The organism is Pedobacter sp. JCM 36344 (assembly GCF_046546555.1).
In the GTDB taxonomy this organism is placed as follows: domain Bacteria; phylum Bacteroidota; class Bacteroidia; order Sphingobacteriales; family Sphingobacteriaceae; genus Pedobacter.
In genome coordinates this window covers 115,344-173,014 of the sequence record NZ_JBKHKK010000003.1, presented here as the reverse complement: position 1 = coordinate 173,014, position 57,671 = coordinate 115,344, and the positions used below count along the sequence as shown (strand labels likewise).

Genomic DNA, 57,671 nt, shown 5'->3' with positions numbered 1-57,671 from the left:
CCCTATAATTTGAAAACAAAAATAAGCAAAGGAAATGGAGTTGTCTTATTATTATCTTATTTTTGCTGAAAGAAATTTCTATGACCCAAATCGCCGCAATTGAGTTCAATAAAGCTTTTATTCTAAAATTTATAAAGTTTGGAGTTGTAGGTCTTTCAGGAATGTTTGTGGATTTCGGGATTACCTACCTGCTTAAAGAGAAGTTTAAGATTCATAAGTATGTCGCCAACTCTATGGGTTTTATTATAGCAACGGGTACAAACTATAGCTTAAACAGGCTATGGACCTTCAACAATCATGATCCAAATACCGTAACTCAGTTTAGTAAGTTTTTCCTGATTTCATTGATAGGACTTGCTATGAGTAACGGCATTATCTATCTTTTTCACGAAAAACTTAAGTGGAATTTCTATCTTGCAAAAGCATTCGCAATTGGGCTGGTTTCTTTATGGAATTTCTTTGCAAACTACATTTACACCTTTACAGGATAAAGGATGTTAGATCAAGTCAGGAACTCTAAGTCAATTCTTCCCATTTTTCTTGCGATCTGGGCCTTAGTAAACTTTATACAGGCCTTTTTTATGGATCTCCATCCTGATGAAGCTTACTACTGGCTATACTCAAAATTTTTAGCCTGGGGATATTTCGATCACCCACCAATGGTTGCCCTATTTATAAAAATAGGGGATAGCCTTACGCATACCCCATTTGGACTAAGGATGGTCACAGTGATTACTACTACAACTGCATTTTATTTACTTTGGAAAGTAGTAAGCGTTTACACCCAAAACATAAAGCTTTTCATTCTCCTGGCCGGATCTATTGTGTTATTCCATGTGTATGGTTTTATCACCACGCCAGACTCCCCATTGTTTTTCTTTACCGTACTGTTTTTCTATTTCTATCAACGGTACCTCAAAAAAGATAGTTACCTGACCGCCTCTATTTTAGCTTTAGTTATTGCTTGTTTGCTATACAGTAAATATCATGCTGTTCTTATACTTTTCTTTACAATTTTATCCAATTTCAAATTATTTAAAAGGGGTTCTTTCTGGCTAATCATCCTGTTTGCGGTCACCGCTTTTACACCACACCTCTGGTGGCAGATTCAAAATAACTACCCCTCTTTCTATTACCACATCCTTGACCGTTCTGCAGAAGCATACCGTGCCGAATTTACCTATCAGTATGTAGTCGGACAACTGCTTTTAGCAGGACCACTAGTCGGTTGGTTTCTATACAGTAGTGCCTCCAGGTACAAATCTGGAGATGACTTTATAAAAGCGCTTCAGTTCAACTTTTACGGCATCTTCATCTTCTTTTTCTTCAGTACATTCAAAGGTAGAGTAGAGGCACACTGGACTTTGCCGGCAATGATTTGCCTGATGCTGCTTGCTTACCTACAATTGTCTAAAAAAGAAGTTCCAGTGTGGTTTATAAAAGCCGCAGTAATTAATATTGCGCTCATTATGATGCTGAGAATAGTTTTGATCATTCCTATTCCGTTATTGATGAAAAATAACTTGATTAAAAGTTATTTTGGCACTGAGGAGTGGGCCTTGGAAATTCATAAATTTGCAGGAGAAAGTCCAGTACTATTTGAAAATTCTTTTCAGCTTGCTTCCAAGTATAATTATTATACCAATAGCACTAAAGGTTTCTCTTACGATTCAAGAAACTACAGAAAAAACCAATACGATATATGGCCGCTGGACAATGAGTTCAGAAATGGACGTGCTTACTACCTGCTACCACAACCTGATCTAAGTAAAAAGATGGATACAATATCCACCAATAAGGGAGTTGTCTTTGGAACATGGATTGATCAGGTTAGGATGTATCAACGTGTGAATATAACTCCACTTGATATTTCGGAGAAGCTAAAAGCTGGCATTACCCTTCGATTACGACTTCAGATTGCAAACCCATATCCCGATACTATCACTTTGGGTAATAGAAACCAGTTTTGGAAGTGTTTCCTGGAGTACGGTTATAAGGTAGATAATAAATTTATTGACCCATTGGTTGCTATCGAAGCTAATTTAGAAGATGCAGTGATTGCCCCGGGTCAGTCCATTGTTATCCCTGCCATGATCAAAACTCCAAACAGAGTCGGTAAGTATAAATTAGAGTTTTCTATTAGAACAGAGCCCTTTGCAGGAAGTAGAAACAGCGGCCGCATTGCTGTAGATGTTACGAAGTAATATGGTTAAACAATGCGGCCAATGTGGTGCTAATGAGCGTCGTAAATAATAACTTTCTCAAACAATTCGCGGAATTGATCTAAAAAAGCCTGATGCAAGGTGTGGACTTGATATACATCGTGACCTGCCATATCTTCAAAAAAGATAATCAATGAAAATGAGTAAGTGATATCTACAACTGCACGATCGATTGCTGCAGGGGTTCCAATATGAAACGTCTTCACAGTTTCAATATTTTCTAATGATTCTAACCCTTTTTTAAAAGCGGCAATTTGACCTTCTGTAGTTTCGGCTTTTAACCAAAATAAAACGTGATGAGCTAACATATTTTTTTGATCAAATATATAATTATTACAGTTCGTAAAAACTATAAGCATGATAATTACATGTATACTTAAAGCAGAAAGCTATCCGCACTTTGAAGAGCCGCAATCCTTGCAGGTCAGGCACCCTTCCTGATACATCAGATTGACAGAATTGCAACTCTCGCATTGTTGCTTTTTAGCTTCTGTACCATCTGGTATGTAGCGTTTAAATGCACGTGCTACGCCATTTTTCCAGGTATTAATGGATTCATCCAATTGAAGACTATTAATCAGTTCCACAACCTTTTCTATCGGCATGCCATGTCGAAGTGTACTGGAAATCAGCTTCGCGTAATTCCAGTATTCCGGATTAAATTTATACGATAAACCTTCAATGGTTGTTTTATGTCCGCGTTTATTGTGGTATTGAAAGTCATATCTGGAACTGCCGTCGGCTTCCTTATTTTTAATAATCAGACCATCATTCACCCACCGTGGAATTAAAATACCATCTTCATCATCAGAAAAACCCGTAAAAATTTCATAAGGCTTGTCGTCAATCAGGCCGATAAATGCGATCCACTTGTCTTTCTTGTTTTGAAAACGGACAACATCTGCCATCAATACTGCGGGCCTTTCCGTCGGAAAGCTGGTTGCGGTTACGGTAGTTTCCTTCGGAGCCGTTTCAGTATTAGCGATCAAAACCCCGGAACGAGAGCCGTCACGGTAAACCGTAATACCCTTACATCCGGCTTTCCATGCCTCCATATACAATTCGCCAACCAGCTCTTCGGTCACATCATTTGGCATATTAATGGTTACGCTGATCGAGTGATCCACCCATTTTTGAATCTGCCCCTGCATCCTTACTTTCTTCATGTAATCCACGTCATTGCTGGTTGACTTATAATAAGGCGATAACTTTACCAGTTCGTCCAGTTCTTTTTGTCCGTAGTTTTTAGTGAGGTCATGGCCATTTACTTCCATCCACTTTTTAAAGCCATGGTGAAATACGACATATTCCTCCCAGGAATCACCAAGTTCATCTACAAAATCAACGCGTGCATCCTTATCATTAGGATTTACTTTACGTCTCCTTTTGTAAACCGGCATAAACACAGGCTCAATTCCAGAACTGGTTTGAGACATCAGGCTCGTTGTGCCGGTAGGAGCAATCGTCAGCAGTGCAATATTCCTTCTTCCATGCTCCAGCATTTGGAAATACATCTCCGGATCTGCTTCCTTTAACCGAAGCATAAAAGGATTTTTTTTCTCCCGCTTGGCATTAAAAATCGTGAATGGACCACGCTCTTTAGCTGTGATTACGGATGAACGGTAGGCTTCAATCGCAATGGTTTTATGGATTTCTACAGCAAAGGCGGTACCTTCATCGCTGGCGTAACGCAAGCCCAAAGCCGCAAGCATATCTCCTTCAGCAGTGATGCCAATTCCGGTTCTTCTCCCTTCAGTTGCTTTAGTCTGAATATTTACCCAAAGGTTTCGCTCTATCCGTTTAATTTCTTCTTGTTCCGGATCGTCATCGATCTTTTGTAAGATTGCGTCAATCTTTTCCAGTTCCAGGTCGATGATGTCATCCATCATTCGTTGTGCTAGGTGTATGTGTTGCTTAAATAGGTCCCAATTGAAAATTGCATCCGCAGTATAGGGGTTCTCTACGTAAGAATATAGGTTGATGGCCAGCAATCGGCAAGAATCATATGGGCATAAGGGGATTTCTCCGCAAGGGTTTGTAGAAACTGTTTTGTAGCCGAGGTCTGCATAACAGTCGGGCACCGACTCATTAATTATGGTGTCCCAGAACAAAATTCCAGGTTCCGCAGAGCGCCAGGCATTGTGAACTACTTTTTTCCATAGCAAACTGGGATCAATTTCTTTCTGATACACAGGTTTTTTGCTATCCACTGGATACTGCTGCAGATAAGGAAGTCCAGACTCAACCGCTTTCATAAAGGCATCATCGATACGTATAGAAACATTTGCGCCCGTTACTTTGCCTTGTTCCATTTTTGCATCAATGAAATCCTCGGAATCCGGGTGTTTTATAGCTACTGACATCATCAGTGCGCCACGTCTTCCGTCTTGCGCCACTTCCCGTGTAGAGTTGGAATAGCGTTCCATAAAAGGCACAATGCCAGTAGATGTTAGTGCAGAGTTTTTAACAGGCGAGCCCTTCGGACGGATGTGAGAGAGGTCGTGCCCAACTCCACCACGTCTCTTCATAAGTTGCACCTGCTCCTGATCAATTTTCATTATTCCACCGTAGGAATCTGAATTACCGTCATTGCCAATCACAAAACAATTGGACAAGGATGCAATCTGGAATGGATTACCTATTCCGGTCATTGGACTTCCCTGAGGAATGATATATTTAAAACCAGCGATTAGACCGAATATATCCTCTTCTGAAATCGGATTCGGGTATCGCTGTTCGATTCGTGCAATTTCCGAAGAGATTCGTCGGTGCATGTCGTTGGGTGTGTTTTCATAAATTGCGCCACTCGAATCTTTTAAAGCATATTTATTTACCCAAACCCTCGCCGCTAAATCATCCCCATTGAAAAATTTTAATGATGCTTGGTACGCTTCATCAGCTGTATAGGTTGTTTTTTGTTTGATTTGGTGCTCAGCTTCCATGGAAAATTGTTGATTTGGTGACAGGGTAAAGGTACCTAATCGAAAACATTTAGCATACGAATAATTAAAAAGTTTACAAATTATTATTTTAGTGTATTGATAATCAATTAATTAATTAGTTTACATCCTTAAAATGTTGACAGAAATTGGAATATTATAAATTGCTATGCTATTTTTTAGCTGCCTCTTTATATTGAATAGCATTTTTTTTTCAGGGACTAGGTAAATACACCGCAGAATTCACCAATAAAAATGGGCGGCAAGATTTCTTGCCGCCCATATGAACTAATTATGTTCTCCCTAAAACATGCTCAGTCTAAATCTTCTCTCTGCTTTGTTCTTTATTTCTTCTATCACCTTGTCTTTTGCCGGCGTGATCTTTCATGCCTTCTCTGCGTTTCTCTTTCCACTCTTTGTAAGAACTGCGTTGTTTTTTATCAAGAATGTTGTTGATTTTAGTATCCCTTTCCTCCATAGCCGCTTTCATGGCAGTCATATCTCTTTTTTCGCCTTTAACATGCTTCTCTTTCATCTTATTCATTTCCGCGAGGTTTAGCGCGTAGATTTTAGTTTTCTGATCGGCTGTTAGAGAAAGTTTTTTATCTAACATGTCTGTAGAACGTTGGGCGCGCTCTTCAGGAGTTTTTTGAACTTTTTTGTTGTCTGTCTGTGACATTGCTACAGTACCCATGCTGATGAATAGTATAGCGCTTAAGATTAATTTTTTCATAATATTCCTTTCTTTTTTAGTGAATAGAGCATAAAAGTTTGGAATAGTTTAATCTGCAAAATGTTAAGAAATGTTAAAATGATTTAGGGGATTCCTTTTTTAGTTGCAACTATTTAAGGCCTATGATGAGTTAAGATTGGCGTAAAGAAAGGCTTTTAGTTAGCCAAAAGATAACAGGTATTTAAATAGGAGTTAAAAAGGAGTTGACAGGGGCAACATCCCTGTTACGTCCCTGTTACCTCCCTGTTATGTCCCTATCACCTCCTAGTTAATTTAAACTACATACCGACTTCTTCAGTAAACAGTTAACTGCTGGCTTATATTTAATGCCTAGTAAAGTAACTATAAATATCGTAGAAATTTGAATTAAGAAAATTAAATTTGGTTGAAAATATATAAAGCATTAAGCTAGACATATTTGAGGGGGAAGTGTTCAAAGCCCAAAGAACCTTTAACATATTTTAACACAAAACACTTCCTATAAAACTTGCAGGAAGTCTAAGGTTTGTCTAATTTTCGCAGCGAAAAATTTGGTCTAAATGGAAGAATTAAATACAAATACAGACAGTTCAACTTACGGCACCGATCTGCGTGCTTTGAATGAAATGATACAGAAGGAGAGTACTTTTATAGACCTCCTTTTCAATGAGATGGATAAGGTGATCGTGGGACAACGTTATATGGTTGAGCGACTGATGATTGGCCTTTTGGCTGATGGTCACATCCTTTTAGAAGGTGTTCCTGGATTGGCGAAAACTTTAGCCATCAATACGTTAGCTAAATGTATTGACGCAGGTTTCAGCAGAATTCAATTTACGCCTGATTTGCTGCCAGCCGATTTGTTGGGTACCATGATCTACAACCAAAAGAAAGAAGAGTTCATCGTTAGAAAGGGACCTTTGTTTTCTAACTTTATCCTTGCAGACGAGATTAACAGAGCTCCGGCCAAGGTGCAGAGTGCTTTATTGGAGGCCATGCAGGAGCGTCAGGTAACTATTGGCGACAATACCTTTCCGCTTCCAACGCCGTTTTTGGTATTGGCTACTCAAAATCCAATTGAACAGGAAGGTACCTACCCACTTCCAGAAGCTCAAGTGGATAGGTTCATGCTGAAGGTCGTAATTGGCTACCCAAAAAGGGAAGACGAGAAAAAGATTATGCGGGCTAATATCGCGCCTCAGGGAATGCCCAAGCCTTCTAAAATACTTCATCCTGATGATATTATCAGGGCAAGGAAAGTAGTTAGAGAAGTCTATATGGACGAAAAAATTGAGCAATACATTATTGATATTGTTTTCGCTACCCGTTTCCCTGAACAATATAAGCTTGCAGATTATAAGAATTTGATCAGCTTTGGTGCATCGCCCCGCGCAAGTATCAATCTTGCTTTGGCAGCTAAAGCCTATGCGTTCATCAAACGAAGGGGATATGTGATCCCGGAAGATGTGAGAGCGATCTGTCATGATGTACTAAGGCATCGTATTGGCCTTACGTATGAGGCCGAGGCCGAAAACGTTACGGCTGAGCATATCATCACTGGAATATTAAATGCAGTTGAAGTACCATAACTTATGGATACCAAAGATCTCTTAAAAAAGGTTAGAAAGATCGAAATCAAATCTCGGGGATTGAGTAACCAGATATTTTCCGGGGAATATCAATCCGCGTTTAAAGGCCGTGGTATGGCTTTTTCTGAGGTTCGGGAATATCAAGTGGGTGATGAGATCAGAACGATAGACTGGAATGTTACCGCTCGTTTTAACCATCCCTATGTGAAGGTCTTTGATGAGGAGCGCGAGATGACTGTCATGTTGCTTGTCGATGTGAGCGGGTCTAAAAACTTCGGTACACAGACGCAGTTGAAGCAGGAATTGGCAACTGAAATTTGCGCGGTATTAGCCTTTTCGGCCATTCAGAATAACGATAAGGTAGGCATCTTATTCTTTAGCGATCAGGTGGAAAAGTTTATCCCGCCAAAGAAGGGTAGAAGCCATATTTTGATGATCATCAGGGAGCTGATCAATTTTGAACCTAAACATAAAGGAACCAATGTTGCTGAGGCTTTAAGGTTCTTCACCGGGGCAATCAAAAAACGATGTACTTCGTTTCTGATTTCAGATTTTATGAGCAGCAGCTTCGAAAACGAGCTGAAGATTGCCAATAGAAAACATGATTTGGTGGCCCTGAGGTTATATGATTTGCATGAAGAGGAATTCCCTAATTTGGGTTTGATCCCTATTAAGGATGAAGAAACCGGACAAACGGCCTGGGTAAATACCAGTGATAAGGAAGTGCGTTTTGAGTTTAAACGTGCCGCCCTTGAACGTAACGGTAGGCTGGAAGATCTTTTTAAAAGGTCGGGCGTCGATTTCACCAAAATAGGTACGCACCAGTCTTACGTAAAGCCATTGATGACATTATTTAAGAAAAGAGGAGCGAAGCGATAAGTATGAAAGGATATTTTAACTGGTGTTTACTATTTGCCTTTACTGGTGCTAGTTTTGCTGTTAAAGCTCAGGATGTAACCGTATCATCTAAGCTTGATAAGCCGACGATCCTGTTGGGGGATCAGACTGTGTTAAGGTTATCTGCGAATTTGCCAGCCAATGGAAAGGTGACTTTCCCCGCTTTGACGGACACGCTTTCTTCCAAAGTTCAGATTGTGGGCATGGGAAAGTTGGACACCTTAAAAGACCAATCCGGAAGATGGACGATCACCCAGGCATATACCATTACCGCTTTCGACTCTGGTGTGCAGACCATACCGGCTTTTACTTTTACCGCAAATGGATCGACTTTAAAAACTGATCCTATTCCTTTACAGGTAGAAGCTGTGAAAGTAGATACCACTAAGGCTATCTATGACATAAAGCAACCACTCGCTGTTAAATACAGTTTTATGGACTGGCTTAGGGATAACTCTGTGAAGGTTTTGTTGGGTTTATTGCTGATCATCGTGTTGATCGGTGTTTGGTTCTATTTCAAGAAAAGAAAAAAAGCGGAGCCTGTTGTAGTAGAAGTAACGCCTTTTATTCCTCCACATATTCGGGCCTTGAATAAGTTGACCGAATTAAGAGACAAAGAACTTTGGCAGCATGATGAGGTAAAACAATACCATAGCGAACTCACCGATATCATCAGAGAGTTTTTAGAAAAGCGGTATAAAATCAGAGCAATGGAGCAAACGTCTGACGAGATTTTCTCGGGTTTGAGGAATTTGGCAATCGAAGAAGCCGATAGGAGCCGTTTAAGACAAATTTTAATGCTGGCAGACTTGGTTAAGTTTGCTAAGCAAAAACCATTAAGTACTGATAATGAACAGAGTATGGATAATGCCATTGCCTTTGTTGGCGCGGCAGGAGCAATAATTCAATCACCTAAAGATACAGCGCAGAAAGATGAACCTATTTAAAGGAATTGAGTTTGCCAATCCAGTCTTCTTTTGGCTCCTTTTATTTGTGCCTTTGATGATTGGCTGGTATATCTGGAAGAATAAGACGCTGCAGGGAACCTTGAGGATGTCTACCGTCTCTGGTTTTATGAAAGTAAAATCGAGTTATAGGGTTTTAAGACATTATGGGATCTTCTTTCGAGTGTTGGCTTTGGTGTTTTTAGTGATCGCGATGGCAAGACCGCAATCAGCCTTAAGCTGGCAGAACTCGACTACTGAGGGTATCGACATCGTGATTGCGACCGATATTTCAGGAAGTATGCTGGCGGAAGATTTGAAGCCCAATAGGCTTGAAGCAAGCAAAAACATCGCGATAGACTTTATTAAAGACCGTCCTGATGATAGGATCGGACTAGTTATTTTCAGCGGAGAAAGCTTTACCCAATGTCCGCTTACCATTGACCACGATGTGTTGATCAATCTTTTTAAGGACGTGAACAATGGGATGATTGAGGATGGAACGGCGATTGGAATGGGACTTGCGACAGCTGTTAACCGTTTGAAAAACAGTGAGGCGAAGAGTAAAGTAGTCATCCTTTTGACAGATGGTTCAAATACGGGAGGTTCGATACCTCCATTGACAGCTGCGGAAATTGCAAAAAAGATGAACATTCGCGTGTACACAGTGGGTGTTGGAACTAAAGGTATGGCACCGTATCCGGTTAGGACTGATCAAGGCATTCAATACCAACAAGTACCGGTTACGATTGACGAGACAACATTGACCGGTATTGCTAAGGTTACTGGTGGTAAGTACTTTAGAGCGACTAACAACGATAAATTGAAAGAGATATATCAACAAATTGATAAGCTGGAGAAAGCAAAGATTGCTGTGACTGAATACCACAAAAAAACCGAGCGGTTCTTGCCATTTGTGCTGATTGCACTATTGCTCTTGCTTATAGAATTTGCATTGAGAAACACCCTATTTAAAGGAGCCTTAAGTTAATATTATGTTACGTTTTGAACACATACAGTTATTATGGGCATTGGCATTGTTGCCAGTGATGATCCTTGTATTTTTACTGGTTAAACGATGGCAGCGGAAAGTGCTAAAGGCCTTTGGCGATCACAAGACCGTTAAGCAAGTGATCCCGGAGGTTTCTTTTAGCAGGCCGAAAATTAAGTTTTGGATATTTTTGGTTTCTTTTGCTTCGCTGATTCTAGCAGCGGCAAACCCACAGATAGGCACAAAAACAGAGGAAGCAAAACGAAGTGGATCAGATTTAATGATATTGCTGGATGTTTCTAACAGTATGTTGGCGGGTGATTTATCGCCAAACAGGCTCGAGAACGCTAAGCGGGCAATATCACAGCTTCTGGATAACCTGCATAATGATCGCGTGGGAATTATTATTTTCGCCGGAGAGGCTTATGTTCAGCTTCCGATTACAACCGATTACTCGGCTGCCAAACTGTTTCTAAACAATATCAGCACCGATATTGTACCCACTCAGGGAACTGCCATCGGCGCTGCGATCGAAATGGGAATGAAATCCTTTGACCTGGTGAACGGTACGAGCAAGGCAATGATTTTGATGACGGATGGTGAAAACCATGAAGATGATGCGGTAAGTGCGGCCAAAGCAGCCAGTTCTAAAGATGTAGCGATACATGTTATTGGATTAGGTACCCCGGAAGGCGCAGAGATGCCGATCTACCAAAATGGAAATCCGGTGGGCTTTAGGAAGGATGAGAACGGCAAAGTCGTGCTGAGCAAGTTAAATGAAGAGATGTGTAAAGAGGTTGCTGCTGCAGGTAATGGCGCTTATGTAAGGGCAACAAATGCAAATAGCGGCCTGAATATCGTATTGGATCAGGTAAATAAGATGCAAAAGAAGACCTATGACAGCCGTATGTTTAAAAACTATGAAGATAGGTTCCAGTTTTTTATAGGGATTACATTGATCTTGTTGTTAGTAGAGTTTTTTATATCTAACAGGAAAAATTTGAAATTAAGTGCATTGAATTTATTTGAAGTAAGGGAGTCATGAGGGTATTGATCATAATAATTTTTATTGCATTTCAGGGTTCTTTTCTGTTCGCGCAGAAAGAAAAAAAGGACATTCATGATGGCAATAAGCTGTATGAACAGAAGAAGTATAAGGAGGCAGAAGCGAGTTACCGGAAATCAGTTGCCAAGTCTCAACAATCCGTTGCCGGTAATTTTAACCTTGGAGATGCTTTATACAAGCAAAAGAAATTAGAAGATGCTGGTAAAAAGTTTACCGATATAGCAAATTCTTCTGCCGATAAAGGAGTAAAAGCGCAGGCTTACCATAATCTTGGAAATTCGTTACTGGAATCAAGTAAATTAGAAGAAAGCGTTGCTGCTTATAAGAAGTCTTTGATCAATAATCCGAAAGATGATCAAACCAGGTACAATCTTGCCTATGCGCAAGAAAAGCTGAAGCAGCAGCAACAGCAGAAAAAGGACGATAAGAAGAAAGACGACAAGAATAAGGATAAGAAAGACCAAAAGGACAAAGATAAGCAGGATCAAAACAAAGACCAGAAAGACAAAGACAAGAAGGATAAGGACAAGCAAGATCAGGATAAGAAGGATCAGGATAAAAAGGATGGTAAAGGCGAACAGCCTCAGCCCGATAAGTTATCTAAAGAAGAGGCAGAGCGAATGCTGGAGGCCTTAAATCAGGAAGAGAAAAAGACGCAGGATAAGCTTAAAAATAAAAAAGCAAAGGGCGTTAAAGGTCGTATCGTAAAAGATTGGTAGGTTTGATCGACAATGAATCTTAGGAATATCACAATACTTTTATCGCTGCTGCTGTTTTCTAGGCCGCTATTAGCAGCTGACATTACTTTTACTGCCTCGGCAAGCAGGACTAAAGTGGCCGTGGGAGAAGTTTTTGAAGTGACTTTTGCCGTTAATGGAAATTTGCAACGCTTCGGGCCGCCAGCATTTGAAGGTTTTCAAGTAGTAGGGGGACCTAATCAGTCTTCGAGTATGACTTCCATTAATGGGGCCACCACAGTTAGCATGTCGCTAGGCTATGACCTTGTGGGTATAAATGAAGGGGTATATACGATACCTGGAGCTGTAGCGGTGGTTGATGGAAAGCAATACCGGTCTAATGCCATAAAAATAACGGTCGTTAAAGGGTCGCCTGCTGGTCAGAATAGCTCTCGGGGAGGGCCTGCCACCGCCGATGTATCAAATTCTGATGCTTCTTTCGATATCAGTAAACGACTTTTTATCAGGGCAGTTAGTGATAAAAAAAGCGTATTTCAAGGTGAACAACTTGCAGTTACATACAAACTGTACACAAGTATTGACATCGTTGATAATGCGCTGGATAAGCTTCCAGATTTCAATGGTTTCTGGAGTCAGGAGATAAAGATTAATACTCAAAATGTAAATTGGACAACCGAGATCTTCAATGGTGCAAGATATAATGTTGCCGTGTTGAAGAAGGTGATTTTGTTTCCGGAAAGGTTCGGGAAGCTTGCATTGGACCCCTTGGCAATGACGTTTGTGGTAAGGCAGCAGGTGCCATCCAACGATCCCATGGAGCAATTCTTTGGCGGGGCAGTTAAGGATGTGAAGTACAAGATTAAGAGTTTGCCAATCAGCATCAACGTGAGGCAGCTTCCTGAAGCAGGTAAGCCAGCCGGATTTCAAGGAGCGGTGGGTAACTTTGCCGTTGCTTCGTCTGTTGATAAGAATACTTTGAAGGCAAATGAGGCGCTCAACTATAAGATCAAAGTTTCAGGAACCGGGAATTTTAAGTTACTGAAAACACCCGAGTTAACCCTTGCTACAGATCTAGAAAAATATGATCCTAAGATTGATGATAAACTTATAGAAAGTCTTGATGGTGTATCTGGAAGCAGAGAATACACTTATCTGCTAATTCCAAGACATGGCGGTAACTACAAGTTAGCTCCCTTCAAATTCTCTTATTTTAATCCAGTTTCTAGAAAATATGTGGTGCTAAACACCGAGCCGCATGATCTAGTGGTTGCGAAAGGGGATCCAACCGCCAATGTTACTGCGTTTGCAAAAGGCGCTGAAAAGGATGGTCCTGAACTCGACAAAGACATCCGAAACATTAAAACCGATTCGTCTGCATTAAGTATACCTTCCGATGGCTTTTTTGGATCATTGGCATTCTTCTTTTTAATCATTGCCGGTCCGATTTCATTTTTGGCGGCACTGGCTTATCGAACATGGTATAGAAATTACAATAAGGATGCCGTGGCTGTTAAAAACCGTAAGGCAAGCAGAATTGCGGCCAGGCATATGGCGAATGCACAGAAACAATTGGCCGCCGGGGATAAGAAAGTATTTTACGAAGCAGTTTATAAGGGGCTGTACGGGTATCTTGCAGATAAATTAAACATATCTGCAGCTGATTTAAGCAAGGAAATAATAGTTGAAGCATTGCGAAATAGGTCAGTCGATTTAGCGATCATTAGCGAAGTGGAAGAAACGATAGACCTCTGCGAAATGGCGCGATATGCACCTATGTCGGGCGTTTCACAACCAGAGGTACTTGAAAAAGCAAAACGTATTATTAAAGACATTGAAAATGCACAGACGTAACTTAATTTTGCTTATTGCGCTGCTTACCTTGCCTTTTTGTAGCAATGCGGCAGAACCCGTTGACCTACTTTTTGCGAAAGCAAATAGGGAATACACGCAGAAGAACTATGAAGCTGCGGCAAACACCTACCAACAGGTTTTAGCTGCTGGTGTGAAAACTGCAGCTGTTTATTATAATTTAGGTAATGCACATTACAGACTTAACAGTATTGCAGCTGCAATTTTGAATTATGAGCGTGCACATCGCCTTTCTCCTAATGATAAAGACATTAATGCTAACCTCGCTTTTGCTAATTCTAAGCTCACAGATAAAATGGAAGTAGTACCAGAGCTATTCTTAAAAAGATGGTGGACATCATTCCTTCTACTGCTTACGGTTCAAAACTGGTCGGTTCTTGCAGTTGTATTTTTGCTTCTAGGATTTGCTGGGGTAATAATTTACTTGTTTTCACACGAATATGAGTGGAAGCGCCTCTCGTTTTACAGTGGTTTCTTGTTGATATTTGTTGGTATTTGCTTTATTGCTTTTGCGAGTGCAGAAGATAATTATTTGCAAACACAAAAAGAGGCTGTAGTTTTCAATGGTAAAGTGAACGTGAAAAGCGCAGCAAGCGCAAAGCAGAAAACCCTAATTGTAATCCATGAGGGTACGAAAGTTCGGATCATTGAGCTTAAAGAAGATTGGTTGAAAGTGGAGCTACCAAACGGAAATATCGGCTGGGTAGAATCAGGAGCATTGCAATTGATTTAAATTTTCTGTTTAAGACTTTTAATTTTTGGTAATTCTTTGGTTCAAATAGTTTATAAAGAGATTTGACCAATTTTTGTAGGTGCTTTTGCCATTTTTTGCAATCAAGGTTAGCGTTTCTACTGAATAATGCTTCAAGAGTAATGTATAGAGGTCTTTAAGACAGTCATTTAACGTTTCAGGCTCATACTGATGCCAATTCCTATCTTCATGATTGTCCCTCCTACTCATAAGTTTCTCTAAAAAGCGTTGGGGAGCCTTTAAAATTAGTGCCGGAGCATATCTAGAGATGACTTGATAATCAATCTTTTCATCGATATAATCTATTAACCGGGCATAATTGCCCTCGCTTTCTAATAGCGCTAAAGAAAATGCAGCAGCATTGCTGTCATAGTATGCCATTTGTCTCGCATTTGCTAAAACTCTATTTCTCCAATGATTGAAATCATCATCAGAAGAACGATGGAGGGAAACAAATTGATAGTCAATAAAATCAGGTATTTTCAACAACTGAAGCTTAAGAATTCCCGCAAGTTTAACCTCATCTCCAGAGGTCTTATAAATCGCTATGAGTCTTGCATGGTATTCGAGATCGTAGTCATCATTGGTGTTTTCCTTTAGCTGTTGCACACAATAGACTTCAGCAGTTTCAAAATCTTCCCCTGCAATCAAAGTATCAATAAGCCTAAGGTTATAGCTTAGCGCATGCCTGATAGGTAAAAACAAGTGTTTATAGCTTTGGAACTGATTGTTTAAGATCACCAATCTAAAGAAATGTTGTAGAAAATGATTCCTGTCTTGTTGCGAGGCAGATGCGTTCTCCTCGTAAAGTGTTACCATTAATTCAACTATTATGCTTTTTCTTCCCGTTTCGCTGGAGTCAAACAGTGTTGCGATCAAGTCTAGGTATTGTCGGCGGAACCCATAATCTCTCAGAAATATTTCTTTTACAAAATAGTTCAAGCTTTTTTGCCAGGCGTCGTTATCGCGGGTGGTTGTGATGACTGCGCTGACATCTTCGATGACCTGCTTAATGTAGCTGCTAATTCTTTTGCTGGTGGTATTTAGGCGCTCTTCATAAAAACTACAGGCATCTATTATTGCATTGAACTGTAAGAAATAAACTTCATTCGTGGGCTCTGCACGATACCTTTCTAATATGCTTTGGTGAAGATCAGACCAAAGGTCAACGATTCTTTTAACCTCCTGAGCATCCGCTTTAGTCTTTTTGTTGATCACTGCTCTCAAGCTATTTTGAGTTAGGTCGATGATTTCCTGTGGCGTGTAATTTGAAGACTTATTGGAAAATTCATTTAATAGAGAGATACCTATGTCTTTATGTTTTTTAGCAATTTTTAACACCCAGTCTCTTAAAACCTGAGGATCTGCAAGTTCAATAGCCTCCATCATTGGATCTATTTTTTTTGACCTGGTGATTTTTGCAGGTAGACGCTTAGCTCCCTTAACGACAAACAACAGCAAGGCTGTTTTATGTTGACAGAAAGCGGTAGGGTCTTCACAATCACATTTATGAGCTACAACCGTAGACTTGTCTAATGTTAGACTCACATCGAAGCTTTTATCAAGGACATCTACATAAGATTCAAAATGGCCAGGGTTAATTTCATCGCACTCTCTAACTGCACATTTTTGTGATTGCTTTATTAATTCTGCTGAGAGGACTGATTTGTAGTTTTTAATTGTCAGATTCATTGCAACTGTTGTAATGTGGGATACTTGCTTTCTAGTTTGATGGCTTTGTTGTTCAAATATAACTCAATTCCCTGCGTAGTGCCTGGGAAATACACATTAGAAAACATCAAGTACAATTTTAAGCTCCTTGCTGGTCTTCCTCTACAATTCTTTCCCAATTCCCAAGTCGGAGTTAAAGGAAAAGGGCTCAAAGCCATATGGGATAATTATTATATGTAAAAATTGATCAATTTATGATGCGTTTGCGCTGTGTGTGTCTATTGGTGGCGACTACAACCAAACCACAATACAACTCCTATAGGCGGCATAATTGATCCCGGCATTCGACTATTTTTATTTTAGACCTTTCCTACATTGTTCTTTAATGAAATATTCTGGTTGATATGAGGTTTGTACTGAAGTTTTTCAAATACCGCTGTGGTATGTGTTTTATGGGTGTTTCCTTCGGGCCGAGCGCTAGCAGACACGAAGCAGACACGAAGCAGACCCGAAGCCGAGACATAGCTGAGGGCACTAGTAATAAACTAGTAACGCAGTTCTTTGTGGCCCTGAAATAGGGAAATGTAGAAGTATATAGTAGCATAATTAGCAGCAGCATTGGTTGATTGCTTAAACGAACCTACAATACTGCTGTTTAAAAAAAGCAGATTTATTATTTAAAAAAGGTCAACTGCTCACTTAAACTGGTAAGTGAACACTTAAATCCTTAAGTGTTCACTTAAAATGCTGATCGTATGTTTTCTTAATGCTATTTTGCCAATCTTCTCAGCCGCTTCATCTAAATCCTAGAAATTGACGCCTTCTCCAACTAATCATGGATAAAGGGTTTTTGACGATAATGGTGGTCTTGAGGGGGCTTCAATCCCTCTGTTAAAAATAGTTGATTTTACTTAATGACATTAGGATCGTCATCTGTAACCGGAATGGTTTGTCGTTCGGTTAAACCGGACCATTGTCATTTTGGTCAAATTCCACGATCCATTCAATGCCATATTTGTCTCTAAACATTCCGCCGTATGAACCCCTGGGACTGTCGCCAATTGAACCTTCAATAGCTCCGCCTGCTGATAGTTCGTTATATACTTTATCCGCTTCTTCACGGCTTTCTGTACTCACTGCTATTTTTGATCTGTTCTCATTTTCGTTTGTTCTTCCCATGATTTCGGGAACGTCATTGGCTATTAATACATTGTTCTTCCCTATAGGCAGGGAAATGTGCATTATTTTCTCCATTTATATTTATTTTGGCCTAGAAATGGATACTAAAATGATGCATATGTTTTTCGTAGCTGTAGCTGAGTTGCCATTTATTAAGCGTGCAGATTTGTTTTGCAATTGAAAGTCCAAGTCCATTCCCTTTATTGTCAGTAGCCCCCTTGCCAAATCTTGTAAATAACTTAGATTCCGGGAAAGAAAGCGGTTCCCCTTCATTGCTAATCACCAGCAATTGTTCATTAAGGCTAAAAATTATTCTGGCACCAGAAGGTGAGTAAGAAAGGGCATTGGTTAGCAAATTGGAAATCAAAATTTCCATCAGGAATTGGCTTGCATTCACAACTTTTCTTTGAATACGCTTCTCTATATGCAAACGTTTATGCTGAAACAGGTCTTCCACTAAGTCAAAGTTACGTTTCAGAACAGCTTCTATTGATACCCATTGTACGTCTGTAAAAGCATTATTCTCTAGTTTGGCCAATAGCAGTAATCCCTTATTTACTTTACTAAGGCGTATTGTTGCTTGTTTTGCGTCATTAAGTAAACGAGCAATGTCTACCGTTAATGGCTGCTGACTAATACTTTCCAATCTCGTTTTTAATATACTAAGTGGGGTTTGAATTTCATGGGAAGCATTCTCGGTAAATTCTTTTAATGCGGTATATTCCCTTTTGCTCCTGGCTGCCAAATCAATAAGTACATTGTTCAATTCCTTAAATTCAGTAACATCGGTAAGCGTTAGCTGTAATTCTTCCTTTGAACTCACAGAATACGCCTTTATCCGCTTCAGGTTTATTAAAAACGGTTTCCAAATTCTGCGACTAATGAAATAGTTAACCAAAGTGCCAAGTACGATTAACAGGCCTGCTATGGAAAGGAAAATGTAAATGATCGATTTAGAATAATTGTCCCAGCCGATGTAGGTGGTCATAACCATGATGCGGTAGTGCTGACTATTGATCTTTTTGCTCTCCGAAAAGTAGTAATAACCTTCAGTTACTTTTTGGAGTCTATCATAAATCATGGTGTCTTTAAAAATTTTAGGTAGTTTCATCAGGCCATCACTACCCTTAGTGATGTTTATTAGTGGGAAATTGACAGTTCGGCCCATATGGATTTCCTGAGCTACCATATCAGTCTGTAATTCGAGCTGCTTCTGTATTTCTTTAGATATTTCATTTCTCAGAAAAAGGAACAACATACAGCCGGTAATGCCCAATACCACTGCACTAAGCCAAAAATGGTAATAACTAATCTTTGATAGCAGTCTCACTAATAGGTAAACTTATAGCCCATTCCATATACTGTTTTGATGTAGTCTTTACCTGAAATATTGCAAAGTTTTTTTCTCAAATTCTTCATGTGTACATATACCGTGTCAAAATTATCACTCTGGTCAAAATGATCTCCCCAAAGGTGCTCAACTATTGATGCTTTACTAACCACACGGTTTTTATTGATGACAAAATAAATGAGCATGTCGTATTCTTTTCTGGTTAGACTTACCTCGCTTTCTTTGAAAAAGAATGATTTAGAGGAGGGGTGCATTGTGAAATCATCAAATGTGATTTGTTCTACGCCTTTTAATGTTTTTCTGCGGTATATGGCATTCACCCGGGCATTTAATTCTTCCAGATAAAAGGGCTTTGTTAAGTAGTCATCAGCTCCCAGATTTAGCCCATTCAGCTTATCCTGCAGCGAATCTTTTGCCGAAAGGATAAGGATTCCGGTTTCCAAATGGCTTTTTCTGATATCTTCTATGAGGTCTATTCCGCTTCCATCAGGCAGGGTAATGTCGAGTACCACTACATCATACGTGTAGTCTCTTAGTTTCTGCTCTGCCTGAACAAAAGTTACGGCCTGTTCGCATATGCAATCGTGTGAGCTGAAATAGGTTTCCATTTCTTCCAATAGCACTGGTTCATCTTCTACAAACAACACCTTCATAATTATTATTCAAATTAAATACGATTTTTTTAGATTCTTTAGAAATTCTTTAGAATTGGCTTTAATATTTGCAACAAGATTAGCGCTTATTTAGACTTAATACAAGTAATATAATAATAAATTATATAATCAAATCAAAAATGAAAATTCAATACTTTAAGAGTTTGGTATTTATTGCCCTTGCAGTTGCGGGTGTTACTTCATGTAAGAAAGATACAGTTGATCAGGATTCGCGAAACCAAACTTTGCGCCCAGCAATTGACTATACTAAGTTGGTAGAAGGCACAAAGTACGATGTAACAAATACCATCTTTGTAGATGCAGCGGGTAAAAGCACAATTGACCTAACTACTGGTAATTTCCGTTACAGGGTATTTCAAGGCATAAACACTTATAGCGGAGTATGGAAAACTAAATTGATTGATGGTAATGTATTAAAAAATATGTATTCAAATACTGGTAATCCATTTACAGGGGAATCTAATCCAGCTCCGGCTGATTTTGCAGCAATAAATGTTTCCGGTGTTCAGTTACGTAATGTTACAGCTTCTTCATGGGATGCAGCTTCAGCGGAAGTAGTACGTAAAAAAATCGAATCAGATCTTGCTTCTCTTGCAACTATCAGTGCTTCAGCCAATGTTGCTGCTGTAAAAGGAACTGCTGGTTATGTAGCTAATAATGCTGGTACTAAATATCTTTTGGATGCAAAAGGTCTTGAAGTGGGGCAATTAATTCAAAAAGGTTTAATTGGCGCATTTGACCTGGATTATATCGGTAATGTTTTACTTAATAAAGGTCTGGAAGCAGATAACAAGACTTTAGTTTCTGGTAAGAACTATACAAAGTTAGAACAGAATTGGGATGAAGCCTATGGTTCACTAACTTTAAATCCAATTTATCTTGCAGGTTCAACAGATGCTATAAGAGGTACTACCGAATCTTTTATTGGTTCATACATTTGGGAATACAACAAGGCAAATTATGCTAAAATTTTCCCTGCTTTCTTAAAAGGACGTGCTGCAGTTGTTAATAATGATGCTACAGAAATAAAAACGCAAGCCTTATTTCTCAGAACACAAATAGAATATGCAATTGCAAATTCGGCCTGGAATTACCTAAAAAAGTGGAAAGACGGAAGTACTGCACAAGATGCTGGTGCTGCTGCTCATGCTTTGGGTGAAGCATTAGGATTTATTTACTCATTGCGTTTTGCAACTGTTCATAAAGCTGATGCTAAATTCTCGGATGATATCATTGCCTCATTAATAGGTACGGATGGTGGAGCCTGGGATTTAACTCCTGTTAAGGTTACTGCTGCGCAAGATGCTATTAAAGCCAAATTCGGTCTTTAGTAATTATAAAATAATTTCTATTAAAGTGGGTTACCCTTTCTGCAAAAAAAAGCAATCCACTTCTATCCTTTATAAGATTTGATATGAATCACTTAAAATTTAAACGCATCAGCCTGGCTTGCTTACTGGCTTTAACCGTATTCGCCTGCTCAAAAATGAAAAGTACTGAGCAGCCTGATAAAGGCGGCAATCTGGGCGTCGACAGAAAGGCTTTATTGACTTACCTTGCCGATGACATTATCATTCCGTCTTACGCTAATTTTAAAACAAAGTTAGATCTATTACAGGGGAAAAGTGACGCTTTTACAGCAGCACCAACTACAGCATCTTTGGTTGAACTTAGGACAGCTTGGGTAAATGCTTATGTAGAATGGCAAAAAATAGAATTGATAGATGTAGGCCCGGCAAGCAGTCAGACCTTAAGGGCATTCTTCAATGTTTACCCAACCAATGTTGCCAATATCAATTCAGGCATTGCCAGTGGCACTGTTAATTTTGATGTACCAGCTACTTACGCGCAACAGGGTTTTCCGGCGTTAGACTATCTGATTAATGGGCTTGCGAATAACGACACAGATATTGTTACATTTTACAGCACGGCGGCTGATGCGGCAAAGCGCATTGCTTATGTGAAGAAAATACTTACAGAAATGAACAGCATTTTCGCGAAGGTTTACACGCCATGGACTACCGGTGCTTACCGTGATGAGTTCATTAGTAAATCAGGAACAGATGCCAGCTCGTCACTAGCTGGGCTGGTAAATGGCTATGTTTCAAACTACGAAAGGTACATTCGTTCCGGAAAATTCGGTATCCCTTCCGGGTCAATGATAAACGGGGTAGTGTCAGCCGAAAAAGTAGAAGCACTTTATAAAAAGGACATCTCCTTAACATTAGCAAAAACAGCGCAACAGGCTTCTGTAGATTTCTTTAACGGGAAAAGTGTAAAAACCGGAACTGAGGGTAGCTCTTTTAAAACCTATCTTGATGCCTTGGGAGCAAAGGATAGCAAAACAAATGTTAAGCTTACGCATGCTATTCAGGATCAGTTGGGAGTTACTTTTACAAAGCTGAACCTTTTAACAGAAAACCTGAACAATGAGGTAAAAAACAACAATCAGAAAATGATTGATGTTTATACAGAAATGCAGAAATTTGTGCGTATGGCTAAAGTGGATATGACATCTGCAATGAGTATAACCATTACTTATACAGACAATGATGGAGATTAATTTCATTTTCTAAATGAACAGCTATTTCCTGAAGACAACACATACGGCCCCCTTAGCAATTTATAGAATAGCTATAGGGCTAATGCTGTTTATCAGTATTCTGAGATTTTGGATTAAAGGATGGATCTATGAGCTTTACATAAAGCCCTTGCACTTCTTTTCTTTTTATGGTTTTGAGTTTGTAAAACCATTGGGTAATTATACCTATGTACTGTTCTTTGTTTGTGCAATAGCGGCGTTAATGGTTGCATTCGGATTGTTCTATCGTACGGCAATTGTGATGTTGTTTTTTAGTTTTACCTATATAGAACTAATGGATAGAACCACCTACCTGAATCATTACTATTTCATGAGTCTGGTGTTGTTTATCCTTATATTCTTGCCGGCACATCGCTATTTTTCTATAGATGCAAAGCGTAGGCCATCCATATTATCAGATCAGATTCCGCAGTGGAATATCGATGTGCTTAAGCTGATGATGGTTATATTGTATTTTTATGCAGGGCTAGCCAAAATTAACAGCGATTGGCTGTTAAGTGCTTTGCCATTAAAGATCTGGTTGCCCTCCCGTAACGATTTGCCAATAATTGGAACGCTGTTAAGCTATCAAGCAACCGCATTTCTATTTAGCTGGTTTGGTTGTTTATACGATTTAACCATAGCTTTTTTACTTTGGAACAGAAGAACACGTTTACTGGCCTATCTTACAGTAGTGGTATTTCATGTTCTTACTGCCATATTGTTTCCAATAGGAATGTTTCCTTATGTAATGATTGTTGCGGCATTAATTTTTTTCTCTGCTGATTTTCACTTACGGATAATCGACTTTTTGAATAAGCTGTTTAAGTGCCCTCCAACATTTATCAGGCCTAATGTCCGATTTACCTTTAAACCCGCAGTGCAAAAAGTAATGCTAATAGGTTTTGCCTTGTTTTTTCTGGTGCAATTGATATTTCCGTTCAGGTACATGCTGTATCCCGGAGAATTATTTTGGACAGAAGAGGGCTATAGATTTTCATGGCGTGTAATGTTAATGGAAAAAGCAGGATATGCACAGTTTACCATAAAAGATGCTACAGGAAATTTTGCTGTAGCAAATAACAATGAATTTTTGACCGTATTGCAGGAAAAAATGATGAGTACACAATCAGATATGATCCTGCAATATGCACATATATTACGCGACTATTATGCCAAAAAAGGGTTTAAGTCGCCACAAGTTTATGTAGATTCCTATGTGGCCTTAAATGGCCGGGGCGGAAAAGTTTTTATCAATCCACATGTAGATTTGGCTAAAGAAAGTGATTCTTTTAGTACTAAGATGTGGATTTTACCAATGAATGATGAGATTGAAGGTTTTTAGTTTATTATGTTGCTGTTTCATTTCAACAGCTATTTTTGCCCAGGATACCTCTAAGACAAATAAGCCCGATACGGCGGTTAAAGTTAAGAAATTAAAAGAGGTGGTGATTAAGAATAAAAAGACAGATTTTGGTTTTTCACATTTGAAAGGAGTAGAGAACTTCGGGATTTATGAAGGGAAAAAGTCTGAAGTTATTATTCCCGATCAGCTGGTAGCCAATTTAGCTACCAATAATGCAAGACAGATTTATTCAAGAGTAGCTGGTCTGAATATTTGGGAAAGTGATGGGGGGGGGATTCAGCTAAGTATTGGGGGCAGGGGTTTAGATCCAAACCGCACGTCCAATTTTAATACGCGACAAAATGGATATGACATCAGCGCTGATGCGCTCGGATATCCTGAAAGTTATTATACTACTCCCACTGAGGCGTTGGAGCAAATTCAGATTGTAAGAGGTGCAGCATCTTTACAGTACGGGACACAGTTTGGCGGTTTGTTGAACTTTGTTATGAAAAAACCAGTAAAGGATAAACCTTTTGAACTTACAGTACGCCAAAGTGCGGGATCTTATAATTTTTATAATTCCTTTACCAGCGCCAGCGGCACCGTTGGAAAAGTGAGCTACTACACATTTTTTCAATATAAAAATGGAGATGGCTTTAGAGGTAATTCTGATTTTAACAGTTATACAGGATATGCTAATGTAAATTACCAGTTTAATGAGAAATCAAAATTAGGGTTGGATTTTACACATATGAATTATCTGGCGCATCAGCCGGGTGGTTTAACAGATGATATGTTTGCCGAAGACCCTACGCAAAGTAATCGGGAGAGAAACTGGTTTAAGGTGAACTGGAATTTATTTGCTCTGCATTTCGATCATAAATTTAATGCTAATAACGAGTTTAACCTGCGCTTATTTGGCTTGTCGGCAAGCCGGTATACGGTAGGTTTCAGGCCAAATCGTGTGGCTACAGCTGATGACGGATCAGAACCGAGAGATTTGATTAAAGGAGATTTTGAAAATTGGGGTGCTGAGGGGAGATACATTAAGCGTTATAACCTGTTTAACAAACCTTCAGTGCTATTAGTGGGTGTGCGTTACTATCATGGATTAAATCATAGTATACAAGGCTATGGTAGTTTGGGTAAAGATGCCAATTTTAATTTCTTAGATCCTGACAAGTTAATTCTGAATGATTATCGTTTTCCGAACCGGAATGTTTCTGTCTTTGCAGAGCATATCCTTCGTTTAAACGAGAAATTTTCAATCGTACCAGGTGTTAGATTTGAATATATAAATACTAAAGCAAATGGTTTTTATGCCGCAAAGATCCCAAGTAATATCCCTACCGACATTGATTTAGGTGCCAGAACTTATGAGCCTAGAAGTAATCAGCGTCAATTTGTTATAGCAGGATTAGGGTTAAGTTATCAACCTACAGAAAGTACGAATGTTTATGCCAACCTATCACAAAATTATCGTTCAATTACTTTTAGCGATATGCGCATTGCGAATCCGTCGGCAGAGATTGATCCAAATTTGCAGGATGAAAAAGGTTTTTCATTTGACGTGGGTATACGTAGTCAGCAAACTAAGTTTTATTCCTATGATGTGAGTGCATTCTATTTAAACTATAACAATCGGATAGGAGAGGTTCAAACATATGATGCTTCAGAACGGATAATACGTTTGCGTACTAATATTGGTCAGGCAGTAATTATTGGGGTTGAATCCTATGCTGAAGCAGATTTTTTACGTCTGTTAAAACCAGAAAGTGAGGACTGGAGTGCGGTGTTATTTACAAATACAGCATTGATTAAATCGGAATATAAAAGGAGCGATATTACAGCTATTAAAGGAAATGAGGTTGAGTTTGTTCCGAGGTTAAATTTTAAGGGCGGCTTAAGGCTTGGTTACAAAAATTTAAAGGGATCATTTCAGTTTACCCATCTTTCTGATCAGTATTCGGATGCAACGAATGCAACTAAGGGAGATGCTTCGGCAGTTGTTGGTTTAGTTCCGGCTTACACCATAATGGATGTAAGTATGTCATATGAATACAAAAGATATAAATTGGAAGGGAGTGTAAATAATCTGGCAAACGCCTATTACTTTACGCGTAGAGCAACCGGTTACCCAGGACCGGGCATTTTACCATCTGATAACCGCACATTTTATTTAACCTTGCAGGTTAAGTTGTAAGTAATTGACACTTATTATCAATACAAATGGATTATTACTATTCTGACATGCCATTATCACACAAACTGAGTCATCTGATTAAGTATTGTCTTTAAAGAGCCTTTTGCTGAGAATCTTTAACCGTATTCCATAAGCCATGCAGAGCTATGAAAAAACAAAGAGGGCTATAGAATCGAGGTCACTGAAAAAGTTACCCCTTTATAGATTAACTTTTTAAAAGCGATCAAGTAGACCATATTTTTGCTTGATCACTTTTTTTTATCTGGAAATCTTGCTATGCGCTGACAAATCAGCTATTCTTAATTGATTTAGAAAGCAATGCTTCTATAGGTTTTTTATCGCCGTTTTGCCTGTTTATATGGTTAGTTTGATGATTATTTTTAGGTTTACAATGAAAATAGCTATTGAAATATTGTTGAACTGATAAAACCTACTGTTTAATTAGAACACCGGCGATAAGCAAGCTCACATGCGCAACTCTAACTCTACCTTATTTTAGACAATCCCCATAACAATTTAGACGAAATAACGCCAAACTAAAGTGTAACAATCCATAATACTAGGGTTAACGTCACAGCGTTGCCATAGTGCGAATTTTGTGTTACCACCTTGAAAGTAAGCGTGAAAGGTAGCAAGAATACTTGAAAGCATCTCTAATCGCTATGCTTTTGGTCGTCGCAGAGGCTGTTTTTAGCCTTATCAAATGTTTGTAATGGCAGGATATATTAGTATTAACTTTAGTTGACTCAAATCATAAACAAACAAGGAAATATTTTAAATTATTTGTTTGAAATCGATTTCCAAATAATTACATTTAGAAATCGATTTCCGGATTCTGTTGGATTTTAATAAACCGATTAGACCTGTTCGAAACAATAAAGATGTAACCAGCAAAGGGTGGTGTGAGAACTCCGTAATATCAGTTGGTTCGTGGTTCCTGATTTTGTACACCAGTTTTTACGAATGCAAAAAATATGACTAAATCAAATCAATTTACGGGGATTGCGCTTATTACCGTTTTGGTTTTTTTATGGGGATTTGCTCACTATTTAGATCCGATCCTGATCCCGCACCTGAAGCGTTCATTCACCTTAACAACGATGCAGGCTACGCTGGTGGATTCGGCGGTATTTATAGCATATTTTCTAATAGCCATACCTACCGAAATGATTCTGAAAAAATGGAGTTACAAAGCAGGTATCATAGTTGGTCTTCTGGTTTTTGCTACAAGATGCTACCTGTTTATTCCAGCGGCCAATATACAATTGTATTCATTTTTTCTGATAGCGTTGTTCATAATTGCCTGTGGATTAACTGTTTTGGAAACTGTAGCTAATCCGTATATATCCGTTATTGGTGATCCAGAAAGCGCAACAATCAGGTTGAATTTCGCAAAGTCATTCAAAGATTTGACAACCATGCTGGTGCTTATTGTTGGTGCCCGTTTGATTTTAACCCAAACTTATTCTGATGTGGTTCTGAGGGTAGTGACACCCGAAACAAGGCAGATTGCACTTGCCTCTGAAGAGTCATCTGTTAAAGCGCCGTATTTTATTTTAGGGATTGTTTTGGTAATCATCGCTGTGTGTTTCTATTTCGCAAAAATGCCGGCTGTATATGATGACAATTCTGACGATACGGCTAGAAGCAATAGCATTTTTTACGTCTTGAAGCATAGGTATTCATCATGGGCAGCGAAGTTTTTTTATGTCGTTGCGCAAGTTTGCGTATTCAGCTTATTTATTTTGTATTCAAAGCAGGCTGCCGGAGTTACCGAAACCGAAGCTGCGTATTATTTAAGTGGCGCCGGGCTAGCACTTTTAGTCGGAAGGTTTTTGGGTACGGGTTTAATAAAATTTATTAGTTCCAACAAACTCTTGGCTATATACGCAGCGATAAACGTGCTACTTTGCGTGAATGCGGTACTTAACCATGGTATCATCATGTCTATTGTAGGCGGGTCGATATTCTCACGTATTTTTGACTACATCAGTGATAAAATCGGCAATATTCAGGATGGTTACTGGGTTCCGTTGATTTGCTTTGTCGTCGTCGTCGTTTTCGGCTTCTCCGGTCATAAAATATCCTGCAAGGAAACAAACACCTTGCCTGTATAACAAGTTTTGTAAATTTAAAAATCGTCATTAAAATGAAAGCTTTAAAAACTATTATCTGTTTTGTTGCCTTAACGGGATTGGCTGCCATTGCGGTAGCACAAGAGTTGCCAATTAATAATGGCCCATTTAAACCAACCGAAGAGTCACTTAAAAATTATCGGTATCCAGAGTGGTTCCAAGATGCCAAATTTGGAATTTGGGCACATTGGGGGCCTCAGGCAGTTCCCCGACAGGGGGATTGGTATGCGAAAAAGATGTACGAAGAGAACAGTGATGTATACAAATATCATCTGGCGCATTATGGTCATCCATCAAAATTTGGGTACAAGGATATAATTCCTCTGTGGAAGGCGCAAAATTGGGATCCGGAGAAATTAATGAAGCTTTATAAGAGAGCCGGTGCTAAATACTTTGTAAGCATGGCTAGCCATCATGACAATTTCTTTTTATGGAATTCTAAAATTAACCGATGGAACGCGGTTCAGATGGGCCCGAAGAAAGATGTGGTAGGATTATGGCAAGAAGCGGCAAAAAAGCAAGGCCTCAAGTTTGGTTTGTCTGAGCATCTGGCTGCCAGTTATACTTGGTTCCAAACGGCTCACCTGGCAGATACAAGTGGCTTGTATAAAGGTATTCCCTACGACGGAAATGATCCGGCAAATCAGGATTTGTACCATTCTAAAGCAGCTCCAGACGATCGCCAATGGCTGACGAACAATCCGGAGTATTATAAAAAATATTTCAACAATGTGAAAGAACTGGTGGATACGTATCATCCAGACCTACTTTATTCAGATAGCCAATTGCCTTTCGGAGAGATTGGCCGAAGCATGCTTGCTAACTTCTATAATGGTAATAAGGCTTTTCATAAAGGTGAGATGACCGCCGTTTATACTTGCAAGCAGCCCTCACAAGGCATGTGGGCACAGGATCTTGAAAGAGGTGTGCAGGATTCAATAAGTCCGTACCCGTGGCAAACGGACACCTCTATAGGAGACTGGTATTACCGTACCGGGCAACGTTATAAGAGCGCCACAGATATCATCCAGATGCTCACTGATATTGTGAGCAAAAATGGTAATCTGCTGATTAATATTGTACAAACCCCGGAAGGCGACCTTGAGCCAGATATGCTGGCAACATTGGACAAAATTGGCACTTGGATCGATGTAAATGGCGAAGGTATTTACGGTTCCCGCCCATGGAAAATTTATGGTGAAGGGCCATCGACAATAAAAGCAAACCAGAAAAAAGGACATTTCGGTGGATTGAGTGATGAAAGCAAATTTACTGCAACTGATATCCGTTTCACTACTAAAGGCAAACAGCTATATGCATTTTTGTTGGACGTTCCTTCGAAGAGTATCAAAATTACTTCACTAGGGAAGGCCGCAAAAATTACCAACCAAAAAATAAAATCGGTTAGCATACTTGGGCTTAAGCAGGTGGTAAAATGGAAGCAAGAAAATGATGCTTTGGTAATAGTTATGCCCGAAAAACTGCCTGATTGGAAAGTGCTTGGTATTAAAGTGGAACTGAATTAGAGAAAAACCTCCTAGTTTGCAAGAAATTAAAAAATGAATTTGCCTGAAGTAAAATTTGGAACCAGTAGTCTGGGTAATTTGTATGTGGAGCTACCTGAAGAAGTCAAGTGTGCTACGATGGTATTTTGGAATGTTACGAACAAGGAAACGAATTATTGGGTGGTTATGACGCTAAATATGTTTCAGTGCATGATCCGGATGAATATCTGGCAATAGCTAATTCCCTTACAGATAAAGATAAACGGTACAAAGATATTTTAGCAGCTTATGATGCATTACACGAACTTTAGGTTTAATATAGAGGTGCTTGTAATGGATTAAGCTAAACATCTTTCAATTTAGGTTATAAAAATTCTAATAATAAAATAAAACCTCTATCTTAAAGATTTAGCTTATTGTAAATCAATAAAATAGAGGTTTTTTCGTGGAGATAGAGGGGTCACAATCGAACACCTTTTACCGTTTTTGACATTTTTAAGTAGCCTAAAAACCTGATTTAAGTTATATTTCAACTGAGTGACTGGCTAACTAGTGAGATGCTTAGAAAAATCAAAAAGTATGTGATGGATTGTAAAATGGGTATTCTTACGCGTGTGTAAGCTATCAAAAGTGAACGAATTCCCTTCAATACTATTATCAGAAATGCTAATCAAATCACCTTCTGGAGAAGTGCTGAGTTTTTCACCAAGCTTTGTAAAAAGATTACTTTTAGTTTTTAAAGGGTCTCCGGCCAATATGAATCCAATCATTCCACCGAAATTTGAAGTTTGGGCGTACTTACCGTTAAAATAGCGGACTACTCCGCCATCAAATATATTCTCATTTGCGCTATTTTTTTTATAAGTATTATAGCAAACATATTTGGCTATCAAGTCTGAATTGCCGTCCAGGTTCTTACACTCAAAATAAAAGTCCTTGCTTTTCCAGTTTGTACTATGAATGTTGATATCATAATTCCCTTCTACTTCTTCATCATTAGTTACCTCTCCCTTAACACTAAAATGGAGACCAAAATTCCTGTTGTTGTTTAACTTCAGCCGTATGAACTTTGCTATTTCCCGCTCGGTTCGAGGGTATCGCTTGTTCTTTTCTACTTGGATCTTTGTTTTCAATTCTGCGCTATCATAGCCCTGATAAAACTGCAACAGATAATAGAATACCCATTTTTTCCAAAACTCGTCGTCCAAATCGCGTAGTTTGCGGGTGTCAAAGGGAAACGAAGGAGGCCTTTTTATCCTAATGTATTCTCTCTCCATTTTCGAGCGGTATTAAATGTTGTAGGATCTCGTGCCCATCTTCAAATGCCTTGGTTGGGGTCCAGTTTTTGTTAAGATCTTGTTTGATAATATATACACAGTCTTTTCCGAAAATTTTCTCCTGGTTGGCAAGAAAGTTGGCCTTCGGATTTTGCTCAAATATCTCACTGAGGAGGTATAGTTTTGTCTTGGCGACATCAGGACTTTCAGATTTTCCCCCAAAAGAAAGCTTTACCACAATCAAATTAAAATCCGTCGTTGTTTCTACTATGCAGATTGGCGAATTAAAATAAAACCCAACTATTTCATTTAAGACAGACTTGTATTCAATTAGGGCATTTCTCCTAGGGCCGATTTTTATCTTAGGCAGAAAGGAGTCGCTGATCCTTTGCTTTTCCCAATAGGTTAGCTCATACATGTCGTAAATTAACTCATTTAGTTCTTTCTCTTTGTCCGCATACACATATTTCCCTTCAGATAGTCCCGCACTTATCACGGAAATTTTAGCCAGTAAAGACTTATCCAATTCAATCGGCACAGGTATTTTCTTTATGTCGTCTACCCCAATTTTTGGAAATGAACCGTCAATGCGTTTTTTTAGATGAATATTAATGAAGTAGCTTATTAGATCACTGTTTAAAATAGCAGTAATCAATTCATAATAACTATCATCGTTTAACTTGAGAACATATATATCAAAATCAAAATAAACTAACTTTTCTAAGTAGACGGCTTTCAGCTTACCAATCCTACTCCATATAATCCGCCTGCCTTCATACAGTTCTTTTTTTCTTGGCCGATGAAACATCGAGATGTCATGACCAAAAAAAGTGTTATTTGAAGTTATCCTATACTTTTCTATATTTCCAGGCTTTACAAAAGCTATAGGAAATTGCTCGTTTCCCTGTGGCCTCGAATACTTGTTCTTGAAGAGTTCATTATATTCATCTTTCTGTCTTTTCGATAATGATCTCCATTTTTCAGCACTAACGTTAAATTCTTTTTCTATTTCCTCAAACCCAACCACCTGGATGCCTCTATGTAGAAAATAATCATTCTCCTCCTGCAATATATAATCTTGTAATGGAGACGATTTTAATAATTTCTTTATCAATGTGCTATCATACGCATTTCCAACAAGGAAGTCTCTTAACCTAACATCCCCGTTCAAAAGATCTACTCGTTTGATCTTGATGACTCGATCTTCCTGAATTATCAGTAGCTCAAAGGGTTTCTCTGAGAAAACGCCTAATTCGACGGAGTAATAGTCAATCAGGTTATTGTCACCGTTATTTGTAAAAATGATAGCCACAACGCTTTCCGTAGCTTTTTCAAACAGAATCTTTTTTACTTTGGATAGCTCATAAATCTTTTCAATACCGTATTGTGAATAAAAGTAGTGCTGAAAGGCTTGCGAATAATCATTATAAAAGCTAGAGCTATTCGAAACAAATCCAAACCTTGTGTTACCGTCACTCCACTCTTTTATTTTCAGGAAAAAGCATTGGGATATTTGGGATCTGCCAACAAGATTTCTAGCAGATAATTGTTGTTCAGCAACAACGACCTGATAAGAACTTAGAAAAGAAATTTCGGTTCTAAATTCGGAAGTATTGGGTATTTCAAAAAAAGGTGGGTTTCCCACAATATACGAGAAGCACTTGCCCGCAAATGCCTTTTCGGAAATATCAAGCGTGTTGGCATGTTTGATATTTTGAAAAAAGGAATACTCAGAAAATAAATTTATTTTCTTGTTCTCCTGTAATTCATTGGAAATAAAATCCTTTATATCTGCTGGGTCTATACCAACAAAGATCTGTAATGACAGGGAGAAAAGAGTAAATCGCTGTGCCGTTAGTTCCTTTTCAATGCCAAAAATGTTTTCTGACAACAGTTGTGTCCGGTACCGTATTTTTCCTATGCTGTCCTTGGGTTCTATTCCTTGCTTTTTAGCTATTTCCAGCAGACGTTGATAGCCTACAATAAGAAACATTCCTGAACCACTTGAGGGATCTAAAATAGAGCCTATCCTATCTTCACTTATTACATCATCTATTATTAACTGTGCGAGCTTTTTAGGTGTATAGTATATGCCATTCTCCTTTTGTTTGTCAGAAAGGAAAACTTCATAGATGTAACTGATGAATTCCACCGGCAGAACATCAAAGCCAAAGTCATATAATCTCAACTGACCAGTACTCAGATTTGCCTTGAATGAAGTAGCGATGATGTTACGGACTTCATTTGTAAGATATTGATCATCAATTGTCGGTTGGTCGAAAAGCGCATTGTTAAATATCTCATGAATGATTTTGTATAGTTTGTTAATATCAACATTGGAATATGTTTCTAATAACCTTTCGTAATTAAGAGTTGTATCACTGAAATAATGCTGATAAAATGACGAGTTAATAATATGGTTATCTTCTAAGTATTTAATGTAGAGCGTGCGATCTATCAATGCTTGAACGACTTCATTTCTGTTAGCGTCAACAAAAATGGATTGAGCCAGTACGTTGTTTAATTGTTCCTTTAATGCCTGCAGTGCCGCAACCAGTTCCTTGTCTATCCCTTTGTATTTCGCCTTGCTTATAAAACTGCGGTAATTCAACCAGAATGCCCCACTATCAAACTGCCAATTTTTTATGTTCTCAATGTTCTCTAAATCTTTTCGATTGGTTGAAAACACCTCAAGCTCACTTTCATTATTTGAAACTTTAGGGGAGTACCTAGCATAGATCATTACAAGTTTGTTTTGATCTTGCTTGTAGTGAAAGATAATATCCGCATCGTTCTTATTCCAAACATATTTTCTCAACCTCTCAAGTTCAGAATCATCTAATTGTGTTGTGACGAGATAAAAAGATGTATTGGTGTTGTTTGGATTATCATAAAAAAAAACCGAATTTTTAAGCTTATCAGATAAAGTAGGTTCTTTTTCTATATCAATAACTTTCTCTGCCAGATCCACCTGAAAGTTAAAGCCTAAGAATGAAAAAAAATCTACGTAATTCATTAATTAACAGTAATTTAACGTTATGTATAGCCTAATTTTAGAAAAGCATAAAGTTAAATAAAAATATCGGTAAGATTGCAGTTAACGTCTATTGTTCTAACCGCTGGCCGCCATAACTTATTCTATTTTCGATTTTAATAGAGGTATACAACTGTGAATTTCCTTTTCATAAATTTTGATCAAAAGAATATGAAAAAGAGAAAAGCAAAAAGAATCAAATCAACTAGTGTCATTGACCTTCAATTAGATCAAGCGAGAAGTGATCATGAAGAACTCAAAACCCAGGCTTTAATAGATTTAATCGTAAAAATTATCGTTGACGGTACCTTAAGGGAACTCTATTCTAATAACGAACCAATAAAATGAAAAAGCATGGCTTTATATGACTGACTAATAAGATTTTAGGAAGAAAATAGGCCAAAGGGGAATCGAACTCTATCTAGCTGATTATCAGTGATGTTAAATGTTGATGGCAAAAGCAACCTCTATTCTAAAGATTTAACTAATTGTAAATCAATAAAATAGAGGTTTTACTGTGGAGCCGAAGGGGTTCGAACCCTTGTCCAGTTGTGTGGCAAATTATGCCTTCTACATGTTTATTTTCCAATTGATTTTCGGGATCTGGCGGGCTGGAAACCGACCTTACCGTTCACCTTAGGTGCTTTATCTCGCATCTGTACCACACCTTACAAATGCCAGCGTCGTTATTTCGATGCCCCGGATTCTAGCCTAACATCGCGGCAGCCAGAGGGACAAAAGCAAACTAATTCTAAATTAGGCTGCTAAGGCGTAGTTATTTTCGCCAATCAAAGTGTGAACGTTCTCTTTTAAGTGCTCTCCGTACAACGCACTACATGCTAACATACGTACCTCCACCCTGTCAAATCCAAAACGGCCCCGTATTGTTGTTAAGTACAAAAGTACTAAAATTATGCCATAGTTCTACCAGGGTATTGCTGAAGCGCTATGTCAAGACAATCCATTGCTTTGTTAAGGTCCTCAGTATTCAATACATAAGCCATTCTGACTTCGGTTTTCCCTGAGCCAGGAGTGGAATAAAAACCTGTCGCGGGTGCCATCATTACGGTTTCGCCATTGTTATCGAAGCTTTCAAGCATCCATTGACAGAATTTATCTGAGTCGTCAATGGGGAATTTGGCTACTACATAAAACGCACCACCCGGATTCGGACAAAAAACGCCTTCAATATTGTTTAACCTTTTAACTAGTGTATCTCTGCGTAACGTATATTCTTTATTAACCTCATCAAAATAGCTATCCGGTGTATCTACAGCAGCAGTTCCTGCAATTTGCTCCACCATGCCAGGGCTTAACCTTGCTTGTGCGAACTTTAAGCCGGATTGAATAACTTCCTTGTTTTTGGTTATTAAGCAGCCTAAGCGGGCTCCACATGCACTATAGCGCTTGGATACGGTATCCATAATCACAACGTTTTCCGCAAGTCCATCAAGATGCATTGGCGAAATAAACTCTTTACCATCGTAACAGAATTCTCTGTAAGCTTCATCAGAAAATAGAAAAAGGTCATATTTGAGACAAAGGTCTTTCAGTGCCTCCAGCTCTTCTCTCGAGTATAAATAGCCGGTCGGATTATTAGGATTACATATGATGATCGCTTTTGTCTTCCCAGTGATGAGTTTCTCAAATTCTGCAATAGCTGGAAGTGCAAAACCATTTTCTATATAGGAAAGGATTGGCTTAACGACCACATTACTCATACAAGCAAAGCCATTATAGTTTGCGTAGAAAGGTTCAGGAATAATAATTTCATCTCCTTCGTTAACACAGGTTTGCATAGCAATAGTAATTGCTTCTGAGCCCCCGATAGTTACAAGAATATCGGCAGGAGTGATTCCGTAGCCTAGTTTATTATAATACTCTGCAAGTTTAGTACGATAGCTTAGTGTTCCTTCAGATGGAGTATATGCCCACACATCAAAATCAATGTTTTTGACAGCATTTAGCATTCCTTCTGGAGTCGCGATATCCGGCTGACCAATATTTAGGTGGTAAACTTTCTTCCCTTCTTGTTTTGCCTTGTCGGCATACGGGGTTAATTTTCGGATTGGTGATGCAGGCATCAGTACCCCTTTTTCTGAAATCTTAGGCATGGGTACAAAAATAAAAAACCTCGTTGATTAACGAGGTTTTTTATCAAAATATGTTTAAATTATTAATTGGCAGACGCTGTAGCATCGCCCGGAGCAACCGTCTGACCTTTAATGTAAAGGTATTTGGTACTGATCTTAGCGTTTGAAGTTATTGTTATTGGTTTAGTAAAAGGCATTGCAGTAGGAGTTGGTGTGTAGGTAACTTTGATTACTCCACTTTGTCCTTTTTTGATTGGCGTTTTTGGCCACTCAGGAACAGTACAACCACAACTCGCAGCAACATTGGTAATGATCAAGGGCTTCTCGCCTATGTTAGTAAACTTAAACTCAACTGAAACTGGTTTTGTTGTTGGTATTTTACCGAAATCATAAGTCTCCTTGTCGAATTTAAAATCCGGTGCATCAGACTGGTCAGCAGGCGTAGTAGTTTGAGCTTTTCCAACAACTCCGATGCCTAAAACTAAGGCGAATAATATGATTAACTTTTTCATTTTGATGGGGTTTTAAAACAAATTTAATGTTTTATATAACATTACAAAAAGTATTCCAATATATAAATTCGATTTTACCTTAAAGTCATACTTTAGATTTTGTGTATGTTTGTGATATAACCGATTTGCTTATGATGCCAGATAGTAAATTTACAACCAACCCAATCGACGCTTCGGAACTGAGTTTTAATGACTTCAAAACGATCGTCATCAACGACTATAAAATCGCCTATGAAAGCAGGCAGGCGAGCTTATTAGGCCGAAAGGAAGTGCTGACAGGGAAGGCTAAATTTGGTATTTTCGGCGACGGGAAAGAAGTTCCGCAAATTGCAATGGCCAAAGCTTTTAAAAATGGAGACTGGCGCGCAGGTTATTATCGAGACCAGACTTTTGCGTTTGCCGCTGGCATTTGTACCATGAAAGAATTCTTCGCGCAATTATACGCTCATCCAGATCTCGAAGTCGAACCTGCGTCGGGAGGGAGACAGATGAACTGTCATTTTGCCACACGATCGTTGAATGAAGACGGAAGCTGGAAGGATCTTACCCAAATGAAGAATTCATCGTCAGACATTTCCCCTACAGGTGGTCAGATGGCTCGTTTGGTTGGTTTGGCTTACGCCTCAAAATTGTACAGGGAGAATAGACAACTTGATTACCTTACTGATTTTTCTGTTTCAGGCAATGAGGTTGCTTTCGGAACAATAGGAAATGCTTCCACTTCTGAAGGGGTGTTTTTCGAGGCGATCAATGCTGCGGGGGTGTTACAGATTCCAATGGCGATATCTATTTGGGATGATGGTTACGGGATATCTGTTCCAGCGAAGTATCAAACCACTAAGGAAGACATATCTGAAGTTTTAAAAGGTTTTCAAAGAGAAGAGGGTGCTCCAGGTGTAGAAATTTATAAGGTAAGGGCATGGGATTATCCAGCACTTTGTGAATTATATGAAACTGCAATAGCGGTTTGTCGCACTGAGCATACTCCAGTCATGATTCATGTTACTGAAGTTACACAACCTCTCGGACATTCTACTTCAGGCTCTCATGAGCGCTACAAAGAAAAGGCGCGTTTAGAGTGGGAGAAAGAATATGATTGTATTGTGCAGATGCGTAAGTGGATGATTGAATCTGCAATTGCAACTGATGAGCAGATCGTTGAACTAGAAGAAACAGCAAAAACATTTGTTCGCGAAACTCAACGTGAAGCCTGGAATGAATTCTTGGCAGCAATTAAAATAGAAAAAGATCAGGCAGTTGAATTGATAAAGGGCCTTGTTAATGGTAATCCAGTAATACATAAAATTGCTTCACAACTTTCTTCAACTCCTGATGCTTTACGAAAAGAAGTAATTTCGACCGTACGTAAAGTATTGAGGTTAACCGCCTCTACAGATTCTCCAGAAAGATCCGCACTGCTTGTCTGGTATAATTTACAGGACGAAATCAACGAGGATCGTTATCATACTAAACTCTTTACGGACGGTGAAGAAAGCCCTTTACTGGTGCCACACGTTGATGCTGAATATTCAGAGTCCAGTAAAATGGTTGATGGTCGGGAAATACTGAATGCTTGCTTTGATGCTAATTTTGCGAGAGATATGCGTTTAGTCGCTTTCGGAGAGGATTTAGGTGCTATAGGCGATGTAAATCAAGGGTTTGCCGGTTTGCAATCTAAGTATGGTGAATTAAGAATTTCAGATACAGGAATTAGAGAAATGACCATCATAGGTCAGGGTATCGGTCTTGCTTTGCGTGGGCTGAAACCCATTGCAGAGATTCAGTACATGGATTATTTGTTATACGCTTTAAATGTGATGAGTGATGATCTCGCTAGTCTATCTTACCGAACTAAGGCAGGACAGAAGGCCCCTGTAATTATTAGAACACGCGGACACCGTTTAGAGGGAGTATGGCACTCTGGTTCGCCAATATCTATGATTCTGGGCTCATTGAAAGGAATCCATCTATGTGTTCCAAGAAATATGACACAAGCTGCAGGCTTGTACAATACGTTATTCAGGGCAGATGAACCAGCTTTAATGGTGGAGTGCTTAAATGGATATAGATTAAAAGAAAAGCTTCCTGAAAACGTTGGGGAATATACTGTGCCACTAGGGAAAGCCGATTTAATAAAAGAAGGTTCAGATATTACTGTGGTGTCTTATGGCGCAACACTGCGGATTGTAGAAGAAGCCGCTGTAGAACTGTTAACCTTTGGAATCTCTGTAGAGATCATTGATCCTCAAACGCTAATGCCATTTGATATTGATCATTTGTGTGCAAAATCATTAAAGAAAACTAATAAATTGCTTGTAGTAGATGAAGATGTTCCTGGAGGAGGTGCAGCTTTCATTATGCAACATATCCTGGAAGAACAGAACGGATATTATCATCTTGATGGGCAGCCTAGAACGCTTACTGCTAAAGCACACCGTACTCCATATGGTTCTGATGGTGATTACTTCAGTAAACCATCGGTAGACGATGTAATTGAGGCGGTTTACAAAATGATGCATGATAATAACGCGTCAAAGTTTCCCGCCATATTTTAGAATATTAGATTAGACCTTGCTTACTTTGTTTCTTAACAGATGATCTGCAAGGACCAAAGCAGCCATTGCTTCGACAATAACTACTGCTCTCGGCACTACACAAGGATCATGTCTGCCTTTGCCTTTAATTTCTGCTGCTTCGCCAGACGAGTTAATCGTTTGTTGGTTATGCATAATAGTGGCCACAGGCTTGAAAGCAACTGTAAAGTTAATTTCCATCCCATTCGATATACCACCTTGTACACCTCCAGAAAAATTGGTTAGTGTTTTAGGCTGCTTGGTACCAACTAAAAAGACATCATTGTGTTCTGAGCCTCTCATTTCGCTGCCTTCAAAGCCAGATCCGTATTCAAATCCGTGAACAGCATTAATACTTAGCATCGCTTTACCCAAGTCCGCATGAAGTTTGTCAAATACGGGCTCACCTAATCCTACAGGACAGTTCCTCACAATGCAACTGATCTTTCCACCAACCGTATCTCCGTCTTTACGTACACCATCTATAAAATCGATCATCTGATCGGCCGTCGCCGGATCTGCACAACGAACTATGTTCTCTTCTCTTATCGTCAAAAGATTTTCAATAGAATCACCACTTAGATTGGGTGCTACGATCTTCCCAACGGAAGATACGTGTGCGAATATCTCAATTCCATGAAGTTTCAAAAGAAGCTTCGCAATTGCACCAGCAGCCACACGTGCGGCTGTTTCTCTAGCAGAGGAACGACCGCCACCGCGATGATCCCTTATGCCGTACTTTGCATGGTAAGTATAATCAGCATGTGAAGGACGGTAAACATCAGTATTGTGGCTATAATCCTTGCTACGCTGATCCTCATTCGGGATCAGCATCATAATTGGCGTACCTGTAGTTTTTCCTTCAAATGTTCCTGAAAGAATTTGCACAGTATCACTCTCCTTTCGCTGAGTGGTTATCTTAGATTGTCCCGGTTTGCGTTTATCCAATTCAGACTGAATGAAGTCCAAATCTATTGGAAGTTGCGCCGGACAACCATCTAAAATTACTCCGATGGCAATTCCGTGAGACTCTCCAAAAGTACTGATACGAAATAACTGACCAATTGAATTACCTGCCATGTGTTTTATTTTTTTAGTGTTCTTTAATAGTAAATCCCGCTTTTTCCAGATCTTTCCAAAAGTCTGGATACGACTTCTCGACAACATCCATATCTTCCAGCTCTACTGTTTCAATCAATAGCGCGATTGGAGCGAAGGCCATTGCCATTCTATGGTCATCGTAAGTCTTGATAGTAATATGTTTCGGGAAATGTAGCGATTCACAGTTCAATGTATAGACCAGATCATTTTCTGATAATGAAACGCCTATCTTCGCCAATTCGTTTTGCAGTGCCAGTACCCTATCTGTTTCCTTGATCTTAAGGGTTTCTAAACCGGTAAATTTTAGATTTTTGCCGAGAACAGCGGCACATACAATAATGGTTTGAGCTAAATCCGGGCAGTCTTTCAAATCCATCACCTTATCAGAAAAATTCTTGGAAGAAGTTTTTATTGATATACCAGTGGCTGTTGATTTAGTTTTAACCCCAAAATCGACCATGATCTCCCTGATGCGGCTATCTCCTTGCAGACTTTTTTCTTTTAGATGGGGAAGTTCAATTTGCGCTTTATCTGCTAAGGCTGCAATACTGTACCAGTAAGAAGCAGCACTCCAGTCTGGCTCTACAGTTAAAATTGCTCTTTTAAACTCCTGTGGTTTAACGCTAATGTTATTCCCCGACCATTGATGAGAAATTCCTGCTTCTGAGAGCATATCCATAGTCATTTTTATATAGGGTAGGGAAGTCAGCTCACCCTGAATCTCTAGAGTTAAACCTTGAGAAAGGGTAGGAGCGACCATTAACAAAGCTGATATGTATTGGCTGCTGATGTCACCTTTAATTCTTACTGAGTCAGCAGATTGCTTCAATGGTCCTTTTATAAGGATAGGGGGAAAGCCATTTTGTTCCGCATAAATGATATCTGCGCCAATAGCCTTCAGTGCCTCTGCTAAAATACCAATAGGGCGCTGCTTCATCCTTTCAGACCCCGTAAGCAAGAACTTGCCATCTCTTGCGGCTAAAAAAGCCGTCAAAAAGCGCATAGCTGTCCCCGCAGGGCCCACATCAACAGTTTTCTGATTTTGGCTATTTTCCGAAAGCTCTTTTAATATCCGTTTCAAGGTCACCGTATCGGCAGCGTTAGACATATTTTCTACTGCAACTGAACCTTTACTAAGGGCGCTGATGATCAGCGCCCGGTTGCATTCACTCTTTGATCCAGTAAGCGTTATTTCCGCATGGATTTTTTTGTCGCCGGTAAAGGAAACAAGCGCATTCTTCATAACTAATATCTGAGCGGTTTAACTAAGATTGAATTGTATCGGTATGTGCTTCTGCAGCAATACCCTCTTCAACCTTACCGTCGTTCATAATTTCTGTTTGTTTGCGGATTGACTCACTGTGAACAAGTTCTAAGAACTTCTCTGTAAAGTTTAGGTCTAATTTTAAGGCTTTTGCAAAGGATGCTCCCTTTTTACTAATGGCATCCCAACGATTAACCTGAAGAATAGTTACTTGGTTGTCACGTTTGTATTCGCCTATTTTACCAACAATAGCCATACGCTCCGCTAATTTCTGTAATAAAAGGTCATCGATTTTATCAATGTCTTTACGTAGGTCTGCAAGCTTATCGACAAAAACCTCATTTGCCGATTCTGGTTCGCGGATGGTTAAACGATCTGCCAATTCTGCCAAGGCAGCAGGGGTAAGTTGTTGTTTTGCATCAGTCCATGCTACTGAAGGATCTATGTGCGCTTCGATCATTAGACCTTGCATGTCAAGATCCAATGCTTTTTGCGAAATGTAAGGGATCAATTCTCTGTTACCACAAATATGACTTGGGTCGTTAAGGATTGGCAATTCCGGGCATAAAGTTTTCAACTGGATAGCAAGCTCCCACATTGGCTCATTACGGAAAGATGTTTTTTCGTATGAAGAGAAACCACGGTGGATAGCGCCCAATTTAGTAATGCCAGCCCCATTGATACGCTCCAAAGCACCGATCCATAATTGTAAATCAGGGTTTATTGGATTTTTAACCAATACAGGAATGTCAACACCTTTTAAGGCATCAGCAATTTCTTGAACAGTAAAAGGATTTACTGTAGAACGTGCACCAATCCAAAGGATATCCACACCTGCTGCTAAAGCTTCTTCTACGTGTTTTGCATTCGCAACCTCAACGGCTGTAGGCAAGCCAGTTTCTTCTTTTGCTCTTTTCAACCACTGTAAGCCGATACTCCCAATCCCTTCAAATTCTCCCGGACGGGTACGTGGTTTCCAGATACCTGCTCTTAATACAGATACTTTTCCAGTTGCGGCCAATAAATGAGCTGTAGTTAGCAGTTGTTCCTCAGTTTCTGCACTACAAGGCCCAGAGATGATTAATGGTTCGTTTTTGATGTTTAACCAGGTGCTTAACGGCTGGATGTTTAATTCTAATTTCATTGTTTTGGGGTTTGTATAGTTAATATTTTCGGGGAGTGCTTTAAACGGTATCGTTCTTTTGGTACTCTCCCAGGATGTTAAAATTTGAAGTGTATTTTAATGTTTTTCTGATTGCTTTATCGTATTTCTCTGTGCTTGGCCATTCCAAATCAACATAAAAATAGTATTCGTTTCTTTTGCCGAGAACAGGGAGCGACTGTATCTTAGTTAGGCTAACTTCTTGTTCAGCAAATATGTTAAGCACCATTGCCAGGGAACCTGGTTTGTGCCCTACCTGGAAGCAAATCGATGCTTTGTTTATTTCCTTGCCTTCATCAGTTCTCTCCTTTTTGAGGATCAGAAAACGTGTGTAATTCTTTTTGTTCGATTCTACGCGACGTTCCAGAACATTAAGACCGTATAATTCTGCTGCAAGGCTATTTGCAATTGCCATGGTGTCAGTAAGATTCTCGTCTTTAATACGTTTAGCGCAAGCAGCGGTATCATTACTTTCCACAATATTAATGTGTGGATAGTCGTAGAAGAAATCAACACATTGGCGGATGGCAATAGGATGAGAAGTTACGGTTTTGATGTCTTCAAAATTAACGCCAGGCAGTGCCATTAGATGTAGTTGAATAGCTAAGTAAACCTCTCCTACGACAGAAAAACCATATTCTCTGATGAGCGTGTAGTTTGGTAAAAGACTTCCTGCGATGGAATTCTCAATAGCCATCACAACAAAGTCGGCATCTTTTTGCTCCAGCTTGTCACACGTTTCTTTAAAGGAATTGCACTCAACAGTTTGTATCTCCTTTCCAAAAAACTTGTATGCCGCCTCTTCGTGGAACGATGCTTTTATACCTTGGATTGCTACTCTTGTTTTTGTTTTCATTTTATTGGTAATCCGTAATGTTGTTTGTGTGGCTAAAACGCAAAAAAGTCCCGGCTTTAGGCCGGGACTTTTTTATACAATTATCTTAGTTGAATATGTGCATATCAGTCCCGGCTCTTACTAAAGTAATAGAAGTAACCAAACCAATATGTAGTGATGTTTTTCAAAGTTTTTCTTTTTGTTTTTCAAATGTACGTACAAAATTTAATTTGTCAATAGTTAATTAAAAAAAATTTAAAATTTTATGCTTTGAACTGTTTGTTGAAATGGTTCAAGCTGTCGAGTATGTCTTGCTTTGTTACTCTGCAATTGTAAGCACAAGAACCAATACTATTTAATAGCGAAAACATTATTTGCCCATCTTCATTTTTTTTATCGCTTTGCATGAATTGAATTAGCTCTTCATGACTTTTTGTTTTGATCTCATATTTAGGATAAAGCCCCAGAAGATAGCTCGTAACTTCGGCAAGTTCTTCTTCTTTTAATGTATTGTTTTTCACTGATAAAAACCCCTCACAAATCATTCCTACAGCGATTGCTTCGCCATGGTTTAATGGACGTTTATCGTTAATGAGCGAATAAGTTTCAACAGCGTGACCAATCGTATGGCCATAATTAAGGATCTTTCTTAAGCCTCTTTCGTATGGATCCTCAGTTACTACTTCATTCTTAATCTCCACCGACCTGTAGATAGCTTCTGCGGACACTTCTTTATAGTTAGATGATTTCAACTGATGAAAATAGTTTGCATCAGCAATCAGACCATGCTTAATCATTTCTGCAAAACCAGATAGTAGTTCTCGTTCCGGCAATGATTTTAGAAACAGTGTCTCGATAAATACGGCCTGAGGTAAGCTAAAAGTACCCACCATGTTCTTCACATTGTCAATATCAATTCCAGTTTTACCACCTACGGAAGCATCTACTTGTGATAATAGGGTGGTAGGAATATTGATAAAATCGATCCCACGTTTGTAAGTTGAAGCCACAAAACCACCCATATCAGTAATTACACCACCACCAAGGTTAATCATCAAACATTTTCTATCAGCTTCAAAATCTAAAAGAGTTTTCCAGATACCTATACAGAAGTCAATGTTCTTATTCTCTTCTCCAGGGTCTGTTTCGATCAGATCAAACCCCGTGTAATCTTCTAACATCTCCTGGAAAATTGGCAAACATGACTCAGCAGTATTGCGGTCTACGAAAACGAAGACTTTACTGTATTTTTCGGAATTTATAATATCAGTCATTGGGGCCAATCCCGTCTCAAAATAGATAGAATGCCCGGCGCTGTCGAGAGTTTTCATTAAATGACTTTTATTTTCTGACCCATAAAATCTACTATATCACCTACACGTACTTTTAACCGTTTGCGGTAATCAACTTTGCCGTTGTATTTAACAAGTCCATCTTCCACAACAGTTTGTGCTTCGCCGCCGCTTTGTACTGTGCCTGTTGCTTTTAGCAACGCAATAAGCGGTATAAATTCGCCTTCTAATTTGAATTCTGTCATCTTGAAGCAAACTTACAATTATTTATAAACTGTTTTACCACCCCTTGCGGTGGATTGCATATTTTTGCACAATAAGAAACTGACTTAATGAAATTGTCCCCTGAGAAAGAACTGAACTTTGAGAATACTGAAATAGCCTTCAAGAGTAAGTCTAACGCTGAATTGAATGCTGCTTATTTGCTATTTAAAATCATCAGCAGTAACTTCCTGACTCGTGTTGGTCCGCCTATAACGAATTTCTTTTTAAATATCGGTTTACCAATTAAGGGAGTAATTAAAGCTACGATCTTCAAGCAATTTTGCGGGGGAGAAACAATCTCAGAATGCGAGCATACAATTGAGCAGTTGGATTTAGTCAAAGTGGGTACCATTTTGGATTACTCTGTAGAAGGGGAGGAAGAAGAGGGTGTTTTCGATTTTACGTGCGAGGAAATCATCAGGACGATTAACAGGGGAGCTGGAGATAAACGGATTCCGATTACTGTATTCAAAGTTACAGGAATTGGCAGGTTTGGTTTATTAGAGAAATTGGATGCTGATAAGCCGCTATCTACAGCAGAGCAGCAGGAGTTCGATAGGGTTAAGAGCCGTTGTGAAAAGATTTGCAGTTCAGCATTTGATAATCAGGTTCCAGTAATGATTGATGCCGAGGAAACCTGGATTCAGGATACCATTGACCATCTTGCCTTTGAAATGATGAGGTTGTTTAATAGGGATGGTATTATCGTTTACAATACCTACCAAATGTATAGACACGATAAATTAGCAGATCTTATAGCTGATCATGAGAGGGCGAGGAAAGAGGGGTTCATTTTGGGAGTGAAAATGGTCAGGGGAGCTTATATGGAAAAGGAGCGAAACCGTGCTGAAGAAATGGGTTATACATCCCCGATTCAGCCCACAAAACAAGCTACGGATGATGATTATGATGAATCTTTGCGGTATTCTGTGAGCCATATTAATGATATAGCCTTTGTTTGCGGCACCCACAATGAACACAGCTCCCGATTGCTTACTCAGCTTTTGGATAAACAAAATATTGACCACAATCACTCACATGTGTATTTTGCACAGCTCCTTGGTATGAGCGATAACTTAAGTTTTAATTTATCTGATAGCGGTTACAATGTGGCAAAATACGTCCCTTATGGGCCTATAAAAGCTGTTATGCCCTATCTTTTTAGAAGGGCACAAGAGAATACTTCGATTGCGGGGCAAACTAGTCGTGAATTGGGATTGATAATTAAAGAGAAGAAAAGACGGAAGTCTTAAATGTTAAACACTGCTACCTCAGCTCTGGAACCAAATCTTACGGGCAGTAGGCTAGTTCCTATTCCCCTGGAAACATACATTCTTGTCGGGCCGAAATTATACCATCCCTGAAGATATTTCCCGCTCCCTTGAGGTAAATATGGTACAAAACCAAATAAATTTACTTGTCCGCCATGGGTATGTCCGGATATAATTGCGGATGCGTTATTTATTGAAGTAAGTTCATTTACAATCGTTTCAGTGTATTGTGGACAATGGTTCAAAATAATGTGGCAATCACTGGTTTTAAAGTGCTTCAGTGCGTCAGTGATATTTGCATTACCTCCTACAAGGTCATCAATCCCAGTAATCATTACCGTTTTATTACCAAATCTGTATTGCTTTCCTTCATTTATTAGCAGGTCTGTATTGTTCGCAGCGTAAATTGACCTTAGGTTATCAAGACTTATCCCACTCCAATACTCCCAATTCCCAAGAATAGCGACTTTCTTTAAGTCGAAACTCAGCAATTTGAGAAATTCCTCTAAAACTGGGAGCTTATTTGCATCATCTATCGCATCCCCAGTAAGAAAAATTAAATCAGGCCTTAACTTATTGACGTCTTCAGCTAAGCGTCGCAGCTGTCTATTAACCGATTTCAAATGGAGGTCTGATATTTGAATAAACTTTAAACCAACTTTATTGGAGGAGGAAGATTTTAGTGAAAACTCGTTAGTTTGGATAAAGGCCTTTTCAAACCAAAAAGCATCCGCTAATAAAAGGGCAAGGGTAGCTCCTATTCCTGTTGTTAAAAACCTGCGTCTTGTCCATGCCATTGGGATGCAAGATAAAAAAACTATTGGCAAGCATCAAGATCTCTAGTAAGCGCTTTCCCTGAAACTGATAATTTGATTTACTATCAAATAGAATATAGGATTTACAGTTTCTGTTGGACAAACCATTCCACATACTGTGGTAAACAGGTACCAGCATAATAAGGCAAATTCATTAACAAATATGGTTTTTGATCTGGCGTCACAGCTTTTTCAACATTGAAAGTACCTGCATACATACGTATAGCATAAGGGTGATCTGCTACATCAATGAACTGATGAAGTGATTTCAAACTCCCTTTGCTTCCTGATTTTATTTCTATGGGAATAACCAAATTCTGATAGGAATAAAGTATGTCAACTTCTGCATTTGATTGAGATTTTTCCCTTACCCAAAAATTAGGTTTATGTGCTGAAATACTTTGAAGAGATATAAGCTCCTGTGTTACCAAATGAGGTATAACAGCACCTTTGTAAGCACTATTCAAATCACTCATAGCTAACATTTCTAATTGGATGCCAAGAGCGTAATTGACTAAACCAGTATCTAGAAATTGTAAACGTGGTGACTTCTTTAAATCAGGCTTTAAAGGGGGCTTCAAGTCTGTTGTAGGATAAATCAACCGTATTATTTTTGCGTCATCAAGTGTTCTGAATGCTTCTCCTACCTCCCTTGATCGATAGTTGGAATTACCAAAACCCTGAAACTTGACACGTTCATCGAGATAAAGTGGAGCAGTATCCATCAGATGTTTAATAATCTTCCTTTCCGTATCATTAGATGTATATTTCTCTACATCATTTTTATAAGTTCCCCAAATACTTTCATATGTTCTTGGTAAGTCCGAAAGGTTCTTTTGCTGAATATCCACTTTTATCACTTCTGGCATTCCACCAATAATTGCATAACGATGAAAAGCATCCATTAACAACTTATGAGCAATTGGCTTTATTGGAACTAACTGCAAATATTCTAATAAATTCTGTTTATCTATGGCTTCCAAATATTCCTGGAAATTTAATGGATGGAGATATAGAAACTCTACTCTACCCACTGGAAAGCTTTGCACCTTTTGCATCGCAAACTCTAAAAGAGAGCCAGCACTGATCACATGAAGCTCTGGCAATTCTTCATAAAAATACCGCAATAACTGGATGGCTTTAGGACTTTCTTGAATTTCATCAATAAAAAGAAGCGTATTTGACATTGCAGAAGAAGGAATACCGTGAGCTAAAAGTAATGCTTCTAAAATCATTTGGACATCGTCGAAATTTTCAAAATAATGCCGATCACCAGGTTTTTCCAGATTTAGTATAATTTCATGCTCATATGTCCTAGAAAAATCACGAATCAATGTCGTTTTCCCAACCTGACGTGCACCTCTAATGATGAGAGGCTTACGGCCGTCACTTAATTTCCACTTATTAAGGTAATTTTCAACGTTTCTTTTAAATGACATAACTAGAATATTCTTTTCAGATTTGTAACAAAACCAACCCAAATTTACTTATATTTTGTAACAAAACAAACCCAGATTACCCTACATTTTGTAACAAAACAAGCCCAATTAAACTCCGTTACGTATTGTATACATTTTTAGGTAAGAATTAATAAAACTCTAGCTAACTAAATTAGTATTTTAACATAAAAAAGCCGTTCTTCTTATCGAAAAACGGCTTCCTGTTTGTGGGCCATGATGGGCTCGAACCATCGACCAAAAGATTATGAGTCTTCTACTCTAACCAACTGAGCTAATGGCCCTGAAAAATCTATTAGATTTTGCGATTGCAATGTTACATATTTGTATCGAATTATGGAAACAGTTTCAGTACAAAAAATAAAAAACATTATTTTCGATTATGGCAATGTCATCTTCGAAATAGACTTCAAAAAAGCTCAAAATGCTCTTTCACAATTAGGTATCCCAAACATCGAATCATTTTTCGGTCATAAGGGCCATGCTGAACTATTTTCAAAGCTGGAAACCGGTGCGATAACTCCCGCAGAGTTTAGATCAGGGATTAGAGATGCTGCCAGTAATGAGGCGCTCAGTGATGAAGAGATAGATAATGCTTGGAATAGCATCTTCGTAGGCGTACCACCAACAGTGCATGATACGCTTTTAGAAATGAAAAGTAAATACCGCACCTTTCTCTTGAGTAATACTAATGAAATTCACTACAATTATTTTTTAGATTACTTGAAAAAGGAATATTCAATTGAAAATAATGATCACCTTTTTGAGAAGACTTACTATTCACAACTTATGTTTTTGAGAAAGCCTGATGTAGAAATTTTTCAACGAGTTTTGACGGAGAACAATCTTGTGGCAGAGGAAACACTTTTTATTGACGATAGTTCTCAACACCTCGTAGGAGCAGCAAATGCGGGTATGCATACTTTATTAATGGACAAAAAGCCCGCAGAACTTAGACAGTTTCTTCTAGACCATAAACTGCTTTAACAACAAAGACCATGAAACGTTTATATTCTATCTTTCTGCTGGTCTTGCCCTTTATATGGTTAGCAAGTGGAGAAAACTCCCTGAAGCCTTTTTTTAAGGAGCCCAGACAATTTTCTAATCCAATCCTTCCTTCAGGCGCTGATCCATGGAGTATTTATAAGGATGGATTTTATTATTATACCAATACTACTGGAAGCCGGCTCGAAATCTGGAAAACTAAAAACCTGGTAGACCTCAAAACTGCAGAACGTAAGGTGATCTGGAGGCCGCCTTCTGGAACTAATTATTCCAAAGAAATTTGGGCACCAGAGTTACACTTTCTTAACGGCAAATGGTATATGTATTTCGCAGCCGATAATGGCGATAATCAAAATCACAGGATGTATGTCGTAGAAAACGTATCAGCAGATCCAATGAAAGGCGAATGGGTATTTAAGGGAAAGGTAGGAGATAAGTCGGACAAATGGGCTATCGACGGTACCGTTTTCGAACATAAGAAACAGCTGTATATGTTATGGTCAGGTTGGGAAGGGGATAAAAATGGTCAGCAAAACATTTATATAGCAAAGATGTCTAATCCCTATACCATATCGAGTGAACGCCGGCTGCTATCTGAGCCAGAGCTTGATTGGGAAAAAGTGGGATCATTCAAAGACCCTTACGTAAGCGTAAATGAAGGTCCACAGATACTAATTAATAAATCTAAAATCTTTCTTATTTATTCGGCAAGTGGTTGCTGGACAGATTCCTATAACTTGGGTATGCTTACTTTCAATGGTAAAAACGATCTTTTAGATCCAAAGGCTTGGGTTAAAAACAAAACATCCGTTTTTAGTAAGTCTGAGCAAAATGGCGTTTATGCGCCAGGTCATAATTCATTTTTTAAGTCAACAGACGGTAAAGAGGATTGGATATTATATCATGCGAATGATAATCCAGGACAAGGCTGCGGCAATTTGAGATCTCCCAGAGCTCAGAGATTCACTTGGAATAAAGATGGATCACCAAACTTTGGATTACCGTTAGGGTTAAAACAACAGCTTAAGGCCCCTGATTAGTTATAAAATAAAGTATTTTTTCAGCAATTCTTCTAGCTCATTTGGAATTAATGGCTTTCTTAATAGTTTAATTACATCAGGATTAGCCTCTGTCCTTTTGATATCTCCAAAATCAAGAGTAGAAGAAAGAATAGCAATAACACATTTTTCTTTGAGCTTTTTTGGGAATTTTTTATATTCCTTAAGGAATTCGAAGCCATCCATATCGGGCATTTGAATGTCTAGTAAGATGAAATCAGGCAATTCATCAAGTTGATCAATATTGTTGCTGAGATAAGATAAACCCTCTTCCGCAGAATAGCAAAGTACAATCTCCTCAAAAAGTCCAGACAAATGGATAACCTTTGAATTGATTTTTAAATCAATGGCATTGTCATCAATTAACAATACTTTTCGTCGCTTATTTGACATTAGGGATTGTAATCTTAAATGTGGTACCTTCTAATGAATTGGATTTAACAGAGATTTTACCGTCTATTTTATTTAAAGCCTCTTTAACAATGAATAGACCAAGGCCACTACCCTGATTAGTCTTGATCTTAAAAAATTGGGTAAAGATCTTCTCCAGATGTTCATTCAAAATACCCATTCCATTATCAGTGATTGTGATTTCGGCTTCCGTCGACCTGACCTGAATTTCAATGTCAACCTTTTTATTTATTGAATCTTCTTTCTGATATTTTATAGCGTTTGAAATTAGATTGCCTAATATTACCTCAATACGGAATGCATCGCCATAAAATGGAATATCTTGTTTTATGTCTGTATGAAAGCAAGTTTCCTTATCAGTGAAAGAATATAAGTCAATTAAAGAGGGTATGAGTGCTTTGAAATCTATTGAAGTATGCGTGGAAATCTCTTTACTATTTTTATAGTATTGAAGTGTCTTCTGAACATAATAATCAAGTTTATTTGAACAGGTTTCAATCAAGCTCCAATATTCTCCACTAGATTCGAATAAACCTTCCATCTTAACTAAATTAACTATGCCCATAGCGGAAACTAAAGGGGCACGTAGTTCGTGAGATATACTATATATAAACCTGTTTAATTCGTCGTTGGTCTTTTCAAGTTCTGCTATTTTGTTTCTGAGGTCAATCTTAGTTTTATATGCATCATAAGCATTCTTAATTGAATTATGAAGCTCAAGATCATTCCATGGCTTAGTTATATATCTGTAAATATCACCATGATTGATGGCATCGGCTAAAGCTTCTATATCAGTGTACCCGGTTAACAAAATTCTTATTGGATCGGGATAAGTATGGACAATACTTCTAAAAAATTCAACACCTGTCATTAGAGGCATCTTTTGATCGGCAATGATCACATGAACTGAGATGTTTTCTAGAATTTTTAATCCTTCGGCAGCAGAATTTGCTGTATAGATTTCATACTGTCTTCTGAAACTAGCCTTAAAAGCATGAAGGTTATTCTCTTCATCATCAATGTACAATACCCGTGCGGTTGTTGCATTCATTCTACGTCTTACTTAGAGTTTATAGGCAATGTAATAATAAATTCGGTACCTTGATTTAATTTTGTAATAACATCGATATTACCATTGTGATTCTCTATAATTCTGAAAACAATAGACAATCCCAATCCCGTTCCTTCTCCCACATCCTTTGTTGTAAAAAATGGTTCAAAGATCTTTTGTTTGACTTCATCAGGCATTCCTGTACCAGAATCCTTGATGCTGATTTTCACATTATCGCCTTCTTGCCATGTCTTAATAGACAAAACTCCTTCATTGTCTTTAGGTTCTTTAGACTTGATGGCGTGAACTGCATTGGTAATTAAATTCATGAAAACCTGATTAATCTTTCCAGGCAGACATTCTACCAGTGGGAGTTCAGCAAATTCCTTTACTACTTGCAAGTGATCAGGAAAGGTGTTTTTAACCAACACAAGGGTGGAGGCAATCCCTTCATTCAAATCAACTGGTTTAGTATCGTTTTCGTCAAGGCGACTAAAGTTTTTTAGACTTCGAATAATTTCTGCAGTTCGTCTTGCTCCCTCACCGATCCCGGAGAGTAATGATTTAATCTCTTCTCTAACAAAAACAAGATCTATCTGTTTTTTGAAAGATTCTATTTTTTCAATTTGAGGTCTCAGGTCAGCTTCAGGATCAAGATCTTCATACATTTTGATTACGGTATCGAGATCCAATATATCAAGTTCTAGAGGTTTGATGTTAGATGTAACAAAGTTTATCGGATTATTAATCTCATGTGCAATGCCGGCGGTGAGCTGACCAAGTCCCGCCATCTTTTCTGAATCAACTAACTGGCTTTGAGCTTCCTTTAAATTGGTGAGCACAAGCTCCAATTCTTCCGTCCGTTCCTTTACTTTAATTTCCAACACAACGTTTTGTTCACGAACTAATTTCTCGTTCTCTACGATTACACGAAGTGCTTCAGCCTGCGATTCCTCCTTCTCTTTCTTAAAGGTGTTTATCTTATCTGCCAAAGCAAAAGATAGTAAGGTAACTTCTAATGCAGAACCGAAAGGCATCATGTTGTAAGTGAATGTATTGTAAGGCAATATATTATAGTCCTTTAAGACAAAAATGCACACTCCAATTAAAAATACACTCCATGCAAGAAGGAAGAACTTAGCTGGGTTATATCCAAGTGCATAGACTCTAAATGCAATAATCAGCATGTATACAGCTGCCAATACAGCAGTTACCTGGATAGTTTGATACCCGGTATTTAAGTAACCGCTAAATGCCGCCACAAGTGCGAGGATATATGGAATATAGAATATATTTAAAAGCCTGTGCAGTTTTGGGACATAATAGGCAGTATGAAGGAATTGTTTCATAAATTCTATAGCCGTCATAGCTGCTAATGAGCTTAGTATATAAACTGCATAGGTAGACATCCACAAGTTATTCGGCCAAACAAACTTAAATGCATAGCCCTGGAAATTTGCCTGGGTCAGGGAGATAACGAAAATGTAAATGATGTAATATAAGTAACTTTTATCTTTGGTCGAGACGTATAGAAACAGGTTATAAATAAACATCACTGAAACAACCCCCATATAGAACCCAAATATCAAAAATGAACTTTTAAATTCTGGAATAAAGGTCTCCGTATTCCCCAAAATCAAAGGTGCTTGCAGTTGCTCACCTCCACGGATATTTAAAAATACTTGATAGGGTTCAGAGGGTTTCATCCCGAATTTGAAGCTATAAATTGGATTATCAAATTTTCTGGACGAATACTTTAATCTATCGCCTGTATGTTCAACACTTACCACTTCACTTTTATCATTAACGAGATAAAAATCTACAAAGTCAATAGTTGGTAGTTGTAGTTGTAACATCACATCAGTATTTCCACTTATATTAACTACCGGAAATCTTAGCCAGTAACTTTTATCTGATACCCCAAGATTCGGTACTGAAGTAGTAGCCTGCACAAAGTTCTTTTCTTTCAGCGCCTCTTTGATACCAAAAGATTTACTGGTATCTGCGTAAACAAATATCTTTTTGCCAAAGTTGCGTTCTAAAATCCCTTTTTTTACTTGCAGAGGTGCTTGAGCCTGTACATTAGATGTAATTAATAAATTGATTACGAGAGCTAGTAGAAAACAGTTAGATAATTTAATCTTCATATTTGGGTATAACCAGTTGGTAATCAATTAAAACATCTCCCTTTGGTCCTGTTTCAACTGTAAGTTGAGTAGGGTTGTCACGAAGATCGAATATTCGGTTTCTGTCATACTCGTCTGCGGTCTCCAAGGTTTCAGCATTCATTTTTCTTAATACTCTTGCTATATAACTATCATTTGGATAAACAAATTCACCATCTTTTCCAAGTCCGTCTTCCACTACGAATCCAACCTTTCTAACCATCGGTAAAGTATAATCTGCGCATATGGTAAAAAGTGATGCGAGCCTGATCTGGTTTACTATGGCAATGCCTGCTCTTACCAAAAGGATGCTTATTCCTATTCCTGCAACACTCTTTGCGTTCCAAAGACCACAAAGTTCACCCGTGCCTTCATCAAAATATTCATTTATAATCTTGAATACATTGGGGTCCATTGAACCAACTGCCTTCTCTACAGGTAATGGATGTATACCGTCGGCAATATGTACCCGCACACCACCAACAACCTCTCCTGCCTCAGTCTCAGCTACAATTCCATGCACATTGGGCAACGACATCCATTGACGGTTATTTGTCGTGATGTTAGTAATGCCATAATCTTTTAGAACTTGAACATGACCATCTAAATATTTTTCGCAGGTTTCAGGATCTTTAATCGCTGTAAATGAACGAAACCTAAGCTCTATTTTCATATTGCTAGTTGAAAATTAAGGTTTCATCCAAAGATCTGCGAACAGACCTTACAGAAGCATCATCGGCGTAAGACAGCCTAAACATAAATATACCCTGTCTTTCATCTAAAACTGGAAAAATTTCCTTCAAAGAACGCTGTAATTCTGTAAGTTCCACCATCATTGGTTCAGTTAATTCTTCGGAGTTTCCATGATTTAATCTAGCGAAAAGGAATAATGGCGCTGAAATGGGGTGAAAAGTTAGGCCTTGTATGTTGGCCTTAAGCCAAACACGCTGTACAGCCTCTCCTCCTTTAATAAAGCTTTCTTGATCATAGTTGGGCATAGTAATCAATCCAATTCCCGAAGAAGAGATGATTGCTTTATTTGAAAGCTTTTCAAAAGCAGCTCCACCGCCCCATTTGTTTAATAGTTTAATAACACCGGGTTCCGAAGCAACAATTAATCCTGTTTTATCGGATTCAGATAATTCGAGGCTCTTGATATCCAAACCGTCTTTTGTTTGGTTTACATCAACATCATTCCACCGAATCTCTTTGGTGTAAAAGTCATGGTGACCCTGCGGATAAAGAAATCTGATTCTTTCTACTTTTGAAACAATATCTGCTATTTTTATAATTTGATCTTTGTTTTCTATGATGTCTATGTGCGATTCTGAATCGCCAAGCCTGACTATTTCTTTTAAAGAAGCAGTCACCTTTTCGTCAATTTTTTTACCAGTTCCTGCCTTTCTATTCGTCGTCCTAAAACCAATAGCGCTAGAAAGATCACTAGCATATACTGCTGAAGAGGCTTCGATAAAATTGAAAGCAGCAATCAACCTTCTGTTTTCTTTATTGGGAAAATAAATAGGTTCTACCGCAAAGCCCATTTTGATAGCAGCTATTTTTAGCGTCTCAATTGTCGCTCCAAAAGAGATATTGGAAGTGATATTATCAAAGTCTCCCCAAGATACTGAATGTTTTTCATCGTGAAACAAGAATAGTTTTCCTTTGTTAGCAAACCATTTCCATGGTTGATTATTTCCCGACGAAGGTGCCAGTACTGCTAAAGAGACCAATTCTTTTATTTGATCATTGCTTAGGTCGATCGTTTCATTAATAACTATGTTTGTTGCCCGCTCCATTTCTGGTAAGGTAAGTTCTTTAGCATCGTAATCCTTTACCGAATATTCATTGTCAAGTTTAGGCTCCTTGTCCTTAATCAAATCAGCCATATCAATCCAGTACCTGCCAGATTCATGATACTGCCCTAAAGAAATTCTCCTACACACATCCGCTCCTAATGCGCCACCTAAAGTTACCGCAGAGGCTAATTGAGGCCAGGTCGTAATAGTCTGACCAACTTCTATCATGGAGGCTTTTAATCTAGTCGACACGGTATCAATCCCGATCATTGCCAGGAGAAACGGTACTTTTTCCTCATTAGTTTTTAAATGTTTGACTTGACTATAGTCCAAATGATCAATTAATCCATGAAGAATAGGACGCTCGGGTTCAAGGTCAAAACGCTCCACGTCTAGTGTTCCCCTATCACTAGTATCCATCACCACGGGTATGCCTAATGGTTTAGCTAATCCTCTAAGTTGAATTTTGATATCCAAACTATCGCATTCATCCACTACAATGTCAAGGTTGCCCCCTTCAGTGAAATAGCGATGCATGTTCTCCTCTGTTAATCCATCGTAAAAACATGTAACTTTTAGATAAGGGTCAATCTCCTTAATTTCGCGGGCAACTATTGTAACCTTTGGAACCCCAAGGTTGTGTACGCCTGTCCTAATCCTATTGATATTTGTGAGCTCCAGAACATCGAAATCAGCTAATCTTATTTCGCCGAAACTCCTTTCCATAGCCATTGTAATCGAGATTGATTGGCCCACAGATAAACCTACAACCCCAATTTTTTGCTTACCCAAAAGGTCACGCTCTTCTCGGGTAATTTTGTAAATGTTTCTATTCGTTCTAACCTCAATATATTCCTCTTCGTCAAGGATGTGCACCAATCTGTCCGACCAAGGATAATACACCCACACTCCATAATCTTGCATAGACAAGTTTCCTATATGCTTAGCCTTCAATATTTCGAGTTCAGCAGGCTCAGGTTTACGTTTCGGATGCTTTGATTTTATGAGATCGTCTAGTTGCGTACTTATTTCATCATGGATCTTAATAAACGGCTTCTGAATCAATAGGGACTCTAATTTCTCCTTATCCGACTCCAGAAAAATTCTAAAAAATAAGGGCTCTACAGAAAAATTGTCTTCTGCATTCAGATTTTGAAGTAGTAACATTTTGTATGTGTGTGTTTTGCAATTGGGTATCATTCAATTACAAAAATAAGTATATTTACCAAATAAATATGGTAAAAAAAGGGAATTTGCCAATATTGCGTAATAAGATTTTTCTATGGATAAACATTTTATAAACATATTATATGTTGATGATGAAGTGCACAATCTCAATGCTTTCAAAGCTTCCTTTAGAAGGACGTTTAATGTCTTCACTGCGGAGTCTGCAAAAGAAGCAATGGGTATCCTTGAAACTCAACAAATGCATATCATCGTATCAGATCAGCGGATGCCTGTGACTACCGGTGTAGAGTTCTTACAATCCATAATTCCCTTATACCCAGATCCAATAAGAATATTGCTTACGGGTTACGCAGATATCTCTGCAGTTATTGATGCAATAAACAAGGGCCAGGTATATTTGTACATCACAAAGCCTTGGCAGGAGAATGAGCTTCGCCAAAACCTGGAAAGAGCGTTTGAAATCTTTTCGTTACGTAAAGAAAACAAAAGACTTACAGAACAGTTACTTATTGTCAACGAACAGTTAGAGTTTATGTTCCGGCAAAAATTAATTTCATAATCTCGATAATTTGTGAAAATTATTGATGAACTTACTAATAAATAGTAAAAGGCGCCCTCAGTTCTCTCGAATTAGTATTATGCCAACTAACAAAATAATATAACTGAGACCTATGAGTTCTGACGTATCAATAAATGTCTTATACGTAGATGATGAAGTT

Annotated in this window: 48 protein-coding genes, 1 tRNA gene and 1 other RNA gene (1 of these 50 only partly in view); 24 read left to right on the top strand and 26 right to left on the bottom strand. The window is 38.6% G+C overall.

Annotation, left to right across the window (positions count from 1 at the left end; genetic code table 11):
- Positions 1-80 precede the first annotated feature (80 nt).
- Positions 81-491, top strand: coding sequence for a GtrA family protein (locus ACHFIZ_RS04290; RefSeq protein ID WP_410883199.1), 411 nt, complete (start codon positions 81-83; stop codon positions 489-491).
- A 3-nt stretch (positions 492-494) separates the two neighbouring features.
- Positions 495-2,204: an ArnT family glycosyltransferase gene (locus ACHFIZ_RS04285; RefSeq protein ID WP_410883197.1), complete on the top strand. Its 1,710-nt coding sequence runs from the start codon at positions 495-497 to the stop codon at positions 2,202-2,204.
- Between the two features lie 29 nt (positions 2,205-2,233).
- Here the strand turns inward: ACHFIZ_RS04285 and ACHFIZ_RS04280 are convergent, their stop codons facing one another.
- The 3 genes from ACHFIZ_RS04280 to ACHFIZ_RS04270 all read right to left on the bottom strand — a co-directional run bounded on the left by ACHFIZ_RS04280 (position 2,234) and on the right by ACHFIZ_RS04270 (position 5,894).
- Positions 2,234-2,530: a Dabb family protein gene (locus ACHFIZ_RS04280; protein ID WP_410883195.1), complete on the bottom strand. Its 297-nt coding sequence runs from the start codon at positions 2,528-2,530 to the stop codon at positions 2,234-2,236.
- Positions 2,531-2,611: 81 nt separating this feature from the next.
- Positions 2,612-5,164 (bottom strand): adenosylcobalamin-dependent ribonucleoside-diphosphate reductase, encoded by a 2,553-nt coding sequence (locus ACHFIZ_RS04275; RefSeq protein WP_410883193.1) that lies wholly within the window; start codon positions 5,162-5,164, stop codon positions 2,612-2,614.
- A gap of 316 nt (positions 5,165-5,480) precedes the next feature.
- Positions 5,481-5,894, bottom strand: a complete 414-nt coding sequence (locus tag ACHFIZ_RS04270) for a hypothetical protein (protein WP_410883191.1) — start codon at positions 5,892-5,894, stop codon at positions 5,481-5,483.
- Positions 5,895-6,499: 605 nt separating this feature from the next.
- Between ACHFIZ_RS04270 and ACHFIZ_RS04265 the strand changes: the two genes are divergently transcribed.
- From ACHFIZ_RS04265 to ACHFIZ_RS04230, 8 genes are read left to right on the top strand one after another with little or no spacing between them, the layout of a single operon-like run.
- Positions 6,500-7,462 (top strand): AAA family ATPase, encoded by a 963-nt coding sequence (locus ACHFIZ_RS04265; RefSeq protein WP_410883513.1) that lies wholly within the window; start codon positions 6,500-6,502, stop codon positions 7,460-7,462.
- A 3-nt stretch (positions 7,463-7,465) separates the two neighbouring features.
- On the top strand, positions 7,466-8,341 hold the full coding sequence (locus ACHFIZ_RS04260) for a DUF58 domain-containing protein (protein ID WP_410883189.1): 876 nt from the start codon (positions 7,466-7,468) through the stop codon (positions 8,339-8,341).
- Between the two features lie 2 nt (positions 8,342-8,343).
- Positions 8,344-9,306 (top strand): BatD family protein, encoded by a 963-nt coding sequence (locus tag ACHFIZ_RS04255; RefSeq protein WP_410883187.1) that lies wholly within the window; start codon positions 8,344-8,346, stop codon positions 9,304-9,306.
- Positions 9,293-10,294 carry a vWA domain-containing protein gene (locus ACHFIZ_RS04250; protein WP_410883185.1) on the top strand — a complete coding sequence of 334 codons (1,002 nt, stop codon included), beginning with the start codon at positions 9,293-9,295 and terminating at the stop codon, positions 10,292-10,294. The genes ACHFIZ_RS04255 and ACHFIZ_RS04250 overlap by 14 nt, the downstream gene beginning before the upstream one ends.
- 4 nt (positions 10,295-10,298) lie before the next feature.
- The gene (locus ACHFIZ_RS04245; protein ID WP_410883183.1) at positions 10,299-11,339 is read left to right on the top strand and encodes a vWA domain-containing protein; all 1,041 of its coding nucleotides are present in this window, start codon (positions 10,299-10,301) and stop codon (positions 11,337-11,339) included.
- On the top strand, positions 11,336-12,079 hold the full coding sequence (locus tag ACHFIZ_RS04240; RefSeq protein WP_410883181.1) for a tetratricopeptide repeat protein: 744 nt from the start codon (positions 11,336-11,338) through the stop codon (positions 12,077-12,079). Before ACHFIZ_RS04245 ends, ACHFIZ_RS04240 begins: the two co-directional genes overlap by 4 nt.
- A gap of 12 nt (positions 12,080-12,091) precedes the next feature.
- Positions 12,092-13,909 (top strand): BatD family protein, encoded by a 1,818-nt coding sequence (locus tag ACHFIZ_RS04235; RefSeq protein ID WP_410883179.1) that lies wholly within the window; start codon positions 12,092-12,094, stop codon positions 13,907-13,909.
- Positions 13,896-14,660, top strand: coding sequence for an SH3 domain-containing protein (locus ACHFIZ_RS04230; protein WP_410883178.1), 765 nt, complete (start codon positions 13,896-13,898; stop codon positions 14,658-14,660). Before ACHFIZ_RS04235 ends, ACHFIZ_RS04230 begins: the two co-directional genes overlap by 14 nt.
- An 18-nt stretch (positions 14,661-14,678) precedes the next feature.
- On the opposite strand, the gene ACHFIZ_RS04225 is transcribed toward ACHFIZ_RS04230, so the two are convergent.
- The 4 genes from ACHFIZ_RS04225 to ACHFIZ_RS04210 all read right to left on the bottom strand — a co-directional run bounded on the left by ACHFIZ_RS04225 (position 14,679) and on the right by ACHFIZ_RS04210 (position 19,532).
- A complete protein-coding gene (locus ACHFIZ_RS04225) occupies positions 14,679-16,370 on the bottom strand; it encodes a hypothetical protein (RefSeq protein WP_410883176.1) in 1,692 nt (563 codons plus the stop codon).
- Positions 16,371-17,309: 939 nt separating this feature from the next.
- Positions 17,310-17,603 carry a VOC family protein gene (locus ACHFIZ_RS04220; protein ID WP_410883174.1) on the bottom strand — a complete coding sequence of 98 codons (294 nt, stop codon included), beginning with the start codon at positions 17,601-17,603 and terminating at the stop codon, positions 17,310-17,312.
- 16 nt (positions 17,604-17,619) lie between these two features.
- Complete coding sequence (locus tag ACHFIZ_RS04215; protein WP_410883172.1) at positions 17,620-18,858, bottom strand: sensor histidine kinase; 1,239 nt, start codon at positions 18,856-18,858, stop codon at positions 17,620-17,622.
- On the bottom strand, positions 18,858-19,532 hold the full coding sequence (locus tag ACHFIZ_RS04210) for a response regulator transcription factor (RefSeq protein WP_410883170.1): 675 nt from the start codon (positions 19,530-19,532) through the stop codon (positions 18,858-18,860). The genes ACHFIZ_RS04215 and ACHFIZ_RS04210 overlap by 1 nt, the downstream gene beginning before the upstream one ends.
- A 140-nt stretch (positions 19,533-19,672) precedes the next feature.
- Between ACHFIZ_RS04210 and ACHFIZ_RS04205 the strand changes: the two genes are divergently transcribed.
- The 7 genes from ACHFIZ_RS04205 to ACHFIZ_RS04175 all read left to right on the top strand — a co-directional run bounded on the left by ACHFIZ_RS04205 (position 19,673) and on the right by ACHFIZ_RS04175 (position 29,636).
- The gene (locus ACHFIZ_RS04205; RefSeq protein WP_410883168.1) at positions 19,673-20,884 is read left to right on the top strand and encodes a DUF4856 domain-containing protein; all 1,212 of its coding nucleotides are present in this window, start codon (positions 19,673-19,675) and stop codon (positions 20,882-20,884) included.
- Positions 20,885-20,967: 83 nt separating this feature from the next.
- Complete coding sequence (locus ACHFIZ_RS04200) at positions 20,968-22,116, top strand: imelysin family protein (protein ID WP_410883166.1); 1,149 nt, start codon at positions 20,968-20,970, stop codon at positions 22,114-22,116.
- Positions 22,117-22,129: 13 nt separating this feature from the next.
- Positions 22,130-23,479 (top strand): HTTM domain-containing protein, encoded by a 1,350-nt coding sequence (locus tag ACHFIZ_RS04195; RefSeq protein WP_410883164.1) that lies wholly within the window; start codon positions 22,130-22,132, stop codon positions 23,477-23,479.
- Positions 23,457-25,685, top strand: coding sequence for a TonB-dependent receptor family protein (locus ACHFIZ_RS04190; RefSeq protein ID WP_410883162.1), 2,229 nt, complete (start codon positions 23,457-23,459; stop codon positions 25,683-25,685). Before ACHFIZ_RS04195 ends, ACHFIZ_RS04190 begins: the two co-directional genes overlap by 23 nt.
- A 974-nt stretch (positions 25,686-26,659) precedes the next feature.
- Positions 26,660-27,802, top strand: coding sequence for an MFS transporter (locus tag ACHFIZ_RS04185; protein ID WP_410883160.1), 1,143 nt, complete (start codon positions 26,660-26,662; stop codon positions 27,800-27,802).
- Positions 27,803-27,834: 32 nt separating this feature from the next.
- Positions 27,835-29,346, top strand: coding sequence for an alpha-L-fucosidase (locus ACHFIZ_RS04180; RefSeq protein ID WP_410883158.1), 1,512 nt, complete (start codon positions 27,835-27,837; stop codon positions 29,344-29,346).
- 125 nt (positions 29,347-29,471) lie between these two features.
- Positions 29,472-29,636, top strand: a complete 165-nt coding sequence (locus tag ACHFIZ_RS04175; RefSeq protein WP_410883156.1) for a hypothetical protein — start codon at positions 29,472-29,474, stop codon at positions 29,634-29,636.
- 234 nt (positions 29,637-29,870) lie between these two features.
- Here the strand turns inward: ACHFIZ_RS04175 and ACHFIZ_RS04170 are convergent, their stop codons facing one another.
- Together ACHFIZ_RS04170 and ACHFIZ_RS04165 are read right to left on the bottom strand one after the other, a co-directional pair.
- The gene (locus ACHFIZ_RS04170; protein WP_410883154.1) at positions 29,871-30,602 is read right to left on the bottom strand and encodes a hypothetical protein; all 732 of its coding nucleotides are present in this window, start codon (positions 30,600-30,602) and stop codon (positions 29,871-29,873) included.
- Entirely contained in the window at positions 30,583-33,618 is a 3,036-nt protein-coding gene (locus ACHFIZ_RS04165; RefSeq protein WP_410883152.1) for a TaqI-like C-terminal specificity domain-containing protein, read from the bottom strand. Before ACHFIZ_RS04165 ends, ACHFIZ_RS04170 begins: the two co-directional genes overlap by 20 nt.
- Positions 33,619-33,807: 189 nt before the next feature.
- Here ACHFIZ_RS04165 and ACHFIZ_RS04160 point away from each other — a divergent pair, with 189 nt between their 5' ends.
- The gene (locus tag ACHFIZ_RS04160; RefSeq protein WP_410883150.1) at positions 33,808-33,984 is read left to right on the top strand and encodes a hypothetical protein; all 177 of its coding nucleotides are present in this window, start codon (positions 33,808-33,810) and stop codon (positions 33,982-33,984) included.
- 167 nt (positions 33,985-34,151) lie between these two features.
- Here the strand turns inward: ACHFIZ_RS04160 and ssrA are convergent.
- From ssrA to ACHFIZ_RS04145, 3 genes are all read right to left on the bottom strand, one after another.
- Positions 34,152-34,517: a transfer-messenger RNA gene (gene ssrA / locus ACHFIZ_RS04155) on the bottom strand.
- Between the two features lie 30 nt (positions 34,518-34,547).
- The gene (locus ACHFIZ_RS04150; protein ID WP_410883148.1) at positions 34,548-35,750 is read right to left on the bottom strand and encodes a pyridoxal phosphate-dependent aminotransferase; all 1,203 of its coding nucleotides are present in this window, start codon (positions 35,748-35,750) and stop codon (positions 34,548-34,550) included.
- 62 nt (positions 35,751-35,812) lie between these two features.
- A complete protein-coding gene (locus ACHFIZ_RS04145) occupies positions 35,813-36,241 on the bottom strand; it encodes a DUF1573 domain-containing protein (RefSeq protein ID WP_410883146.1) in 429 nt (142 codons plus the stop codon).
- 131 nt (positions 36,242-36,372) lie between these two features.
- On the opposite strand from ACHFIZ_RS04145, the gene ACHFIZ_RS04140 reads away from it, so the two are divergent.
- Positions 36,373-38,796, top strand: a complete 2,424-nt coding sequence (locus tag ACHFIZ_RS04140) for a thiamine pyrophosphate-dependent enzyme (RefSeq protein WP_410883144.1) — start codon at positions 36,373-36,375, stop codon at positions 38,794-38,796.
- A 9-nt stretch (positions 38,797-38,805) separates the two neighbouring features.
- Here the strand turns inward: ACHFIZ_RS04140 and aroC are convergent, their stop codons facing one another.
- The 6 genes from aroC to ACHFIZ_RS04110 form a co-directional block, all read right to left on the bottom strand.
- Complete coding sequence (aroC, locus tag ACHFIZ_RS04135; protein WP_410883142.1) at positions 38,806-39,894, bottom strand: chorismate synthase; 1,089 nt, start codon at positions 39,892-39,894, stop codon at positions 38,806-38,808.
- 13 nt (positions 39,895-39,907) lie between these two features.
- Positions 39,908-41,158, bottom strand: a complete 1,251-nt coding sequence (aroA, locus tag ACHFIZ_RS04130; protein WP_410883141.1) for a 3-phosphoshikimate 1-carboxyvinyltransferase — start codon at positions 41,156-41,158, stop codon at positions 39,908-39,910.
- Between the two features lie 22 nt (positions 41,159-41,180).
- Entirely contained in the window at positions 41,181-42,323 is a 1,143-nt protein-coding gene (locus ACHFIZ_RS04125; RefSeq protein WP_410883139.1) for a chorismate mutase, read from the bottom strand.
- A gap of 40 nt (positions 42,324-42,363) precedes the next feature.
- Complete coding sequence (locus ACHFIZ_RS04120; RefSeq protein WP_410883138.1) at positions 42,364-43,197, bottom strand: prephenate dehydratase; 834 nt, start codon at positions 43,195-43,197, stop codon at positions 42,364-42,366.
- Between the two features lie 242 nt (positions 43,198-43,439).
- The gene (gene aroB, locus ACHFIZ_RS04115) at positions 43,440-44,507 is read right to left on the bottom strand and encodes a 3-dehydroquinate synthase (RefSeq protein WP_410883136.1); all 1,068 of its coding nucleotides are present in this window, start codon (positions 44,505-44,507) and stop codon (positions 43,440-43,442) included.
- Entirely contained in the window at positions 44,507-44,713 is a 207-nt protein-coding gene (locus ACHFIZ_RS04110) for an RNA-binding S4 domain-containing protein (protein WP_410883134.1), read from the bottom strand. The genes aroB and ACHFIZ_RS04110 overlap by 1 nt, the downstream gene beginning before the upstream one ends.
- An 87-nt stretch (positions 44,714-44,800) precedes the next feature.
- Here ACHFIZ_RS04110 and ACHFIZ_RS04105 point away from each other — a divergent pair, with 87 nt between their 5' ends.
- Complete coding sequence (locus ACHFIZ_RS04105; RefSeq protein WP_410883132.1) at positions 44,801-45,985, top strand: proline dehydrogenase family protein; 1,185 nt, start codon at positions 44,801-44,803, stop codon at positions 45,983-45,985.
- Here ACHFIZ_RS04105 and ACHFIZ_RS04100 read toward each other — a convergent pair.
- The 3 genes from ACHFIZ_RS04100 to ACHFIZ_RS04090 all read right to left on the bottom strand — a co-directional run bounded on the left by ACHFIZ_RS04100 (position 45,982) and on the right by ACHFIZ_RS04090 (position 48,559).
- On the bottom strand, positions 45,982-46,800 hold the full coding sequence (locus tag ACHFIZ_RS04100; protein ID WP_410883130.1) for a metallophosphoesterase: 819 nt from the start codon (positions 46,798-46,800) through the stop codon (positions 45,982-45,984). The genes ACHFIZ_RS04105 and ACHFIZ_RS04100 overlap by 4 nt on opposite strands.
- 101 nt (positions 46,801-46,901) lie before the next feature.
- The gene (locus ACHFIZ_RS04095) at positions 46,902-48,257 is read right to left on the bottom strand and encodes an ATP-binding protein (RefSeq protein WP_410883128.1); all 1,356 of its coding nucleotides are present in this window, start codon (positions 48,255-48,257) and stop codon (positions 46,902-46,904) included.
- A gap of 228 nt (positions 48,258-48,485) precedes the next feature.
- A tRNA-Ile gene (locus tag ACHFIZ_RS04090) sits at positions 48,486-48,559 on the bottom strand.
- Positions 48,560-48,611: 52 nt separating this feature from the next.
- Here ACHFIZ_RS04090 and ACHFIZ_RS04085 point away from each other — a divergent pair.
- Together ACHFIZ_RS04085 and ACHFIZ_RS04080 are read left to right on the top strand one after the other, a co-directional pair.
- The gene (locus ACHFIZ_RS04085) at positions 48,612-49,262 is read left to right on the top strand and encodes an HAD family hydrolase (RefSeq protein ID WP_410883126.1); all 651 of its coding nucleotides are present in this window, start codon (positions 48,612-48,614) and stop codon (positions 49,260-49,262) included.
- Positions 49,263-49,273: 11 nt separating this feature from the next.
- Complete coding sequence (locus ACHFIZ_RS04080) at positions 49,274-50,320, top strand: family 43 glycosylhydrolase (protein WP_410883124.1); 1,047 nt, start codon at positions 49,274-49,276, stop codon at positions 50,318-50,320.
- On the opposite strand, the gene ACHFIZ_RS04075 is transcribed toward ACHFIZ_RS04080, so the two are convergent.
- From ACHFIZ_RS04075 to ACHFIZ_RS04055, 5 genes are read right to left on the bottom strand one after another with little or no spacing between them, the layout of a single operon-like run.
- Complete coding sequence (locus ACHFIZ_RS04075; RefSeq protein WP_410883122.1) at positions 50,321-50,731, bottom strand: response regulator; 411 nt, start codon at positions 50,729-50,731, stop codon at positions 50,321-50,323.
- Positions 50,721-51,800 carry a hybrid sensor histidine kinase/response regulator gene (locus tag ACHFIZ_RS04070; protein ID WP_410883120.1) on the bottom strand — a complete coding sequence of 360 codons (1,080 nt, stop codon included), beginning with the start codon at positions 51,798-51,800 and terminating at the stop codon, positions 50,721-50,723. The genes ACHFIZ_RS04075 and ACHFIZ_RS04070 overlap by 11 nt, the downstream gene beginning before the upstream one ends.
- An 8-nt stretch (positions 51,801-51,808) precedes the next feature.
- Positions 51,809-53,947 (bottom strand): 7TM diverse intracellular signaling domain-containing protein, encoded by a 2,139-nt coding sequence (locus tag ACHFIZ_RS04065; protein ID WP_410883118.1) that lies wholly within the window; start codon positions 53,945-53,947, stop codon positions 51,809-51,811.
- Positions 53,937-54,638: a hypothetical protein gene (locus ACHFIZ_RS04060; RefSeq protein ID WP_410883116.1), complete on the bottom strand. Its 702-nt coding sequence runs from the start codon at positions 54,636-54,638 to the stop codon at positions 53,937-53,939. Before ACHFIZ_RS04060 ends, ACHFIZ_RS04065 begins: the two co-directional genes overlap by 11 nt.
- A 4-nt stretch (positions 54,639-54,642) precedes the next feature.
- On the bottom strand, positions 54,643-56,931 hold the full coding sequence (locus ACHFIZ_RS04055; protein ID WP_410883114.1) for an Rv1355c family protein: 2,289 nt from the start codon (positions 56,929-56,931) through the stop codon (positions 54,643-54,645).
- Positions 56,932-57,046: 115 nt separating this feature from the next.
- On the opposite strand from ACHFIZ_RS04055, the gene ACHFIZ_RS04050 reads away from it, so the two are divergent.
- Both ACHFIZ_RS04050 and ACHFIZ_RS04045 read left to right on the top strand, forming a co-directional pair.
- Complete coding sequence (locus ACHFIZ_RS04050) at positions 57,047-57,511, top strand: response regulator (protein ID WP_410883112.1); 465 nt, start codon at positions 57,047-57,049, stop codon at positions 57,509-57,511.
- A gap of 112 nt (positions 57,512-57,623) precedes the next feature.
- Positions 57,624-57,671 carry the beginning of a response regulator gene (locus ACHFIZ_RS04045; protein ID WP_410883110.1) on the top strand. The gene runs 423 nt beyond the window's last position, so the window shows 48 of its 471 coding nt (coding positions 1-48); the start codon lies at positions 57,624-57,626; its stop codon lies off the right edge, out of view.

Excerpts from the sequence above, each read along its gene's own strand:
- ACHFIZ_RS04195 (WP_410883164.1), top strand. The coding sequence starts at position 22,130 with ATGAACAGCTATTTCCTGAAGACAACACATACGGCCCCCTTAGCAATT.
- ACHFIZ_RS04255 (WP_410883187.1), top strand. The coding sequence starts at position 8,344 with ATGAAAGGATATTTTAACTGGTGTTTACTATTTGCCTTTACTGGTGCT.
- aroC (WP_410883142.1), bottom strand. The coding sequence starts at position 39,894 with ATGGCAGGTAATTCAATTGGTCAGTTATTTCGTATCAGTACTTTTGGA.
- ACHFIZ_RS04210 (WP_410883170.1), bottom strand. The coding sequence starts at position 19,532 with ATGAAGGTGTTGTTTGTAGAAGATGAACCAGTGCTATTGGAAGAAATG.
- ACHFIZ_RS04230 (WP_410883178.1), top strand. The coding sequence starts at position 13,896 with ATGCACAGACGTAACTTAATTTTGCTTATTGCGCTGCTTACCTTGCCT.
- ACHFIZ_RS04185 (WP_410883160.1), top strand. The coding sequence starts at position 26,660 with ATGACTAAATCAAATCAATTTACGGGGATTGCGCTTATTACCGTTTTG.
- ACHFIZ_RS04165 (WP_410883152.1), bottom strand. The coding sequence starts at position 33,618 with ATGAATTACGTAGATTTTTTTTCATTCTTAGGCTTTAACTTTCAGGTG.
- ACHFIZ_RS04270 (WP_410883191.1), bottom strand. The coding sequence starts at position 5,894 with ATGAAAAAATTAATCTTAAGCGCTATACTATTCATCAGCATGGGTACT.
- ACHFIZ_RS04170 (WP_410883154.1), bottom strand. The coding sequence starts at position 30,602 with ATGGAGAGAGAATACATTAGGATAAAAAGGCCTCCTTCGTTTCCCTTT.
- ACHFIZ_RS04065 (WP_410883118.1), bottom strand. The coding sequence starts at position 53,947 with ATGAAGATTAAATTATCTAACTGTTTTCTACTAGCTCTCGTAATCAAT.
- ACHFIZ_RS04265 (WP_410883513.1), top strand. The coding sequence starts at position 6,500 with ATGATACAGAAGGAGAGTACTTTTATAGACCTCCTTTTCAATGAGATG.
- ACHFIZ_RS04285 (WP_410883197.1), top strand. The coding sequence starts at position 495 with ATGTTAGATCAAGTCAGGAACTCTAAGTCAATTCTTCCCATTTTTCTT.
- ACHFIZ_RS04055 (WP_410883114.1), bottom strand. The coding sequence starts at position 56,931 with ATGTTACTACTTCAAAATCTGAATGCAGAAGACAATTTTTCTGTAGAG.
- ACHFIZ_RS04125 (WP_410883139.1), bottom strand. The coding sequence starts at position 42,323 with ATGAAATTAGAATTAAACATCCAGCCGTTAAGCACCTGGTTAAACATC.
- ACHFIZ_RS04050 (WP_410883112.1), top strand. The coding sequence starts at position 57,047 with ATGGATAAACATTTTATAAACATATTATATGTTGATGATGAAGTGCAC.
- ACHFIZ_RS04190 (WP_410883162.1), top strand. The coding sequence starts at position 23,457 with ATGATGAGATTGAAGGTTTTTAGTTTATTATGTTGCTGTTTCATTTCA.
- ACHFIZ_RS04075 (WP_410883122.1), bottom strand. The coding sequence starts at position 50,731 with ATGTCAAATAAGCGACGAAAAGTATTGTTAATTGATGACAATGCCATT.
- ACHFIZ_RS04110 (WP_410883134.1), bottom strand. The coding sequence starts at position 44,713 with ATGACAGAATTCAAATTAGAAGGCGAATTTATACCGCTTATTGCGTTG.
- ACHFIZ_RS04220 (WP_410883174.1), bottom strand. The coding sequence starts at position 17,603 with ATGGAGAAAATAATGCACATTTCCCTGCCTATAGGGAAGAACAATGTA.
- ACHFIZ_RS04245 (WP_410883183.1), top strand. The coding sequence starts at position 10,299 with ATGTTACGTTTTGAACACATACAGTTATTATGGGCATTGGCATTGTTG.
- ACHFIZ_RS04100 (WP_410883130.1), bottom strand. The coding sequence starts at position 46,800 with ATGGCATGGACAAGACGCAGGTTTTTAACAACAGGAATAGGAGCTACC.
- ACHFIZ_RS04200 (WP_410883166.1), top strand. The coding sequence starts at position 20,968 with ATGAATCACTTAAAATTTAAACGCATCAGCCTGGCTTGCTTACTGGCT.
- ACHFIZ_RS04275 (WP_410883193.1), bottom strand. The coding sequence starts at position 5,164 with ATGGAAGCTGAGCACCAAATCAAACAAAAAACAACCTATACAGCTGAT.
- ACHFIZ_RS04085 (WP_410883126.1), top strand. The coding sequence starts at position 48,612 with ATGGAAACAGTTTCAGTACAAAAAATAAAAAACATTATTTTCGATTAT.
- ACHFIZ_RS04080 (WP_410883124.1), top strand. The coding sequence starts at position 49,274 with ATGAAACGTTTATATTCTATCTTTCTGCTGGTCTTGCCCTTTATATGG.
- ACHFIZ_RS04240 (WP_410883181.1), top strand. The coding sequence starts at position 11,336 with ATGAGGGTATTGATCATAATAATTTTTATTGCATTTCAGGGTTCTTTT.
- ACHFIZ_RS04150 (WP_410883148.1), bottom strand. The coding sequence starts at position 35,750 with ATGCCTAAGATTTCAGAAAAAGGGGTACTGATGCCTGCATCACCAATC.
- ACHFIZ_RS04060 (WP_410883116.1), bottom strand. The coding sequence starts at position 54,638 with ATGAAAATAGAGCTTAGGTTTCGTTCATTTACAGCGATTAAAGATCCT.
- ACHFIZ_RS04180 (WP_410883158.1), top strand. The coding sequence starts at position 27,835 with ATGAAAGCTTTAAAAACTATTATCTGTTTTGTTGCCTTAACGGGATTG.
- ACHFIZ_RS04250 (WP_410883185.1), top strand. The coding sequence starts at position 9,293 with ATGAACCTATTTAAAGGAATTGAGTTTGCCAATCCAGTCTTCTTTTGG.
- aroA (WP_410883141.1), bottom strand. The coding sequence starts at position 41,158 with ATGAAGAATGCGCTTGTTTCCTTTACCGGCGACAAAAAAATCCATGCG.
- ACHFIZ_RS04145 (WP_410883146.1), bottom strand. The coding sequence starts at position 36,241 with ATGAAAAAGTTAATCATATTATTCGCCTTAGTTTTAGGCATCGGAGTT.
- ACHFIZ_RS04160 (WP_410883150.1), top strand. The coding sequence starts at position 33,808 with ATGAAAAAGAGAAAAGCAAAAAGAATCAAATCAACTAGTGTCATTGAC.
- ACHFIZ_RS04140 (WP_410883144.1), top strand. The coding sequence starts at position 36,373 with ATGATGCCAGATAGTAAATTTACAACCAACCCAATCGACGCTTCGGAA.
- ACHFIZ_RS04260 (WP_410883189.1), top strand. The coding sequence starts at position 7,466 with ATGGATACCAAAGATCTCTTAAAAAAGGTTAGAAAGATCGAAATCAAA.
- ACHFIZ_RS04205 (WP_410883168.1), top strand. The coding sequence starts at position 19,673 with ATGAAAATTCAATACTTTAAGAGTTTGGTATTTATTGCCCTTGCAGTT.
- ACHFIZ_RS04225 (WP_410883176.1), bottom strand. The coding sequence starts at position 16,370 with ATGAATCTGACAATTAAAAACTACAAATCAGTCCTCTCAGCAGAATTA.
- ACHFIZ_RS04290 (WP_410883199.1), top strand. The coding sequence starts at position 81 with ATGACCCAAATCGCCGCAATTGAGTTCAATAAAGCTTTTATTCTAAAA.
- aroB (WP_410883136.1), bottom strand. The coding sequence starts at position 44,507 with ATGAAAACTCTCGACAGCGCCGGGCATTCTATCTATTTTGAGACGGGA.
- ACHFIZ_RS04280 (WP_410883195.1), bottom strand. The coding sequence starts at position 2,530 with ATGTTAGCTCATCACGTTTTATTTTGGTTAAAAGCCGAAACTACAGAA.
- ACHFIZ_RS04070 (WP_410883120.1), bottom strand. The coding sequence starts at position 51,800 with ATGAATGCAACAACCGCACGGGTATTGTACATTGATGATGAAGAGAAT.
- ACHFIZ_RS04235 (WP_410883179.1), top strand. The coding sequence starts at position 12,092 with ATGAATCTTAGGAATATCACAATACTTTTATCGCTGCTGCTGTTTTCT.
- ACHFIZ_RS04120 (WP_410883138.1), bottom strand. The coding sequence starts at position 43,197 with ATGAAAACAAAAACAAGAGTAGCAATCCAAGGTATAAAAGCATCGTTC.
- ACHFIZ_RS04105 (WP_410883132.1), top strand. The coding sequence starts at position 44,801 with ATGAAATTGTCCCCTGAGAAAGAACTGAACTTTGAGAATACTGAAATA.
- ACHFIZ_RS04095 (WP_410883128.1), bottom strand. The coding sequence starts at position 48,257 with ATGTCATTTAAAAGAAACGTTGAAAATTACCTTAATAAGTGGAAATTA.